This is a genomic window from Sphingobacterium sp. 40-24 (assembly GCF_001899705.1).
Taxonomy (GTDB): domain Bacteria; phylum Bacteroidota; class Bacteroidia; order Sphingobacteriales; family Sphingobacteriaceae; genus Sphingobacterium; species Sphingobacterium multivorum.
This window is the reverse complement of the sequence record NZ_MKWH01000066.1, coordinates 1-42,056: the sequence shown is the minus strand read 5'-3', so window position 1 is coordinate 42,056 and position 42,056 is coordinate 1. Positions and strand designations below refer to the sequence as shown.

Genomic DNA, 42,056 nt, shown 5'->3' with positions numbered 1-42,056 from the left:
AGTAGCAACCTTTCGGCTACTACTGCTTAAATTTAAGTATTTTTAATCACTGAAAATCTGTATCGTTTTTTCAGGACTAGTCATTTTTAAATCTTCGTTTCTGTCACCTACTGCTTCACATCCCGCAGGTTCTTGATGGAATTGATGTATATTTTGCCTTTTTCTTTTGAAATCAATTTTTCTTCTTTAAAATCAGAGAGCATACGGGAAACAGTTTCATTGGCTGTCCCTGCAATTGAAGCCAGACCATCCCGTGTCACGTCAATTGTACATGCATTGACCTCGTTTATATTGATTCCACTTTTTTCAGCAACACTGATCAACGCGTTTGCGACCCGCTTACGGACAGAATGATAGGCAAAGCCAAGCAATTGTTCTTCCTTTTCCCGTAAATCGACAGAAAGAAGCTTAATAAATTTACTGGCTATTGCAGGCTTTTTCCATAACAGCTCCAGAAAACTGTCTTTTGGTATCAAGACAATTTCACTTGGCTCAACTGCTTCGGCGTAGTCTTCATAATTATCATTCAACAAAATCGAGGCATAGCCAAAATAATTTCCTGAAATAAAAATACCCGTAGACAGCTCGCGTCCATCTTTATAAGACTTAAAACTGCGCACCTGTCCAGATTTCACAAAATAGACATATGTTGGCGAATCGTCTTTTTCATAAATAGACTGTTTTTTCTTCACGGTTTTCACGCGTGAATTAGCGAGAAGTTCATGTAGCAATAATACCTGCTCTTCAGCACTCAAACTCAAATCATCTTCCTGCGAAACATCTGCTGCCAGCTGCTCATGTCTTTTGAGGCGCACATCTATTGCATTCATCAATTCAACATCATCAAAAGGTTTGGTCAGATAATCATCTGCTCCCATCTCCATCGCTTTGCGCATATCTGCGCGTTCCGCTTTGGCGGTCAGAAAAATGAACGGAATTTTGGCTGTACTTTCAATTTTGCTTAACATAAATAAGACGCCATAACCATCTAATTCAGGCATCATGATATCACAGAGAATCAGATCAGGTATATGTCTTGTCGCCAGGTCGACTCCAACACGTCCATTTTCGGCAGTAATGACATCATACCTTCCTGTCAACTCCAATATTTCGGTAGTCCCCTCTCGGATATCAATATTATCTTCAATAATTAGAATTGTCTTTTTATTTCTCATCTGCAATTATTTATTCTGTCCTTTTTATGTTTTAGACCCTTTTATGCTTTGCCTCTATTTATCAACAACGCTCTCCTTGAAGCGCACGCGGAATGAAGTTCCTTTATGTACTTCCGATTCAAATTCCATCTGACCTTCCATCAATTCGATATACCGTTTTACGATATTCAGGCCTAATCCTGTACCAGGGATATTACCTGTATTATGTGCTCTAAAAAAAGGCTCAAACAAATGTACTTGATCTTCCTCGGGTATACCAATACCATTGTCTTTCACGGATATTAAGCAGCCTTCGTCGTCAATACAGGTTGTAAATTCGATCAATGTGTCTTCTCCGGAATATTTGATTGCATTGGAAATTAAGTTGACCAAAGCGTTTTTCAACAGATTTGGATCTAAGGTAAAATGTCCAATTTCTCCCGTATGTTGGTATACAATATGCTGATTTTTCTTACAGATCAATTGCATTTCTTCGGTAATCTCTTCCGCCAATTCGACCAGATTGATGTATTGCTTATTCATGACAACGATACCAGCTTCCAGTTTCTCTAAGGATAGGAAATCATTCAGAATGCTGGTCAGCAATTGAACTGCACCTTTGATTTTATTGGTATGTTTAATGATATTAGTTTTATCATCCGGTCGCTCGGCATACTTTTCAATCAGCGAAGCTGAAAGCTGGACGGAGCTTAGAGGCGTACGAAACTCATGCGAAGCCATAGACACAAAACGTGATTTTAGTTGGCTAAGCTCAATTTCTTTTTCCAAGGATTTAGAAACCTCTGCCTTCGCCTTTTCAAGTTCGGACACCAAGGAGATCAGATCGCGCGTACGTTCACTGACTTTATGCTCAAGTTCGGCAGCATGTTGCTTGAGCATATCCTCGGCAGCTTTCTCACGCGATAAATCGTGAATAAAGCCTGTAAAGATATTCTTATCTTTTAACCAAACCTCACTGACTGCTAAGCGAAATGGAAATGTTTCTCCATTTTTCTTTAAGCCCATCACTTCGCGGCCGATTCCGATAATCTTCTTGTGGCCTGTGGTTTGGTAATTATGTAGATAACCATCGTGATTGCCACGATCAGGTTCAGGCATTAACATGGATATATTGTGTCCGATTACCTCTTCAGCCTGATAACCGAACAATTCCAAGGCAGCAGGGTTAATGCTTTCCACATTCCCCCTGTTGTCTATGGTTATTATTCCATCAATAGCGTGGTCTATTATAGCAGCCAAAAGCCTTCCGCTCTCCATGATCCACTCCTATTATTTAACTAATTTTTTGTATTTAATACGATGTGGCGTTACATCACCCACGCGTTTTTTACGGTTTTCTTCATATTCAGTATAGTTACCTTCGAAGAAATAAACCTGTGAATCGCCCTCAAAAGCAAGGATATGGGTACAAATACGATCCAGGAACCATCTGTCATGGGAAATCACAACGGCACAACCGCCGAAGTTCTCCAAGCCTTCTTCCAGTGCCCGCAAGGTATTTACATCAATATCATTGGTCGGCTCATCGAGCAAGAGTACATTTGATCCCTCTTTAAGCGTGATAGCCAGGTGAACACGATTACGTTCTCCACCCGAAAGCACACCTACTTTCTTTTGTTGATCAGCACCGTTAAAATTAAATTTGGAAACATAAGCTCTTGAGTTCACCGAGCGGTTACCCAACATCATATTGTCGCTGCCACCCGTAATATTTTCCCAAACCGATTTTTCCGGATCGAGGTCGTGGTGCATTTGGTCCACATAGCCCAATTTCACTGTTTCCCCGACTTTGAAAGAACCTGTATCCGGCGTTTCCTGTCCTGTGATCAAGCGGAATAAAGTTGTTTTACCCGCACCATTTGGTCCAATGATCCCTACGATACCTGCCGGCGGCAACATGAAGCTTAAGTTCTCAAATAAAATACGATCGCCATAGGCTTTGGAGATATTCGTTGCCTCAATGACAGAGTTCCCCAGACGTGGCCCCGGCGGAATAAACAATTCCAATTTTTCTTCGCGTTCTTTCGTTTCCTCAGAAGCTAATTTTTCATAGTTATGCAAACGTGCTTTCGATTTAGCATGACGTGCTTTCGGTGCCATACGCACCCATTCCAGCTCACGCTCCAGGGTTTTTTGACGTTTGGTTTCCTGCTTTTCTTCCTGCGCGAGACGTTTTGCTTTTTGATCTAACCAAGAAGAATAATTTCCTTTCCAGGGAATACCTTCACCGCGATCCAATTCAAGAATCCATCCAGCAACATTATCCAAGAAATAACGGTCGTGGGTAACGGCGATGACAGTTCCTTTATATTGTTTTAAATGTTGTTCTAACCAATCGATCGACTCGGCATCCAAGTGGTTGGTCGGCTCATCTAAGAGCAATACGTCTGGTTCCTGCAATAATAAGCGACATAATGCTACACGTCTACGCTCACCACCTGACAAATTGACAATCTTCGCATCTGGTTCAGGGCAACGTAAAGCATCCATTGCTCTTTCTAATTTCGAATCGATTTCCCAAGCGTTAGTGGCATCAATGATATCCTGAAGTTCACCTTGTCTTGCCAACAATTTGTCCATCTCATCGGCATTTTCATAAACCTCAGGCAGGCCAAATTTTTCATTGATTTCTTCATATTCCTGTAAGATGGCTGTAATTTCGGCAACACCTTCCTGTACCACTTCAAGAACAGTCTTTTCAAGATCCAATTGAGGTTCTTGCGCTAAATAACCCACAGAATAACCAGGGGAGAACACCACCTCGCCTTGATATGACTTATCCAATCCAGCGATAATTTTTAATAGGGAAGATTTACCTGATCCATTCAAACCGATCACGCCGATCTTCGCACCATAGAAAAAAGATAAATAGATATTTTTTAAAACTTGTTTTTGAGGCGGATAGATCTTGTTGACACCCGCCATCGAAAAAATGATCTTCTCGTCTGACATAAAATTTAAAAAAATTCGAAAACTCTTGTTATATTAACATACAAATGTAATCTTTTATACTGACATTTTGGACGTATAACGGTCATGGCTTAATTGTTGATGACATTATTTAAAATAATTTTAAGGTTTGAAATGCAGAATTTACTACATTTATATATCCTTAATATAAAACAGAAAGGTATTCAATGGAAGCAAAATTTTCACCGCGCGTAAAGGATGTCATATCGTACAGTAGAGAGGAAGCTTTAAGATTGCGTCACGATTATATAGGAACAGAGCATTTATTGCTTGGATTGATTCGTGAAGGCGATGGAATGGCGATAAAGATCCTTAAAAACATAGGCATTGACACGGCAGCACTACGTCAATCTGTGGAGGACGCAGTGAAGGGGGCATCGGTTTCACGAGCACCTATTGGCAATATGCCATTAACAAAACAGGCTGAAAAAGTTTTGAAGATCACTTATTTGGAAGCTAAAATATTCAAATCGGATATCATCGGAACGGAGCATCTATTATTGGCTATCTTACGGGATGAAGATAATATTGCTTCTCAGATTTTACAACAATACAATGTGACTTACGACATCTTCAAATCTGAAGTTGAGCAAAATAGAACGACGATCAAGGACGAAGCTCCGGGCTCTCCTACCGGCGATGATGATTTTGCAGAGGATGATCAATATATCCAACCTAAAAAAGTTTCGGATATTAAATCCAAAACTCCAGTATTGGACAACTTTGGCCGTGATTTGACCAAAGCTGCCGAAGAGGGTAAATTGGATCCTATTGTAGGTCGCGAAAAAGAGATTGAGCGTGTGTCTCAAATTTTATCCCGACGCAAGAAGAACAATCCGTTGTTAATCGGTGAACCGGGAGTTGGTAAATCAGCTATTGCGGAGGGACTTGCGCTTCGCATTGTCCAACGCAAGGTATCGCGTGTACTCTTCAATAAGCGTGTAGTTACATTGGATCTAGCTTCATTGGTTGCCGGGACGAAATATCGCGGTCAATTTGAAGAACGTATGAAAGCGGTTATGAATGAACTGGAGAAATCACCGGATGTCATCTTATTTATCGATGAGATTCACACCATCGTTGGTGCAGGTGGCGCTTCAGGATCGTTAGATGCTTCCAATATGTTCAAACCAGCCTTGGCAAGAGGAGAAATCCAATGTATTGGTGCAACAACATTGGACGAATATCGTCAATACATTGAAAAAGATGGTGCTTTGGACCGTCGTTTCCAACGTGTAACGATTGAACCGGCTACACATGACGAAACAGTTGAAATATTGAATCGTATCAAAGAGAAATATGAGGATCACCACAACGTGACCTACACTCCAGAAGCGATTGAAGCCTGTGTGTCGTTAACAACACGTTACATTACAGACAGGTTCTTACCAGATAAGGCTATTGATGCTTTGGATGAGGCAGGCTCTCGCGTGCACTTAAACAATATTCATGTACCGCAGTCCATTATTGACATTGAGAATAAAATTGAAGAGGTCAAATTGGAAAAGAACAAAGTCGTTCGTAGTCAAAAATACGAAGAGGCTGCCAAATTGCGTGATACGGAGAAAAAATTGATCGAGGAGCTCGAGAAAGAAAAAATCGCTTGGGAAGAAGAGACGAAGTCTAAACGCTATACTGTTTCGGAAGAAAATGTTGCTGAAGTAGTAGCCATGATGACAGGTATTCCAGTACAACGTGTTAGTCAAACAGACAGTCAAAAACTGTTGAATATGGCTGAGTTGATGAAGGGAAGAATCATTGGTCAAGATGACGCTGTAGGTAAATTGGTGAAAGCTATACAACGTACCCGTGCGGGTTTGAAGGATCCTAAAAAGCCAATCGGTTCGTTTATCTTCTTAGGTCCTACTGGTGTCGGTAAAACAGAGTTGGCTAAGGAATTAGCGCGATTTATGTTTGATACAGAAGATGCGCTGATCCAAATAGACATGAGTGAGTACATGGAGAAATTCGCGGTATCTCGCCTTGTTGGAGCGCCTCCAGGATATGTCGGCTACGAAGAAGGTGGTCAATTGACTGAAAAAGTACGTCGTAAACCTTATGCGGTTGTCTTATTGGATGAGATTGAGAAAGCTCACCCAGATGTGTTTAACCTCATGCTACAGGTATTGGACGAGGGTCAACTGACAGATAGTTTAGGCCGTAAAGTGGATTTCAGAAATACCATAATCATTATGACTTCAAATATTGGTGCACGCCAATTGAAGGAATTTGGTCAGGGTGTTGGTTTCACCACTGCGGCAAAATCACAACAATCTGATGCGCATTCACGTGGAGTTATCGAAACCGCTTTGAAAAGAGCCTTTGCTCCAGAATTTTTGAACCGTATTGATGATGTGATTGTCTTCAATTCATTGACAAAAGAAAACATCTTCAAAATCATTGATATTGAGTTGAGGTCATTGTTCAAACGAATCGCCGATTTGGGTTATACGATCAATTTGACAGATGAGGCAAAAGATTTCATTGCAGACAAAGGTTATGACAGTAATTTTGGTGCACGTCCATTAAAACGAGCAATCCAGAAATATCTCGAAGATCCGATTGCAGAAGAAATCCTCAAAGGAAATGTGCAAACTGGTTCAGTTTTGACCGTGAGCATTAATCCGGAAACCAAAGATATTGAGGTTTCTAGCTCAGATTCGAAGTCTTCGAAAGACACCGCTGAGAAGTAAGCTTTAGCTGTATCAAAAATAATTTCAATAAAATGCACCTTTATGGTGCATTTTTTGTTGTAAAGAAAGTTGGCGTTAAACTTTCGCACTATTTTATCGTCCTATAATAAAATTGTCACAAATAACACGAACAATATGAAAAGACTTTTATTAGCAGCATTAATTGGAACCGCAGCCTTGGTTTCATTTTCTTCTTGTAAGAAAGAATACGTTACAAACTATTTACCGGGAGTAACTTTTAATACGAAGGTAGTCTCCTCTTCTTGGGGAGTTGACAAAACCGGATATTCTTTCTCAAATGAATTGGACTTTCCCGAATTAGATGCAAAATATTTCGACTACGGACACGTGGGAGTAGCTGTATCATTTGATAATGATCCAAATTATTTCATCAACATTCCTTCAGCTATCGGCCCTTATAATTATCGCGTGGAGTATAAAATTGGTAAAGTATATCTCTATGCTGATTATGTGGGTAGCGACAATAAACCAGTCCGTCCGGACAATATGTTAGTAAAAGTAACATTAACGGATGCTGATAACGGTGGAAACTAAATAAAAAAGGTCTTAGAGAATCTCTAAGACCTTTTTTTATTTAGTAGCTATCCTTTCAGTAATAACTCTGCATGTTCAAGTGCCGCGTCTGTTGGATTGGTACCACTGAGCATCTGAGCAATTTCCTTGACCCTCCCTTCTTGATCTAATCGAACAATGTTAGAGATTGTCCGATTGGCTTTATCTTCCTTATACACTTTATAATGTGCAGCACCTTTAGCTGCGATTTGGGGTAAATGGGAAATAGCAATGACCTGCATGTTCTCTGCAAGGCTTTCCATCACCTCCCCCACACGCAACGCTACCTCTCCAGAGATTCCGGTATCGATTTCATCAAAAATAATGGTCGGTAATGCAGAGGTTTTTGCAACCAGGGATTTAATGGCCAACATCACCCTGGAGAGCTCTCCGCCAGAGGCAACCCGATGAATGGATTGCAATGCCTGTCCTTTATTGGCCGAAAATAAAAACTGTATTGAATCTATTCCCGATTCCCGCATATCCCCTTCCTTCAATGGCTCGAGATTAATTTGCAACAATGCATTGGGCATCCCTACATTTGACAAAGTAGCCTGTACATCTTTTGCGATTAAATCCAAGACTTTCTTTCTGGCTGCTGAGAGTTCTTTTCCTTTATTTTGAGCAATAGCTAATTTAGCAACTACTTCTTTCTCCAGTCGCTCCAATTGCTCATCCGAGGAATTTATAGCAAACAGTTTGGATTCTAAATCATCGCGTAATTTGATCAGCTCCTCAACGGAGTCCACATGATGTTTTTTCTGTAAAGAATATAATAAACTCAAGCGTTCATTGATCTCCAACAAAGTACCTTCGTCGATTTGGGTATCCTCTTCAAGCGAACTCAGCTCTGCTGCGACGTCCTTCAGCTCAATCCATGTACTCTTTAATCGTGCAGCCAAATCTGCCGCCTCAGGCAGAAATGAAACAATACCTTCCACTTGGCTCATCGCCTCTTTTAAACGGCTTAAAACTGCCGTATCTTCATTTACCAATAGATGTGACGCACCAGTTAATGCACGCTTGATATCTTCTGCGTTTTCCAGCTGCCGCTGTTGTACTTCGAGTTGTCCCTGCTCATCTGCCACCAATCGGGCGGCATCAAGCTCATCAAATTGAAACTGAAAATAATCCTGCTCAATAGCGGCTTTCTTGACCATTTCCTTAAACTCTTCGAGTTCTTTTTTCGCCCTCTTGTAAGCGAAAAAGCTCGCTCGATAATTTTGCTTGAGGCCAAATGAACCTGCAACACTATCGACTACAAGGAACTGAAAATCTTCTGTATTAATCTGCAATGTTGCATGTTGCGAATGCACATCAATCAACTGCTCACCTAAAGCTTTGAGGATCGCCAGTGTGACCGGTGAATCATTAATAAATGCCCGAGATTTACCATCGGGCGAGATTTCTCTTCGAATAATGGTGTGGTCCGCGTAATCGAGATCATTTTCCTCAAAAAAAACAAGTAGCTGATAAGACCCAACTTTAAATTCCCCTTCTATCACACATTTCTTGGTTGGGTCGAAAAAATGCTTCCCTTCGGCCCTATTTCCTAAGATCAGCGATAATGCGCCCATGATAATAGATTTACCGGCACCGGTTTCGCCGGTAATCATATTTAAACCTTTATCAAATTGGATTTCCAATTCGTTGATGAGCGCATAATTTCTAATATGTAAGGTATCTAGCATATTCTTGCAGGTCTATTTTACAGTTTGGAGGAAAAACCGTCCTCAATCGGATCCTATATTTATGAACCTTTCTGTAGGTAATTTACCTAAAACTCAGGCAATTTCAATACGTTTTATTTTAAAAAAACATAAATTCTCTTTACTGACTTTCTCAATTTTGACATTTACAAGTACTAAATACTAAAAATAATATCAATTATCCAAACAAAAACCGGAAATTAAGCTATTATTCTTAGTAAACTGATTCTTTTTTTGACAAAAGAATGTTCTCATTCAGCACTATTGACATGAATAAATCCTATTTTTATGGCATGCAAGATTATAGTGCCACGCTCAAAAAATACATGCCCGAAGAAGCAGCTCCTATTATATCCAACTGGATTAATCATACCCGCTGTTTATTTAAGATCTCTCGTTCAAGGAGTACCAAGCTAGGAGATTACCGTGCGCCGTTTAGAGGAAGCCCGCACCGCATCTCAGTCAACCATGATTTAAATTCTTATTCCTTTTTGATTACGACGATCCATGAATTTGCGCATTTACAAACGTGGAATAAACATCAGCATCGTGTCAAACCACATGGTACAGAGTGGAAAAATAATTTCAAGGAACTGATGGAGCCCTTCCTTAAATTGAATATTTTTCCTACCGATATCAGCAGTGCTATTCATCGTTATATGGAAAATCCTGCGGCTTCGAGCTGCACGGACCTTCACCTGTTTCGAACCTTAAAATCATACGATACCGTCAAAACCAGTGCCCTTACGGTGGAATCCCTAGAGGATGGTCATTTCTTTAGGTTGCAAAATGGTCGCTCATTTCAACGTATTGAAAAAATAAGAAAACGCTATAAGTGCATGGAATTGAGTAGCAAACGCATGTACTTATTTAATCCAATAGCGGAGGTATTTCTGCTCGAACAATGATTTTTGATAAATACATTCATTATATTTTTATCTTTGCTAACTTAGGAAATAAATAAAGAGAGCTTTTATGTTACACTTACACTCGACTATAGCAATTGTATTATTGCTAGCCCTGGTGATATCGATCGTGATCACCCTATCAAACTATTTAGGCAACAAACCGTACAACCGTAAAATTGCTTTATTGGGTTTCATTGCATCGCATATTCAATTATTGGTGGGATTGATCTTATTCTTTTATTTAAAGTATCCATCGATGATCTCTGGCGCCGTAATGAAAGATCCGACATTACGTTTTAAAATCATCGAACACCCTTTAACCATGATCATTGCTATTGTATTGATTACAATTGGTTACTCTAAAGCTAAAAAGATTGAAAATGCAAAAAAAGCAAACCAAACGGTTGTTATTTTCTATATCATCGGTTTGATTTTGATTCTTTCACGTATTCCTTGGTCTACTTGGTCTCTTTTCGCGTAGTCTGCGATAATCATACAAAAGAAGGCCTCACGATCGTGAGGCCTTTTTTGTGCCTTATAGATCATGAAAGCATAACGGGACGGGATCGTCAACAATGAACTTGAGTTTAAAAAAAGGATTAAAATAAAAAAGCCCCAGTAAACTGGGGCTTTCAAATATCTTAGTTTACTTTTAATTAGTCACGGTTTTTTCCAAATCCCAAAATTCCGAAAACGGTTTTGAATGCGATAAGTGCACCTACGATCATAGCAATATTAGCTATTGCGGAAAACAAAAAAGTTTGTTGGCCCAATGCCGTACATACATCCGGTACAAAACGGATAAATGTACCTATTAAACCTAAAGCGATCGCTACTACCAATGTTTTGTAGTAATGAGTTTGGTTCGCATTATTATCAGTTGTCTTTGGACCTCTTGGTTGTACAGTTTCTGCCATTTCAATTTCGATTTTATTCGATACAAATGTACAAAATAATCTATGTTAGAAAAATAAAAATGAAAAAAGCGGAACCACTGTCATTTCATCCCCCAATACTGATAAATTAACCCCGTTTGACGCATTTAAAATATCTTTAAATGGCGCCGTATAGACGCTTGAAAAATCTACTCAGCGTCACCTTTACCTACAAAACTATCCAACTCTTTATTTACCTCATCCAGCAACTGTTGCTCTGTTGGTAAATAAAGCTCATATTGACTGGCGACAATCTGCTTTTGGTCTTCCGGAAGGGTAAATTTGACGACCGCATCGTTTTTACTGGCACAAAGTAAGATGCCAACTGTCGGATGCTCATGCGGAAGTTTTTCTATACGATCATAGTAATTGACATACATCTGCAATTGACCGATGTCCTGATGCGTTAATTTATGGGTTTTAATTTCAATGATCACAAAACTTTGCAGCAGACGGTTGTAAAAGACCAGGTCAACGAAAAACTCATCGCCCTCGATATGGATACGTTTTTGTCTAGCGACGAATGAGAAGCCATTTCCTAATTCGAGTAAGAACTCTTGAAGATGGGCAATAATGGCTCCCTCAAGATCTTTCTCATAGTAAGCGCTTTCGCGTTTCAAACCCAAAAATTCCAGTACCATTGGATCTTTGATAATCTCCTTCGCATCAGAAGGCATCTTTTCCTTTTTTGCTACAGCCAGTACACTTTCCTTATCGTTGCTAAGCAGCAGGCGTTCATATAGATTAGTATTAATCTGCCGCTCAAGCTGTCTGACTGTCCAATTATTCTTTATGGTTTCGGCAATATAAAACTCCCGCTGTTCCTCGCTATTAAGACTTAAAAGCAGCTTATACTGGCTCCAACTCAATTGCGTCCACAGTGTAGACACAATTGGAAATGTGCGATAAAATTGGCGGTACCAATTTAGCTGTCTATACGAAAAACCACTACCAAACTCAGGCTGTAATTCTGCTGAAAGATATTTTATGATGTATTTCCCATAATCCGCTCTATCCTTACCTTCCTGCTCCTGTTCAAAAATACGTTGGCCAATATGCCAGTACATCAATGTGCGCTGATGATCGACAGCACGAATCGCATTATCTTTGGACTGCGCAATAATTGCCTTTATATCGGATACTAAAGTTTGATCGGACAACATAATTGTTTATTTTATTGGTATTACTTCTGTAAGTGAGCAATACAAAGATAGCAAAAAAACAAACAATATACTAAATATTTTAGTAAATAAATTAAAAAATAATTTCCTTTAGCATGTCTGACTTTAAATGTATAATACCTCAATAACAACCATCCTATGGAAGGGCTAATCTATTGACTTAGATACTCCAATGCTTTTTCCATTACCTCATCCCTACCTTCGCGAATCCCCTTGATACTCGGTTTGACAATCTCATCAATTTTAATACCTACACGCTGGGTTTCACGTTGATCGGGATAATATATCCCCAGTCCGGAAAGCATTGTCCGCTGATTGCCCGGTAACTCTATGGAACTGACATTGCCATCAGCACCCGCTGTCGGTGATCCGAAAACCTTGACATTGGAAGCTGCCTGATAAGCCATCACATGATATTCCGCAGAACTCTGGGTATCTTCATTGACCAGAATAGCCACTTTCCCCTGATAGCAATCATTGGTATTCTCCCCAACTTGTAATGGGCTGCTCATTACAAAAGTGCCGGGATATTGAAGGCTCGTACTGCTAAAACGAACGAAATCAGTAGGCTTGGTCAACAACAAGGGTGTAAGCTTGAATACTAAAAAATCACCGGGATAATTGCGGTCATCAATCACAATACCTTTTACCTTGCTCCAGTTTGCCATATTTTCTGTGATCATCTTAGCACGCAGTAAACTGTGATTGATATACAAAATATTATTGTCCAGCATCTTAAAAGGCACGGTATCTCTTGAAGCAGGTTTAATTTGGCTAGAGGGTATCGCAGCAATATCTACTTTAATCGGCCGGCCATCACGCACTAACTCACAGGGCACAATCTCGCTATTGCTTGTCACAAGCTTTCGCGCCAGATCACGGTTGGCTACAGCTTCATTCGGTGTACTCATATAAGCCCAAAGCGAATCTCTGATTTCTTCAATCTTTTTATGTTCCTTACTGATGAGCACATCTCCTATGCTAAGTTTATCTCCGGATTTCTCACTATCAAAAACTTTAGTTACCACAGCTTTTCCTTCTATCATTCGGATCTCCACCGGCATACGGTACTTGCCATAATAATTTATCAGTCCTTTGGGCATGCTCCAGAGTCCGGTATGTGCATCTTTTACCTGGGATACCATCTTGAGAAGTGAAAGGCCATAAGAACGATCATCCCGACTCAGGATCATTTCGGGCACAGCGGTCTTTAAAACAGCATCCCATTTCGGATCCGTCAGATGTTTATAGGGGGAAAAATATTCGATCATATTCCAAAAGCGAAAGAGCGCCAATAAACGAAACCCCGCATCTGCAGAAAATACATTTTCATATTTTTTTTCATTCTTGAAAAGAACATTGCCAGCACCTCCAGCAAAACCAAAATAATGATGTTGATCAAAATTACTGTAGCGAATACGTCTTAATTTATTCTTGATATCATTGTTAAAAGAGAGACCATCAATCCAGCTATAATCTACTTCATGAACCACATTTTCAAGCTGTGGCTTGGCATAGTTGGCCGTGGCACCGAGACTGTCTAAGAGCATCGCATAATGAGCCTCAACAGATTTATTATCCTTTGCTCTAATAATAGCGTCAATGGACTTAAACAACTGCTGATCCCAATCATATTTTCCTTGCGCCACAGCGGGATGTCTATATTTCAGGAAACCCCATATTCTCCCTAAATCCACTAAGCGTTGATCAATCTCGGGCGTAGTATTAAAATCAGAAATCCCCGAACTTGCAGGTTCACTGATCCCTTTCGCAAATGGCACAAACATTCCTACTTCTTTGGTAATATCCTTACCATCTACAGTAATGAGCACATCATCAACCCACATCTTACCTTCCCCAGAAAGAAAAAATGCAATGGATATCCCTTCGGTCTGGTTTGGCACCAATTTAGTTTTCAGCTTAATATTTTCCCAGTTTTTTGTCCCATTCATTTGGCGGTTAGCCATATTGTCGAAAAAGACTTTGGGATCGATCCGTAGCATCATCGACGCATAAGACCCTGCGATGATATTCTCACGCTTGATCATCGCAGACACTTCAATGGAATCCCCCTTTAAATTTGATGGTAACCACATCATAATCCCTCCGAAAGCGCTGTTCTTCTTTATACTTTCAATCCGAAGTGCTCCTTTTGCACTATAATACGTATCGTGATCTATACCACTCTTAAAAGCCGTCGTATCCCCAACCTTGAACCAGGGATTTATAATCGGTTGATCAAATGAAAAGTTAAAATTTTGTTGACTAAACACAGGAGTAGCTACCGTTGTTAGAAAAACAACAAGGAAAATAAATAGGCGATTAGATTTCATAATTGAAAATTTTCATTAAATTAACCATTTAATGAATTATTAACAAAACATTTTTAACTTTCCACAACAATCTTTTTCTCGCTTTCCTCCGAGATTTTAAAATTTTAGGTTCGTTATAAAAAGCAGACAGAAAAGGAAATACACTACAATTTACTTTTATTCTATCATCAAGTTTGACTAAATTCACAAACAAGAAGAAAAGCAAATGAAAATAGTAGACAATTATTTATCTGGTTTAAAGAAAGCATACTATAGTAATGGTGGTGAAGAAACCTGGGATCATTTTGAACGGATTAAACATGGTGCAAGCAAAATAGATCTAGCGAAACTCCAGGAAGCATTTCCGGCAATCCCTCAGGGACTGGTAGATTTGCTCGAATATGTCGACGGGACTTATTGGCGGACCTGACAATAGACTAGCCCTTTAATGAAAATGAGTCGAATAGCTTAATTATAGAACCTGTTCATATAATCAATCCAGATCAAAAAATAGCAAGATAAAGCTGATTTGCAAAACCTATTGGATGGATGAAGATGTATAAAAAAACTCAATGACTGCCTTTACATTAAGATATCCCATCATATTGATCCACGGCACGGCTGCTGGGGATAACAGTTTATTTTGGGGCAGGATCCCCAAGACTTTCAAAAAAAACAATATCTCATTTTTTTATGGCAAGACCGATGGTTGGGGCAGCGTGGCTAACAATGCACAGATGCTGAAAAGAAATCTGTCAGATCTTGCAGAAAAAACAGGTGCCACTAAATTTAATCTCATCGCGCATTCTAAAGGAGGGATCGACGCCCGCTATTTTATTTCAACGCTAAAGGGACATCAAATGGTAGCCTCCTTAAGCACAATATCCACACCACACTTAGGAACACCAATAGCAGACTATCTAATGGAAAAACATCTATCCAGAGATTCTGTTACAAAAAAACTGATCCAACGTCTTTCTTTCTTATTTGGAGGGCAATCTCCCGCACCAATCGAACTAATTCGAGATCTCAGTGTAAAAGAAATGCGTGTTTTCAACCAGCTCAACCCCAATATGGACAATGTATTTTATCAGAGCTTTGCTTCGACAATGACTAAGCCACAAGATGATTTGTTCTATGCTTTGAGTTTTAAATACCTGAGGCGACTGGTAGGTGAAAATGATGGGATGGTCCCATTAGAAAGTGCAGTTTGGGGAGCAAACTTTAAACATATTCATGCTTCTCAGGGTATCTCACATGCTGGTATTACCGATGTCATCCGTAAAAATATTGGGGATGTGGATATACCGCAAATCTATTTAGACATTATTCGTGGATTAGGAGCTTTAGGATTATAACTATTAACAAATGTATACACTATACACGCTGATTTTTTTGATATGGTTTGGCATCCCAGGCCTATTCATCTATTTCACGTACTGGATCCTAAAAAAGTCTGGCCGTAAAAAGTTGGGAACTATCGTCTCGATTATTTTAATCTTGCCTTTTCTTATATTCACGCTATACTTGCTATTTGATGATCTATTATTCTCTAAATCTGATGCAAGAAAACTACTCAGCGAACACCATATCACGCTAAAAGATGATTTTAAAATTATTTCCAATCAAAGTGGCGGCTTAAGAGATTACACACATCAATTTGAACTATCTATCTCCGAAAAAGACAAACAATCTTTTATTGATCAACGAAGCTGGAGTGACAAAATGGATGAAAGAATAGAAGTTCATACCACTGCGGTAGACAGATATGAAGGTGACACACTACGCGCTAATTATCACGACAAAGATTCCTATATTTATTCCATGTACCGTCCGAATGGCAAAGGTATCGTTCCGACATTTATAACTATTCGCGTATCAAAGAGTAAAAACACATTGACATACGAAGAGATCTTAGACTAATTCAATAACTGGCTGGCAGCCGTTGACTGTCGAACAGCGGATCCTCTTTCCTTGCTATCTGCATCTACAGCACCATTCTCAGAATAGCCTTTTTTAGTCTTCTCCGCAATTAGTTTTTCAGCATCCTTTAGACGGGCTTCCTCAGAATCAAAGGTTTTACTTTGCCCAGCCGTTCCGTTTCGTCCGTAGTTGACATCAATTAATTCGCTTACTGTTTAAATATAATGAAAGTAGCGCAAAAAAACGTATATTGACATTAAATCACAGACAGATCATGCGTATATATTTCTTATTCAGTTTTTCACTGCTATTAGTTACATTAACTTCAGAAGCCAAAATTTCAACAGTGGAAGAGTATACCCGAATATGGTCCGATCCCCCTTCTGACAATATGAAAAAGTACATGATTAAAATGGCTATTTCAGAAGGCTTAGATAAAAAATCCATAAAAATAGAAACCGATAGCTGGGGAGAAGTTATTCTTTCAGATATGTGGAGAAATACCATTAAATTTAGACGAGGTAGCCTGGGTGAATATACAACCGTAAATAAGAGTGGTATTAAACTGACTATAAAAGAAGACTTTTCAGGAAATATTGTCGTAAAAGATGAGGATGGAGGTGAAACTACAGTCAGAAAAAACAGTAGTGGCGATTTCGATCTTCCTAATCTAGACAGAAGTCCGTCCACAGTTTTTAAAAATATACACGGCAATTTAGAAATACGTGATGAAAAAGGAAATGTAAAAACTGTATCAAAAAATATTTTTGGAGGTCTCGACATCCGAGATAATCAAGGCAATAGCTCAACGATATCTAAAGATATTTTCGGCAATATGGAGATTCGAGATAACAAAGGTAATTCAAGCCGGATAACAAAAGATATTCTTGATAATCTCACTATCGAAAATAGCAATGGTCAACGTACCACAGTGAGAACTGATATTCTAGGTGGTAAAACAATTGAAGATAACAGGGGAAATCGTGTTTCCGTTCGAAAAGATATATTTGGAAATTATGAAGCTAGCGACAACAATGGAAATAGTGCATCCATGAAAAAAGACATTTTTGGCAAAATAGTTATTGATGATCCAAAAGGTATTTTAAATGACGCAGTGAAATTGCAATTGATCCAAGAACTTTCAAAGAACTAATTTTTTTCGAAAATTTACCTATTTTACAAGTGAATAATCCAAAATTACGATGGATCAAATATTATCGATTTAATTATAAATGAACTAACAAAACATCCTGAAATATCATACCGCAGGTCAAACACAAATGAGCTAAATATGTTTTGCACTCCTACTCAGGATTTTGACAGCACCTTTTTTTGAGGAATGATGAAAGGCTCAAGAACGTATTTACAAAGGTTTCAACATTCGCATAGTTAAAGATTTTCAAAAGAAAATTAAAATCCCTAAAATTGCAGTCTCATTTCAAGGAAATCGGATTTGATGTATTGATGCTATCAATCCTCCAAATGATATTAGCGCTATGCAAATAGACCCTAAAAAGGGAAAACGCGAATTGAATAAAAATAAAACGATGAAAAAGATTATATTTTTTCTGTTACTGATACCTTTTTGGGCAGCTGCTCAAGAACAAAATATCCAAAACTTTATCGTAAAAGAAAACCTTTCCAAAAATGGAAAACTGGCTGTAGTTGCATTGGATTCATTGGGAAACACCAATGAGACCATTAATGGCAATTACCTATTTACCATCAATGGTTTCTCGCAACCACTACAATTTCATGAGGGTGTTGCTGTCCCTAATCAGAAAATTGAGTCATCAACCTTTGTTTTCTTTAGCCATAAGAATCAACAAACTTCCAAGGGACGTTTATTCTATATCTATAAGAGCGATAGCGGACTCTCTCCTTTTGCCATTAGCGGATTGATGTTTTTGATTATCCCGGCCATTGTGTTAGGAATAGCTTACATGTTTAAAAAAGTGATTATGACGGCCATCGCGCTGGCTATAGTTTTCTTTTTATTCAACCATTCCCAAGGTTTGGATTTGAGTAAAATTTTTGAATCAATATTTTCAAGTCTCAAAAATCTCATCGGTTAACAAAGCGGTTTGTCTGAATGTCCCATCAACTGGTGGGATCAACGTAAATCATAACGAAACAGTTAGACATTAGAACGGCATACCGATTCCAAAATTGTATTGAATAAAATTGTACCTGTCGGGCCTATGGGTTTCATAATATTGGGCCTTAAATTCTTTGGAATCAAAGAAATGCTTGATAACCCATTGATCAGCACCTGAGAATTGTGGATCTTTTAGTTTAAGCCCGGCATCTAAGCGAATGACAAAATAGTCCGAATCGAAACGAAGTCCGAAGCCGGTACCAATGGCGACCTGCCCAAGAAATTTATTGAATTTAAACTCCCCCCCCGGATTTAGTTCTTCATCCTTCTTCAGTCGCCAAACATTTCCCATATCCAAAAATGTTGCTCCATTCATCTTTGCGCCCAGGAAGTTATTGAGTAACCTGAATCGATATTCGGCATTTGCTTCCAGTTTAATCTCCCCCAGTTGATCCAAATTACGCAGGTTTAAACGCAAATCCTCACTAAGACTCTGCCGGTTATAGGCACCTGGCCCCAAGGTACGTGCCTGCCATGCGCGTATGCCATTCATCCCGCCGCTATAAAAGCTCTTTTCAAAAATCAACAGTTTAGAGTTATTACCATAAGGAATCGCTATCCCCGGATTAAAACGGAAGACAAACTGCCTATTTCCACCGAGATTTCGGTATAAACGATAATCGAATTCTGTCTTGGCGTATTGAAGAAAGGGCACACCGAATATTTTTTTCTCACCATCGGCATTCTTAGGCAATTTTGCCAAGGAGCTAATAAGATCCAATACGTTTCCACTCACGTCCAATGTTCCTCTGAAATATTGAAAGTCCTCCTTGCTATTCAATTTTTTACCATTCAGGATAAAGGTATATTGTGTCCCTAAACCAAAATACTGACGGTCGTTGCTACGTACATACAGCTGATAACCTTCCTGTACAAGCTTGTTCCGAAAATTGGAATCCAAGCGTCCATCCCGATACTCCAACACAATAGGCGTAAAACTATGGTACTTATTTTCTGTTTCATACCATGAGTAATTCAGCGACGTGATGAAATAGCGGTTTGAATAGGTTTTATCTTGATCGAACAACTGCAATGTCATCGAGTAGGTCGTTTTGGGCAAACCAAACTTTCCACCTGGATTAATATGAAAGGGAACCATCAGACGAGGAATAACCAAATTTACGCCCGCTTGAAAATCGTTATTGAATATTTTGCTGGAAAGCCCACCTGCGAGGCGCGGATCAAACAATACACCATAACGTAATTTCACTTCCAATTGCTCCGAACCACCAAAGATATTACGTTGAGAGAATGTATTTCCAATATTAAATCCGCTCATACCCGAACTAAAGGTATACTCGCCCTCTATCTGGTTTCCCATCCGCGGTCTTGGAACGAAATCATAGTGCACATCGAGTTTATTGGAATCTTTTTTGACAAACTGCATCTTGACAGAACGAAAACCATTCATCTCATACAATCGGTCATATGACTTATTTTCCTCCCGCAAGGAATAGTACTGACCTGAGCGTAGATACATATAGCGTTCCAAAGGTTTCCACCTGAAACTATTTGTTTCATCAACAAATAAAAGACGTTTTGCAGAATCTACTATACGACGAGGCTCCTTCTTCGACATTGTTCCATAATTCCTTATCGTCATATAAACACTATCTATTTGATACTTTTTATGTATCGTTGAGTCAGACGGATTTTCGACATTAATTTTCAAGTCGATCAAAGGTCCATCGATCGTTGAATCTACCCCAGCACGCATATATTGCCTTACATAATCGTAATACCCATTGTTACGCATCGAAATATAAAGTTTCTCCCGCTCATCGAGCAACTTTGCGGCATCGTACTGGGTATTGGATTTTACAGCAGTTTTGGGGAGTACCTCCCGTTCAAATATTGCCTTAATATCTTCATCCTCAAATTTTCGATCTATATTTCTAACTTGATATGGGACACCTTCATCCACTTTAAAATCGATATGCGCTCGCTTTTTGGAAACTGAAATTGTTGGTTCGACCTTAGCTTTAAAATAACCTTTTGAAAATAGAAAGCGTCGGATTTGATTGGCGGATAAATCGACCATTGCCGAATCCAACAAATGAGGTGGTTCGCCAACATTCCGAATTTTCTTGGTTTTATAACGCCCGTTTTTAGTATTGAACGTATTGTAAATAAATAGATTTACCCTTGAATTAGGTCTTATTTGATTGGAAATATACGTTTCGGATGATTCTTTCAATGCAGGGGTGACACCAGAAATCTGTACTTTTGTAACCAGAGCTTGGTCATCGTCAAGATATTTTGAAGAACGGCATGATGCAAAAAATAACACTAAAAGCGTTATACTTGCAAATCCGATAAAACGAGGATACTTAATCATCAATAAAAATGTTGTCAAAAGCGCAAATCAGTCTAATAACGTCTCTACAAAATAAAAAGTATAGAAAACAACACGGCCTGTTTATCGTTGAGGGTATAAAATCCGTGATGGAATTTATTTCATCAAGCTATGAGGTTGAGTCTATTTTCTACACGGGCGACGCAAACACAAAAGTGGGTAAAATCTCGCATAATATAAAATCCTATGAACTAACGGATACTGAATTCCAAAAGATTAGTACACTGAAATCGCCACAAGGTATCCTCGCTTTGGTCAAACTTCCTTTACAGCAGAAAATTGTACCAAGTAATTTAAAAAACAAGTTTAGCCTTGTACTCGATGATGTGCAGGATCCAGGCAATCTGGGTACAATTATCCGCACGGCGGAGTGGTTTGGAATCGAACATATTATCTGTTCCATTGGAACTGTAGACGCCTACAACCCTAAAGTAGTGCAAGCAACCATGGGCTCACTGGCTAGACTGCAAATCCACTATACTGATTTAACGGATTTTATTCCGGCTACTGGATTAAAAGTGTATGGCGCCCTACTTAATGGTCAATCCATTTATCAGACTGTGTGGGCTAATGAGGGGCTAATTGTTATGGGGAACGAGGGAAATGGCATCAGTGATGAAATAATAGCGTTGATCGATCAAGCTATCACTATTCCGCGCATAGGCCAAGCCGAATCACTCAACGTAGCCGTTGCAACGACCATCTTCTGCAGCGAAATAGTCCGGCAACAGTTGATCTAATAAGCTATATGATCTGAATTGCCGCTTATAACTTTTGATGTAGCCCGATCCTATTTCCTTCAGAATCTTCAATCTCCGCAACAGCAAATCCCAGATCGGCATGAAAAGTGGCGGGATATAGCTCTTTTCCACCCAAGCTCATGGCCCTTTCCAACGTAGTAGATATATTTTCTACATGTAAATAAAGGAGTACTCCCTCGCGTGTAGGTTTATAAATTTCGCCTTTCGCCAGGGCGCCAGTAATCCCAGATAAGGTTTCTTGAAATGGAAAGTAAGCCATGTGGTTATCGTCAAAATCTTCCTGTTCAAAGGTAAAATTGAATAACTGGCTATAAAACGCGATTGCGCGATTCAAATCCGATACCGGAATTTCAAAATAAACACCAGGATTTCTAAGTTTTTGCATGTTCTAAATAAAGGGTCTTCCCAAAAATAATCTTTTTTTAGGCACTAACGTCCTCGCCTTCGTATTTTCTATCTTATATAAAGAATTCTATTATTTTCCCACCAAAAGAAACCGCTTAATCGTTCCAAAAACTGTACATTTGCTCCATTCCCTAGAAGGATGGATAATCGCCACAATCCATTATTCTTTTTTGAATACTCACACACGATAAAAATAGCGCCATGCCAGCTGAACAGAAATCCATCTATACGCTTCAATTTATTTTACTTTGCTTAAGCTCACTCCTATTTTCTTCTAGCTTCAATATGATCATCCCCGAACTACCCAATTATCTGAGCAGTTTAGGCGGAGCAGAATACAAAGGGTTGATCATAGCGCTGTTTACATTGACTGCCGGAATTTCGCGGCCTTTTAGTGGTAAATTGACCGATCGCTGGGGACGTGTACCAGTCATGGCCATTGGATCCATTGTCTGTTTCATCTGTGGTTTTCTTTATCCCATTTTAACATCAGTCGCGGGCTTTCTATTCTTACGATTGATACATGGTTTTTCCACTGGTTTTAAACCTACCTCAACTTCTGCTTATGTCGCCGATCTGGTTCCACAAAAAAGATGGGGTGAGGCGCTTGGGATGCATGGATTGGCCTTTAGCGTCGGTACAGCTGTCGGCCCAGCAATTGGCAGCGCTATTTTCGAGGCCTTTGGTATCAATGTGATGTTTTATTGCTCTTCTTTCATGGCACTTCTCTCCATCCTTATCGTCATTAACATGAAGGAAACACTGGCGAAAAAAGAGAAATTCAATCTCTCCATGCTCAAAATAAACCGAAAAGATATCATTGAATGGCGTGCACTACCTGCGGGAATCGTCACGTTTTTATCTTACACCGCTTATGGAGTCATTTTAACCCTAATTCCCGACTGGAGTGAATACCTTGGACTCAAAAATAAAGGGCTATTTTTCCTAGCCTTCACCATTGCGTCAGTATTGATACGTTTTGTTTCCGGCAAAGTTTCGGACCGTTATGGAAGACCTAAGGTTATTGTTGTCGGAATAGTTATTATCGCGATTGCACTCGTTGCTATTGGCATTGGAAATAGTTTCATTGGCATGATGATCGGCGCAAGCATCTATGGTGTAGGCACGGGTATACTCTCCCCTGCTGTGAATGCCTGGACGATTGACCTTAGTTTACCCGAACATCGCGGCAAGGCGGTTGCAACCATGTATATCTCCCTTGAAGCCGGAATAGGACTTGGCGCACTGCTTGCTGGATTGTACTATAGTGATGTTATCCTACGAATTCCAGTCATTATGTATGCCAATGCAGTAGTTTTGCTACTTGCTCTGACCTATATGCTGAGCTGGCAGAAAAGACACAGGGCCGTAAAATAAAGAAATTCAAGCGTCAAAACGACCAGCAATCGATCGTTGCAAAGCCGAAATAAAAATAAGGGAACAGTCCCTTGTTTTAACTTCTATTTTTTACTTTTGATTGTATCATGGTTAGCAAATATTTAAAGCTTCAATATACTTTACTATCTCGGCATATTCGGGCGACAGGACTGCCTGTTTGGCTCGCCTTTTTCCTCGTGTTTGGATTATGCTATTTTGCTTATTATGCATTGCTTCAATATCCGCTTTTTGGTTGTTATGCACTGCTGCTTGGCAATTTTCAAATACTATTTCTGCTGACAGAAAAAAGCAGAAATGACTTTCTCAAAAATACATACAGTAAGCGAGATTTTCACAAGATCAGAATATTCGAGAATGGCTTATTAACGCTGCCGTCTTTCATCATTCTTTTCCTCCACAACCAATGGGGCTATGCAGTGTTATTAGCTATTTTGGCTATTATCTTTGCATTTTTGACATTTAAGGCTTTCGGAAAATCTATTCCGACACCTTTCGCAAAAAAACCTTTTGAATTTATCATCGGATTCCGACGGAGCTACCTGCTCTTGCTTGTATTGTATCTCTTGGCCGGAATCGGCTTTTATGTGGCCAATTCCAATCTTGTTTTATTTTGTGTGGTTTGCATTGCGCTCGCCTGTGTTTTCTATTATCAATTACCGGAACCTATTTTTTACCTTTGGAATAACCATTATACACCAACAGTCTTTCTGATGCGAAAGTTTAAAAGAGGAATTTTACAATGTCTACTCTTGGTACTGCCCCTTCTTTTTCTGTATGTTATAATCTTTCCATCGGATTTATTTAAAGTCTGTATTGTATTGGGCGGAATATTACTTTTGCTTCCTTTTGCAATCACCTTAAAATACGTCGCTTACCCACGGGAGATTAATTTCCCGGAAGGTTTTGCTTTGGCGCTTTGTTTTAGCTTTTACCCCTTGATCCTTGCGCTATTGCCCTTTTATTATATCAAAGCAATCAACAATCTAAAAAACCACTTATGATCGAGCTTACGAATATCAGCAAGTCCTTTGGACGGCATCAAGTGCTCCACGAGATTACTTACACTTTTGAAAGCGGAAAAGTATATGGTATCGTCGGTGAAAATGGCGCCGGAAAGACAACGCTGTTTCGATGTATTGCTGGACAGGAAACCGCCTCGGGAAGTATAAAATCTGATTTGGCGCCGCTCAAAAACAATTTAGGTTACCTGACCTCCGATCCGTATTTTCTTTCTAAGCTCACAGGGGAAGAGTATATTTATCTGCTGACAGATGCACGTGGTAAACAAATCAAGAATCTAAGTGAAAGAAATATTTTTGAGTTGCCCTTAAAAGAGTATGCGAGCGCCTATTCCACGGGAATGAAAAAAAAACTAGCCCTGACAGCTACTTTACTTCAGGACAATAATTACTATATCCTTGACGAACCTTTTAATGGCATTGATCTACAAAGCAGCATTATGCTTACGGAGATTATATTACGCTTAAAAGCAATGGGTAAAACGATCCTAATTTCGTCGCATATCTTTTCCACACTAAAAGATACCTGCGATGAAATCTTGGTACTCGAAAATGGCAGAATCAGTAAATCTGTTAACAAAGAACTGTTCGGAGACTTTGAGGAGGAAATGAAAGAAAAAATACTACAAAAAGATATCGACAAATTGTGGCTTTAGCATGCCTAACACTTGAGATAAACAATATGGAAAAACACTTACCTATACTGGAAACTGAACGTTTAATTATCCGTCCAATAGAGATGGATGATGCCGCTTATTTTTTCGCGATGGATTCACAGCCGGAGGTTCATACCTTTCTGAATAAGGAGCCTGTTCAATCCATTGAAGAAATGAAAAAAGCCATCGCGCATATTCAACAACAATATGAAAAATACGGTATAGGCCGTCTAGGGGTCGTTGAGAAATCAAGCAATCAATGGATAGGCTGGACGGGATTTAAATATATTGACGAATTGGAGAACGGACGTATCGGTTTTTTAGACCTTGGTTACCGTTTCAGAACGGAATCTTGGGGAAAAGGCTATGCGACAGAAGCTGCACAAGCCTGCATGCAATATTATAGAGAACAGCTGATCCATTTTGAAGTACATGCCATCACACATACGGGAAATCTGGGTTCAAGACATGTCTTGGAAAAAGTAGGATTTCAGGTGACTGAAGAATTTCATTTCGATCTATGGGATATTCCCTGTTATTGGTATGATTTGGCCACTGACAACGAAACAAGCTAATTATATTAGTTTTAAAAACTAATTTTTTTAACTTTTCATAGTTTCGCTGGGATAAAACAAAATGGTTTTGTATTTTTACACGTTCGAATAAAATACTATTTCGAACATTTCTGTATTGTACAATTTAATCTATTGCTGAGTAAATGAGTGACGAAACGAACTTCCCAACGGAAGATAATCAAGAAGAACTGGGATCAGGAAAAACAGAGAGCGGAAGTCAGACGATACCTTTATCAGGACTATACGAAAACTGGTTTTTGGACTATGCATCCTATGTTATCTTGGACAGAGCCGTACCACATATCAATGACGGTTTGAAACCCGTACAACGTCGTATCCTCCATTCCTTAAAGGAAATGGATGATGGAAGATATAATAAAGCTGCCAACGTCATTGGTAACACGATGAAATATCACCCACATGGTGATGCTTCTATCGGTGATGCCATGGTACAATTGGGACAAAAAGATCTCTTGATTGACTGTCAAGGTAACTGGGGTTTCCCAATTACGGGTGACTCTGCTGCTGCTCCACGGTACATCGAGGGAAGATTATCCAAATTTGCAAATGACGTTGTCTTCAATCCCGAAACGACTGAGTGGCAATTAAGTTACGATGGACGGAATCGCGAACCTGTCACCCTTCCTGTAAAATTCCCGTTATTATTGGCTCAAGGTGCCGAAGGGATTGCTGTTGGTTTAGCGACCAAGATTATGCCCCACAATTTCATTGAGCTAATTGACGGATCAATTCAGGTATTACACGGTGAACGTCCGAATATCTTCCCAGACTTCCCTACGGGTGGTATGGCCGACGTTTCAAATTATAATGAGGGGCAACGTGGTGGTAAAATCCGTGTACGTGCAAAAATTGAAGAACGCGACAAAAAGACGCTCGCAATTACAGAAATTCCATTTGGAACTACAACCGGCGGTCTGATTGAAAGCGTGGTTACCGCAAACGATAAGGGAAAAATTAAGATCAAAAAAATCGAGGACAATACAGCGGGAAATGTAGAGATCATTGTACATTTGGCTCCTGGAATTTCTCCCGATGTAACGATCGATGCATTATATGCCTTTACCGCCTGTGAAGTCTCTATCTCTCCTAACACCTGTGTTATCAAGGATGAGAAACCTCACTTTATGAGTGTCAACGACATTCTGACTGAAAACACAATAAACACCAAAAATTTATTGAAACGAGAATTGGAGATTCGTTTAAACGATCTTCAAGAAAAAATCTTCTTCAGTAGTTTATTAAAAATATTTATTCAAGAGGGGATGTACAAGCATCCGGATTATGAAAATGCAGGTGACTTTGAGGTTGTTGTGCAAGTTCTGAATCGCTTGTTTGAACCTTTCTTCGATCAATTTTACCGCGAGATACGTCCAGAAGATTACAAAAAATTGATCGATAAACCAATGAGTAGCATTACACGTTTCGACGTTAAAAAAGCGGACGAAATGATGAAAACACTCGAAAATGAGATCAAAGAAGTCAAGCGTCATCTACGTCAATTGACGGAATATGCCATTGCATGGTTTGAGAAATTGCGTGATAAATATAGTAAAGACCGCGAGCGTAAAACTGAACTGCGGGTATTCGACAAAGTAGAAGCGACCCAAGTTGCGCTAGCAAATACCAAACTATATGTCAATCGCGAAGAAGGATTTATTGGTTCGGGAATGAAGAAAGATGAGTTTGTATGCGACTGTTCGGATATCGACGATATTATTGTATTCCGCGAAGATGGCAAATATGTTGTCAGTAAAATTCAGGATAAAGTATTTGTTGGAAAAGGAATTATCCACGTTGCTGTTTTCAAAAAAGGTGATGAACGGACAATCTATAACGCCATCTATAAAGAAGGTGAAACTGGAACCAGTTTTATCAAACGTTTCTCGGTAGTAGGAGTTACGCGAGATAAGGAATATGATGTGTCCAAGGGATCCAAGGGCTCAAAAATCCTGTATTTCACAGCCAATCCCAATGGTGAAGCGGAAGTCGTTAATATACAGCTTAAACCGCACACAAAATTGCGTAAGTTGAATTTTGACATGGACTTTGCCGAGATTGCAATCAAGGGCCGTGCTTCACAAGGAAACATTGTATCAAAATATCCTGTCAAAAAAATCAGCTTTAAAAGCTCTGGTGTCTCCACACTTGCAGGACGAAAAATATGGTACGATACCATCATGAAACGTCTAAACGCTGATGAGCGAGGACAATACCTTGGCGAGTTTGACGGCGACGACAAGATATTAGTAGTCCTTTCGGATGGTAGCTACGAATTAGCAAACTTTGATCTAAGCAACCACTTCGACGAGAAAATGATCCGGATCGAAAAATATTATCCAGACCATATCTATACAGTTGTGCATAAGGACGGCAAGAGCGGAACGTACTTTGTCAAACGTTTTAAATTTGATGATCAGCCTATTGGAAAACGCATTTCCTTTATTAATGAAGATGCGGGGTCTAAGCTGATCCTGATGAGTAATGCGGCTGAACCGATGGTCAAATTGGAGATTTTAAAAGGCAAATCCCAAACCGAAGAAACGCTTGATCAGCCTTTGACTGAAATTATTGATGTAAAGGGAATAAAAGCGCAGGGAAACCGCCTATCTTTCCATACCGTAAAATCGGTTACACTATTGACAGCGGATGAAGATTTAAGTCAAAAAGGTAAAGAAAAGGCAGCCGAATCAAGTACTGATACCACAGAACCAACAGTTGATAGTACAACGACAGAAGTTGACAGTTCCGTGAAGGAAAAAGAGGTCGAGTCAACCGAAAAAAATGACGACATCAAATTGGAGATCACTAATCCAAATGACATCCAAATCGATGATAAAGGACAGATGGAAATGTTCTAACTCGTCTTCAATACACAAAAAAGGCTCGAATAAATATTCGAGCCTTTTTTGTGTGGGATACAACACTTTAAGTATTGCCCTTTAAGCTTTAAACTCTTTTAGGAATTTTTGAAGTTTTGGAGCAATGACTACTGAACAAAATGGATTTTCAGGATGATCATTAAAATAATTATGATGATAATCTTCTGCCAACCAAAATGTAGACGCAGGTTCTACCGCTGTGACAATAGGGTCCTCGTAAACATCCTCATTTTCCAATTCATCGATAAAATTCTGTGCTAAGATCTCTTGTTCTTCATTATGATAAAAAACAACTGATCGATACTGCGTACCCACATCGTTACCTTGACGGTTTAATGTCGTCGGGTTATGGGTCTTAAAGAAGATTTTCAAGAGATCTTCATAATTCACCAGCTCGTCGTCATATTCTAGCTCGACAACCTCAACATGATCAGTTGTACCCGTACAGACCTGCTCATAAGTCGGCTTATCTACATGTCCCCCCATATAACCAGGTAATACCGATGTTACCCCTTCAGTGTTTTGGAAAATAACTTCTGTACACCAAAAACATCCTCCTCCAAATGTTGCTTTCATACTTTTATAACCTTGCGTATTTTACTCTTACTTTTATAAACCTATAGCCGATGCATCAGCTGCGGCTATAAGTTTAGACAAATATAATGATTAATCGGCAATGATATACCTTGCTATCATCGCTCCTCGAACCCGTAAGCCCCTATTTTTACTATTTATAGTAGTGCTTTCCTTTAATCAATAAATCTTGTTGTTTACTGTCACAAACCGCATAGGAAAAACCTTGTTGTAGCGCATAGGCACCATATTCCCCTTTTTTATTAATTGCTAAGAATCCAACTTGGATTTCCTTTGCAATTGCAGGCTTCTTCTTAACGATACGCATAACAGCTTCCTTACAGGCATCTTCGGGAGAATAACCCTGACGCATCAATTCGACTACCAAAAAACTACCTACATTTCGGATAACTTCTTCACCAACTCCGGTCGAAGTAGCACCCCCAACTTCATTATCGACATAAAGTCCGGCTCCAATAATAGGGCTATCTCCTACCCGACCATGCATCTTGAAAGCCATACCACTCGTGGTGCAGGCTCCAGAAATATTTCCATTGGCATCCAACGCCAACATACCGATCGTATCGTGGTTGTATTGATTTCCCGGCAAACGTTCTGCGGCAAAAGATTGGTTTTCAATATTGGCTACAGGTTTGTATTTTTTCTCTTTCAACCATTCCTTCCAGGCCTTTTCACCTTCCGGGGTCAGTAGATTTTCTTCCTTAAAACCATTTTCTAACGCAAATTGCAATGCGCCTTCGCCTACTAGCATGACATGGGGTGTTTTTTCCATAACCAGCCGTGCTACAGATATTGGATGTCCAATTTTTTCCATTCCGGCAACAGCACCGCAGTTACCATCCGCATCCATGATACAAGCATCAAGTGTGACGTGACCGTCGCGATCGGGATAACCACCTTTACCCACTGTCATATTCTTGAGATCAGCCTCGGGTACACGCACACCTTGTTCTACCGCATCCAATGCCTTGCCTCCTTTGGACAATATTTCCCAAGCGGCTTTATTTGCTGCGATCCCAAAGTCCCAAGTTGAAATTACAATAGGGTATTTTTTAACACTGCCTTTTGCTGCAATCGTCAATCCTTTCGCATCAAATGCGGTTAATGTCCCCATTGTCGTCGCAGCAATCAAACCTTGCCGAATAAAATCACGTCTTGAACTCATTTCCTTATTACTATTTTATAAAACTATCGCTATTTATTAATCCGGCAAAAAACAATCATTAAAACTGCCTTCAGTCTACCGAATACAAGAAATTTTCATCATTGACTGTACAAGAGCATCACTTTCTTTTCTAGCATATTACACTATCTTGCATCAGATCTCCCCCAAACCTACTTCGTCAATATCCGCTGTAAAATGTTATGCTACATTTTTACAGCTTCGCCGTAAACGGAAGAAGAATGTTGCCGTCACAATCAATAAGCAATATTACAAAATGGTTTTAGCAAATAGATGATTTAATTAAAATTAAACCTAAACATTCGTTTTTTAGCAACATAACATCAAAATCACTTAAAAATCGACAATAAAAATTGACTTATATTATGAATTAATCCTATCTTTAGAAACAAACTAATTCGCATGAAAAACACTCTTAAATTCGCTATTTTAGCTTATGCAAGCCTTATAGGGGTTGAAAGCAGTCAGGCACAGCAGCTAGATTCCACGACTTATTTCACGATCAAAGAGTTGCAAGAAAACGTAAAACGTGAATTTGCTCCCGATAAAAGAACCAAGATCGTGGCCATCCAGAAAGCGGATATAGCACAGAACCAATATGTGCTCGAAACAACTGAAAAAGATGCTAAATTCGTTTTAGAGCAAAAGGCAAAAGATATATCAGCCAATATTCAAGTACAGCTCTTGCCCGATGCAAGTGTAGGCGAAAAAACGACTGGAGTAATCAGACTCTCCGTCGCAAATATGCGCACATTTCCAGATAATGCTGCCGAGCTGACTAGCCAGGTTTTATTAGGAACGCAAGTTGACCTTCTGCAAAAAAAGAGCGGTGACTACCGTGTCCGTACACCCGACGGCTATATCGCATGGGTTCCTAGTTCGTCTATTGAAGCCATGGACAAAACCATGCTGGCCAATTGGCGACAAGCGGAAAAAGTGATTTATACAGCTGAATTTGGAAAATCATATTCTGAACCCAATGAAAAAAGCCTGCGGGTATCTGATCTCGTTTATGGTGACATCCTTCAATTGAAAGGACAGAAAGGCAATTTTTATGAAATTGCCTATCCGGATGGACGTTTAGGTTATATTAAAAAATCAGAAAGTCTAACCTTAAAAAATTGGTTTGAAACACGCCAACCTACGGCGGAAAATATTATTGCCAGTGCAAAAACAATGTTGGGTCTACCCTATTTATGGGGTGGGACATCAGTAAAAGGCGTAGATTGCAGCGGTTTTACTAAAACAAGTTTCTTTATGAACGGCTTCGTAATTCCGCGAGATGCATCGCAACAAGTACTTGCAGGTGAAAAAATCGACATTTTAGATCAAGATGGGCATTTCGACCCTGAGAAAGCACTTAAAAATCTGAAACCGGCAGACTTATTATTCTTTGCGGCAGGCAAAAATAGCAATCCTAATGCCCGTGTAACACACGTTGCACTCTATATCGGCAATGGAACCTTTATTCATGCTGCAGGCTTGGTACGGATCAACAGCATGCTAAAGGATGCGGCAAACTATGATGATTTTCAAACCCGAACTGTGGTTGCTGCACGCCGTTACCTCGGAGTTCACGATAGCGCAATACAGAAAGTCGTTGAAAACAATTATTACAACAATAAATAAACATAGCGATGAGCAATCAATCTGAATGGATTAGTAAAGATTTTGGGGCCTTTAAATTAAGGTTTCGGCCTTACACGCTAACTTTGCGCCATGTCTTTACAGTAGCTTCCTTTAGCCGAAGCACAACACCGGTTGTATTGACCGAATTAGAGTATGATGGCGTTATCGGTTATGGCGAAGCGAGTATGCCACCCTATCTTGGCGAGTCACAAGATAGCGTGATTTCGTTTTTGAATCAAATTGATCTCACAGGTTTTAACTCACCTTTTCAAACCGAAGAGATTCTGCATTATATTGATCAGCTTGCTTCGAAAAACACGGCTGCAAAAGCGTCCATTGATATTGCCCTACATGATATCCTTGGTAAAATTATGAACCAGCCCTATTATAAGATCTGGGGGTTAAATCCTGACCTTATCCCACCGACGTCCTACACCATCGGAATCGATACAGAAGAAATGATCCGCCAAAAAGTTGCCGAGGCTGATCAGTTTAAAATTTTAAAGGTGAAGCTGGGGCTCGACACCGACAAAATGATTATTGATACCATCCGTCAGGTTACCGATCGACCATTATGCGCCGATGTGAACCAGGGTTGGAAAACACGTGAAGAAGCCTTGGAGATGGCGCATTGGCTTGCAGAAAGAAATGTTTCTTTCTTAGAACAGCCTATGCCTAAAGAGCAGATCGATGATAATGCTTGGTTGACAGAACATAGCCCAATTCCCACAATCGCCGACGAAGGATGCCAACGATTGGTCGATGTGCCGGGTTTAAAGGGGGTTTATTCGGGTATTAACATTAAACTGATGAAATGCACGGGCATGCGCGAAGCGAAGCGAATGGCAGAACTTGCTCGTTCTTTGGAAATGAAAGTCATGATCGGCTGTATGACAGAAACTTCTTGCGCTATCAGTGCAGCGGCACAACTTGCACCTTTAACAGATTGGGCAGATCTAGACGGTGCTTTATTAATTGCAAATGATATATACGACGGCATGACCGTGGTAAATGGCAATTGCCTTCTCCCCGACCGTCCGGGAATTGGAATTGTAAGAAAATAACCCTATATTCAGTGCAATGTTTTTTTCTTAAAGAAAAGATTGCACTGAATTGCTATCGCAAGTTTGACCAACACTCGACAGCACCAAAATATTAACAACTAAATTAATCAATTCACACTTTTATGAAACAACATGTGCTCACAACGTTGTGTCTCATAGCCTGTAGTTCGATGCAGTCTTTATATGCACAACAGATCCAAATTGCTGGTAAAATAACAGACAGCAACGGAAAACCAATTAGCGGAGTTACAATACAAGTAAAAGGCGCAAATCAGGGAACTTCAACCAACGAGAATGGCTCATTCACCTTAACTGCAAATGCTAATGCTACGCTAACGATTTCTGCTGTGGGATATAAACCACAAGAAATCCAAGTGAATGGCCGAAAAACGATCAGCATCTCCCTCTCTGGTAATGAACAAGCATTGGATGAAGTTATGGTCGTCGCTTATGGTACCGCTAAAAGAAGTACCTATACGGGTTCGGCGGCAACTGTAAAAGCCAAAGACATTGATAATGTTCCTGTCACTTCATTTGAAGGCGCTCTCAGCGGACGTGTTGCTGGACTTACTGTATCAACTCCCTCAGGCCAAGCTGGATCTACTCCAAGTATACGTATTCGGGGTATCGGTTCTATGAATGCCTCCAATGAACCATTATATGTCATCGACGGAGTTCCTGCAAACTCGGGTTCAGGCGGGCAGATGGGCGATTACATCTACACCTCCAATAATGTCATGGGCAATTTAAATCCCGATGATATCGAAACAATTACAGTACTGAAGGATGCTGCAGCATCATCTTTATATGGCTCTAGGGCAGCTAATGGTGTCATCCTAATTACGACAAAAAAAGGAAAAACAGGAAAGCCTACAGTAAATTTTAAGAGCTCACTTGGTTTTACGCCTACATGGGCAACAGACAATTACGAGACCGCGTCACCTCAAGATCAGGTCAATATGCTCTATCAGATCTTTTATGACTATCGCACCTCAAATGGAAAAACTGAAGCGGAGGCCAATACTTATGCTTTAACGCAGCTGAATAATAAATTCAATAAACACGGTTATCGTTTTGAAACCAATGGCACCGGACGATATGACAATGTGAGTATACTGGGCATGACTGACGGTATTGAAAACAGAGAGGGCAAATATTACGATTGGGATAAGGCATTGTTCCGTACCGGTATTTATCAAGACAATAATCTTTCACTTTCAGGAGGAACTGATGCCACAAAGTATTTTTCTTCTTTAGGTTATACAACAGATAAAAGCCGGATCCGAGTCAATGATTTCGAACGTATTTCAGGACGTTTGAATTTAACACAAAAAATAGTTGATAATCTCGAGTTTGGAACAAATATTAACATTGGCCACAACAAAAAAAAGGGATTTAATGACACTAGAAATACCGGATCAAATTATTTCCTTCAATCCCGAAATCTGTTATGGCCTCTATATTGGCCGACAAACTATAAAACTGGAGAGGATTGGACAGATCGTTACGGTAGCTATGCTTACAATGCGGACTATTATGACAAACAGTGGGACAACAGCTCCAAAACAAACAAATTAGGGGTTATCAGCAACTTAACCTGGAATATACTACCCAGTTTAACAGCCAAGACTGTATTCTCATATGATTACACAGACATGAAGGACTACCTATATTATAGCGCCAAGCATTTCAATGGCGTCAGTGATGGCGGGGTCGTTCACCAGTTTAACACCAATATGTTAAAACTGGTCAGCTCCAATACCGTCAATTACAACAAATCCTTCGACAAGCATAACCTGAATTTATTAGCTGGTTTTGAGGTTGAGAAGAATAAGACGGATTTCATGCGCACAACAGGAAGAGGCCTGGGATCTGCTGAGCTGCCTTATATTTCGTCTGCGGGTAAATTTGAGGCCAATGCATATAGTTGGGGTTATAATCTAATGTCATATCTCGGAAGAGCCGAATACAACTATGACAACACCTATTTCTTAGCAGCGTCTTACCGCCGTGATGGTTCGTCTAAATTGGGACCTAAAAACCGATGGGGAGACTTCTGGTCTGTATCAGGTGCATATAGCTTAAAAAATCTACCTGCTTTTAAAGAAAATGATGCGATCAATACCTTACGTCTTAAAGCCTCATACGGTATTAATGGTACATTGCCCAGTGATAATTTTGGATGGAGAAGGCTTGTATCTTTCAACAACTTTAACTACAAAGGCCAGCCTGGCGGAAATCTGGTATCAAATCCCGACCCGGACATCACCTGGGAAACGTCCTATACCACCAATGCGGGGCTGGAATTTGGCTTCCTAAAAAATAGGATTACGGGATCGGTAGAATATTTTAACAGAACATCCAAAAATCTGTTACAGGACGTCCCTACATCACAAACGACGGGATTTAGTACTGTATTAAGAAATGTAGGTCAGATCAACAACAAGGGATTAGAAATTGAATTGGCTGGCGATATCATTAAAAAAGAAGATTTCAGATGGAGTGCCAACGTAAACGCCGCATTTATCACCTCTAAAGTCCAAAAACTTAACGACAAACAAGATATCATCTGGTATGATCCTACAGGGTCAGTCGGAAATGACACAAAAGGGAGCGGGGACGCGAGGGCCCAATTTATCTATAGAGAAGGACAGTCCACACTAGCTTTTTATGGTTATGAATGGGCTGGTGTAGATCAAAAAAATGGAAAAAACGTTTATTATACTAACAATAACCAAACTGGTACTGATATTTTCGATTATAACGGACGCAATGCGACTTACGATTTCAATAAAGCGGACTATACAATCATTGGAAATGGTGTTCCAAAAGTCAGCGGTGGTTTAAATACAGATTTCGAATATAAAAATTTCAATTTGGGCTTCAATTTCATTTACAAAATTGGTGGAAAGCTCTACGACGGTGCATTCAAGGATGTTGCCGATGACGGTTATTATTGGGAAAGAATTCGCTCCGAGTATGCATTTGAGCACATGTGGACAGATAACAATACTGGAGGTACGCTACCAAAATTAGATGGCAATGACTTAACAGACCCTCAAAAATACAGCTCAAGACAATTGCATGATGCTTCCTTTCTAAGATTAAAGAACATCAACTTTGGTTATAGGCTACCTAAGAACTTCCTAAATAAAGTCGGATTCAGCAACGCGCGTGTCTACTTTAATGGCACGAATCTATTGACTGCATCTAAATATAAAATTGCGGATCCTGAAGTCGGTCAATATTCAACTCGCGGATGGGAAACACCAATTGGGAAAACCTACACATTTGGAATTGAACTAGGTTTTTAATGCTTAAATTTTATACAATGAAAATATTCAAAATATCCATTATAGCAGCTGCTCTATTGACGTCGTTCAGCAGCTGTAAAGATTTCCTGGATGTCGAACCTGGAAATTCAATTGACGCAAATACGGGATTCAATAGCGCAAGCGATGCCCGAAACAGAATCAATGGACTTAGCCGGCTTATCGCTTCGTCCAGCTATTACGGTCGAAATTTCGAACTCTATGGTGAAGTTAAAGGCGGCGATCTCACCGTCTATTCACAAGGAAGAGGTTTGGATCAATTGTATTCTTTCAATCAAGATGCCGAAACCAACAACTTCGGTGGCTTCTGGTCCCAAATCTATAATTGTATCGCACAGACAAATGATGTTTTGGAAAAAATAGACAAAGTTGATGCTGCTTCCAAAGCACAATATGCGAATGCACAAGGGCAATTATTGACGTTACGTGCATTGTTTTATTTTGACCTCGTCAGATTATATGGCAAATCGTATACACACGACAAAACTTCCAAAGGGGTGCCAATTGTGATCAGTTCCGCATTATACAGCAACAAACCTACCCGCGCCACTGTAGAAGAAGTCTATACACAAATCTTAAAAGACCTCAAGGCTGGCCAAGAGCTGCTAAGCGCAAATAAGAAGCCAGACAATGGTTATATCAACTATTATGCAAATTTGGCTATTCAAAGCCGTGTCTATCTGACTATGGCAGACTACGAAAATGCTTATCAGAAATCCAACGAGATCATTACCGACAATGTATACAAATTGTATGAAAATGAAAAGTGGGCAAGTTCATGGGCAAGTATGTATGGCAGTGAATCTATCTATGAACTCGGCATCAACGAAGGCGAGGCAGATCTTGGAACGGCTAGCTTAGGCTATTACCTCATGCGGAGAACGGGTGGTCAGGGCGGTATGTTTTACGCCAGTGATTATTATTTGAATCGATTAAAGGAAGATACCGGCGACGTCCGCTGGGCAATTTTAGGTCGTGATGAAAGCTCAGCTACCCGTATGGGAGCAGTATATAAAAACTTAGGCAGCGTCAACACCAACACATCGCTCCCTTTAAATTCATTGGGAGATAAAGGAAATACCAATAACACGGCAGTTAATATCAAGGTCGTTAGACTGTCGGAAATTTATCTTATTGCTGCCGAAGCTGCATTAAAAAAACCGACATCTGACCCTACAAAAGCTGCTGGATTCTTAAACGCTATCAGCAAACGTTCTCCAAATCGTGTGGCATTTACTGCTGGCTCCATTAGTGAAGATGCTATTCTAAAAGAAAAAAGCAAAGAATTGTTTGGAGAAGGACATCGTTATTGGGACATGATCCGTCTGAACAAAAAGATTACTTTCAACGACGATTTTCAGGGTTTAACAATCAAAACTCGGCCAAAAGAAATTGATCGTACGTTTGAAAAATATATATTACCGATTCCGCAATCTGAGATAAATGCCAACCCAATACTAAAAGATCAACAAAATTCGGGTTATTAATTTCAATAAACAAAAAAGGTCATTCTAGAATGACCTTTTTTGTTTATTGAAAAGCTAATAGACACAATTTTTATAATTCAGATCCTGACTAGCAACGGCAAGGTCGAGGACATAACCATTGATTATGGCGTACCTGATATCTTCGTCCGTACCAATAAAAAAATTTGCCATAGAACCGAGTTTTGGCAGTTTCTCAGACAAGAAATTTTCACTGGACACGATATTAATCGGAAAATGGTGCAATTTACCAGCAGTTTCGCAATCCTTAATATGAACCGTGGCTATTCCTTTACGCAATAGACCCTGAATAAGGTTGTGATCCAATTGGTTAATTAGAAGTGCATTATCATATTTCTTAGCGGGGATAAACTTAAGTCTCGAAACATCCAGATCTAGATATCCATAAAAATCCTGCAGATCGCCAATATCCTCGACTACCCCCACTACACAATAGTCAGATCCTATCGTCTTTTCATTTTGCCGAATGGCAATATCAACAACAATTTGGGCTCCATCCTGCTCAATGGTCAAATTTCTCAGTAACACATCATGGAGCTTTTCATCATTGAAGGGAATCGTATCGTAATCGGTAATCGAATACTGTTCAAACGATTGGTCAGCAATCTCCTCAAATGCTTTTAACAATGCGACGAAATTACATTTTCTGACCATCATTTTTTCGCTATCACCTACATAAGCTCCTGATTCAATTAAAACAGTACGAACTCCCCATTTTTGAAAGTTATCGCCAAAGCCACGTGGTGTATGTTCATCGTCATACTTTGCGACCGCATCGGGTACAACCTCTTGAAGGATCTTATTTATTCCCACAATTACACGCATAGCATCCGCCCGTGTTGCATTGATATTCCGCGCATAATCATAAGCTGGGGCCAACAAGGAAATTGCCACTGGCGTATTTGTCCCAGGAATATTGTAGTAATTGTTTTGGTTGTGCAGGTTAAAGGCAAAATCAGGTTTTAACAACATGGCTTGCTCCTTCAATAGGGCTCCCTCTACGGTTGCAGTAGCCCGAGCGTCCCTATTCATATCCACATCCATTGCTGTCCTACGTTGAAACCGTTCGGTACCATCTGGGTTTAGCATCGGAATAAAATATAGCGTCAATTTTGATGCTATCTCATTTCGGTATGCATCAAAACCATCATCTTTCCCGCCAAAGAAATTAAATAGATCAAATAATGCCATTGTCGCTGTAGGTTCATCACCATGCATTTGTGACCATAAAAGTATTTTAGTTGGCCCTTGACCATATTGTAACCGACAGATCGAACGGCCTTCGCTTGATTGACCAATTTCCGTTACAGCAAGGTGTCCAGCGCTCCTGATATTTTCCAATAACGGTAATATATCGCCATGTTTAAATCTTCTATGCATCAAAGCCCTTTCTTCATACAAAGAAAAGGCTTCGATTAAATCATTCTTTACTAATTTCATATTAATCTCTTAATGCAGGCTCCATTAAGGCAATTGTACCTTGAGAAGCATCCACACGAACTTTTGAACCCACGGGTAAGATAAACTGTTCGGCAATATGCCCAATGACTGCCCCTGTATAAGCCGGAATTTTCAAAGGTTTGATATAATCATTGAACAGTTGATCAAGTGTTACGGATCCATAGCCAGCAGATGGTTTGCAATTGGTGCACTTGCCAAAAATAAAGCCCTTAATTACGCCTAATATACCCGCATTTTTCAATTGACAGAACATCCGATCTACCCGTTCCATATCTTCGTCTACCTCTTCAATAAAAAGAATTTTATCTTTAAAGTCCGGTAGATAGGGCGAACCACATAATCCGGTCAATACGGTCATATTCCCACCCAGCAATATTCCTTCTGCTATGCCAGGATGAATTGTTGCTATTCGGTCTTTAGTCTGTACAATGGTATCGCCCTTCAACTTGGGGTTCTCAAAAATCGCTGGCTGATTGGCAACAAACTGGGCTTTGAAAGCCTCTGCAAGTTTTTTAGTCCACGTGCTGATACCAACTGCTCCGTGAAATGTAACTAGTCCTGTCTTTGCATACAAGGCCAAAATAAGCGCCGTTATATCTGAATAACCCAATAGAATTTTGGGGTTATCGGAAATCAGTTTATAATCTAGCCGATCCAAAAGGCGCGAAGTACCCGATCCGCCCCTGATACAGACAATCGCTTTGACAGTCTTATCTGCAAACATATCGTGTATGTCGGCAATACGCTCCTGATCGGTACCGGCCAAATTACCATAGCGGCTGCGGATATGTTTACCCTCTTTTACTTTAAAACCCTGTGTCTCGAATATTTCACGCGCAATGCTAATGGACTCTTCCTCATCCAATACACCTGCAGGTGTAATTAAACCTATGGTATCCCCCAATTTTAACCTCGTTGCAAGCAAAGCCGCTTGGCCGTACAATTCATTTTTGTCTCCGGTTGGCAATCCCATTCCCAGTACAGGAATAGACAACATGCTTAAAGCAACCGATTTTAGAAAGGCTCTTTTTTCCATTGTTAAATACTATCGGTTGAACAACAGACGTTCACCAGCACCTTTCTCAATAAGTTGCCCATTGGAGAAAGCAAGTTTACCTGATACGAAAGTATGTTCAATCGTTGAGCTAAATGTGTGTCCCTCAAATGGTGACCAGCCACATTTTGACAGGATATTTGCTTTCGAAACCGTATAAGGTTTATTCAGATCGACCAACACAAGATCGGCCCAATATCCCTCACGAATGTAACCTCTATCTTCGATTTGGAACAATGTAGCCGTATTGTGTGCAGATTTTTGCACCAATTGTTCCAGGGTCATTTTTCCCGCTTTGACCATATCCAACAAGGCTTGCAATGCATGCTGTACAAGAGGTCCTCCGCTTGGCGCTGAAGCATAGGGCTGCGATTTTTCCTCCATTGTATGCGGAGCATGATCTGTCGCTATCACATCGATATGCCCATCTAATAAAGCTTTTAGAATTTGGTCGCGATCATTGGCTGTTTTTACAGCTGGATTCCATTTGATAAAATTACCTTTTGAAGCATAATCCTGATCAGAAAACCAAAGGTGATGGATACAAGCTTCAGCCGTTATTTTTTTATCCTTTAATGGAATATCATGACTAAATAATGCAATTTCTTTGGCTGTTGATATATGAAGGATATGCAAGCGTGTATTATGCTTTTTTGCCAATTCGACAGCTTTCGACGAGGATAAATAGCAGGCTTCCTCAGAACGAATCAATGGATGCATCTCAATTTTCAATCCATCCTCACCATATTTTTCCTTAAATAGGGCCAGATTTGCCTTTATCGTCGCCTCGTCTTCACAATGCGTAGCCACCAAGGTCGGAGCATTCGCAAAGATCCCTTCCAACGCTTTTTCATTATCCACCAACATATTCCCTGTAGATGACCCCATAAAAACTTTGATACCACAGACATCTCTTGGATTAGTTTTAAGCACCTCCTCAAGATTATCATTAGCCGCCCCCATAAAGAATGAGTAATTGGCCAATGCATTTTTTGCTGCAATATCATATTTATCTTGAAGCAACTGCTGAGTCAACGTATTCGGGACAGTATTAGGCATTTCCATGAAGGAGGTTGTCCCACCAGCAACTGCGGCGCGGCTCTCATGCCATATATCCGCTTTATAAGTTAACCCGGGTTCTCTAAAATGAACCTGGTCATCGATAAGTCCCGGTAGCAAGTGTAGCCCCTCAGCATTTATCTCCTGATCAGCAGGATGATTAATTTCCTGAGCAATCATTTCGATTCGACCATTGCTGATATATACGTCAGCAACCTCAACTTTACCTTCATTGACTAGTTGTGCAGATTTTATAAGAATAGATGACATGTTGAAATTTTTACTTTGCTTTAGGTCAAAAGTAAAGATTTGTTGCGGTGATATCAAGTCATCTCGAGAAAGAGTTCCCTATAACGATGGCAATTCCTTCACTAAATCCGCTCCTTTCTCTTATGTTAAATTGGAAACATCTGCCCCAGATTTGTCCAGATTTGGCGCAAGGCGAATCGTATAGAATCTATACTGTGGAAAGTTTGACTAGTCCTGAAAAATCGATACAGGTTTTCAGTGATTAAAAATAAATAATTTAAACAGTAGTAGCCGATAGGTTGCTACTGTTTTTTGTTTT

The 42,056-nt window shown here is 39.8% G+C and carries 34 protein-coding genes; 19 read left to right on the top strand and 15 right to left on the bottom strand.

Annotation, left to right across the window (positions count from 1 at the left end; all coding sequences use genetic code 11):
• Positions 1–107 precede the first annotated feature (107 nt).
• From BGP15_RS25205 to ettA, 3 genes are read right to left on the bottom strand one after another with little or no spacing between them, the layout of a single operon-like run.
• Complete coding sequence (locus BGP15_RS25205) at positions 108–1,175, bottom strand: response regulator (protein ID WP_286752858.1); 1,068 nt, start codon at positions 1,173–1,175, stop codon at positions 108–110.
• A 54-nt stretch (positions 1,176–1,229) separates the two neighbouring features.
• Entirely contained in the window at positions 1,230–2,432 is a 1,203-nt protein-coding gene (locus BGP15_RS25200; protein ID WP_286771010.1) for a PAS domain-containing sensor histidine kinase, read from the bottom strand.
• A gap of 12 nt (positions 2,433–2,444) precedes the next feature.
• Positions 2,445–4,127 carry an energy-dependent translational throttle protein EttA gene (gene ettA, locus BGP15_RS25195; protein WP_046672222.1) on the bottom strand — a complete coding sequence of 561 codons (1,683 nt, stop codon included), beginning with the start codon at positions 4,125–4,127 and terminating at the stop codon, positions 2,445–2,447.
• A 185-nt stretch (positions 4,128–4,312) separates the two neighbouring features.
• On the opposite strand from ettA, the gene BGP15_RS25190 reads away from it, so the two are divergent.
• Together BGP15_RS25190 and BGP15_RS25185 are read left to right on the top strand one after the other, a co-directional pair.
• Positions 4,313–6,838, top strand: a complete 2,526-nt coding sequence (locus BGP15_RS25190; protein ID WP_286752861.1) for an ATP-dependent Clp protease ATP-binding subunit — start codon at positions 4,313–4,315, stop codon at positions 6,836–6,838.
• A gap of 135 nt (positions 6,839–6,973) precedes the next feature.
• Entirely contained in the window at positions 6,974–7,393 is a 420-nt protein-coding gene (locus tag BGP15_RS25185; RefSeq protein WP_046672220.1) for a hypothetical protein, read from the top strand.
• Between the two features lie 47 nt (positions 7,394–7,440).
• Here the strand turns inward: BGP15_RS25185 and recN are convergent, their stop codons facing one another.
• Positions 7,441–9,102 (bottom strand): DNA repair protein RecN, encoded by a 1,662-nt coding sequence (recN, locus tag BGP15_RS25180; protein ID WP_286771009.1) that lies wholly within the window; start codon positions 9,100–9,102, stop codon positions 7,441–7,443.
• 287 nt (positions 9,103–9,389) lie between these two features.
• Between recN and BGP15_RS25175 the strand changes: the two genes are divergently transcribed.
• Positions 9,390–10,028, top strand: a complete 639-nt coding sequence (locus BGP15_RS25175; RefSeq protein ID WP_286771008.1) for a SprT-like domain-containing protein — start codon at positions 9,390–9,392, stop codon at positions 10,026–10,028.
• A 67-nt stretch (positions 10,029–10,095) separates the two neighbouring features.
• Complete coding sequence (locus tag BGP15_RS25170; RefSeq protein ID WP_070567195.1) at positions 10,096–10,509, top strand: hypothetical protein; 414 nt, start codon at positions 10,096–10,098, stop codon at positions 10,507–10,509.
• Positions 10,510–10,684: 175 nt separating this feature from the next.
• Here BGP15_RS25170 and BGP15_RS25165 read toward each other — a convergent pair whose 3' ends face one another.
• The 3 genes from BGP15_RS25165 to BGP15_RS25155 all read right to left on the bottom strand — a co-directional run bounded on the left by BGP15_RS25165 (position 10,685) and on the right by BGP15_RS25155 (position 14,477).
• Positions 10,685–10,945 carry a hypothetical protein gene (locus tag BGP15_RS25165; RefSeq protein WP_070567197.1) on the bottom strand — a complete coding sequence of 87 codons (261 nt, stop codon included), beginning with the start codon at positions 10,943–10,945 and terminating at the stop codon, positions 10,685–10,687.
• Positions 10,946–11,112: 167 nt separating this feature from the next.
• Positions 11,113–12,126, bottom strand: coding sequence for a PDDEXK nuclease domain-containing protein (locus BGP15_RS25160; RefSeq protein ID WP_201639499.1), 1,014 nt, complete (start codon positions 12,124–12,126; stop codon positions 11,113–11,115).
• 170 nt (positions 12,127–12,296) lie between these two features.
• A complete protein-coding gene (locus tag BGP15_RS25155; protein WP_286727379.1) occupies positions 12,297–14,477 on the bottom strand; it encodes a S41 family peptidase in 2,181 nt (726 codons plus the stop codon).
• A 205-nt stretch (positions 14,478–14,682) separates the two neighbouring features.
• On the opposite strand from BGP15_RS25155, the gene BGP15_RS25150 reads away from it, so the two are divergent.
• The 3 genes from BGP15_RS25150 (at position 14,683) to BGP15_RS25140 (ending at position 16,379) form a co-directional block, all read left to right on the top strand.
• Positions 14,683–14,886, top strand: a complete 204-nt coding sequence (locus BGP15_RS25150) for a hypothetical protein (RefSeq protein WP_070567203.1) — start codon at positions 14,683–14,685, stop codon at positions 14,884–14,886.
• A 142-nt stretch (positions 14,887–15,028) separates the two neighbouring features.
• Entirely contained in the window at positions 15,029–15,814 is a 786-nt protein-coding gene (locus BGP15_RS25145) for an esterase/lipase family protein (RefSeq protein WP_201639501.1), read from the top strand.
• 10 nt (positions 15,815–15,824) lie between these two features.
• On the top strand, positions 15,825–16,379 hold the full coding sequence (locus tag BGP15_RS25140; RefSeq protein WP_286771007.1) for a hypothetical protein: 555 nt from the start codon (positions 15,825–15,827) through the stop codon (positions 16,377–16,379).
• Here BGP15_RS25140 and BGP15_RS27035 read toward each other — a convergent pair.
• The gene (locus tag BGP15_RS27035) at positions 16,376–16,579 is read right to left on the bottom strand and encodes a WGR domain-containing protein (RefSeq protein ID WP_083296024.1); all 204 of its coding nucleotides are present in this window, start codon (positions 16,577–16,579) and stop codon (positions 16,376–16,378) included. The two genes, BGP15_RS25140 and BGP15_RS27035, sit on opposite strands and share 4 nt — an antisense overlap.
• Positions 16,580–16,725: 146 nt before the next feature.
• Here BGP15_RS27035 and BGP15_RS25135 point away from each other — a divergent pair, with 146 nt between their 5' ends.
• Positions 16,726–17,532: a hypothetical protein gene (locus BGP15_RS25135; RefSeq protein ID WP_286771006.1), complete on the top strand. Its 807-nt coding sequence runs from the start codon at positions 16,726–16,728 to the stop codon at positions 17,530–17,532.
• A gap of 394 nt (positions 17,533–17,926) precedes the next feature.
• Positions 17,927–18,454: a hypothetical protein gene (locus tag BGP15_RS25130; RefSeq protein ID WP_070567618.1), complete on the top strand. Its 528-nt coding sequence runs from the start codon at positions 17,927–17,929 to the stop codon at positions 18,452–18,454.
• 69 nt (positions 18,455–18,523) lie between these two features.
• Here the strand turns inward: BGP15_RS25130 and tamL are convergent, their stop codons facing one another.
• Positions 18,524–20,875, bottom strand: coding sequence for a translocation and assembly module lipoprotein TamL (gene tamL / locus BGP15_RS25125; RefSeq protein WP_145327573.1), 2,352 nt, complete (start codon positions 20,873–20,875; stop codon positions 18,524–18,526).
• An 8-nt stretch (positions 20,876–20,883) separates the two neighbouring features.
• Between tamL and BGP15_RS25120 the strand changes: the two genes are divergently transcribed.
• On the top strand, positions 20,884–21,633 hold the full coding sequence (locus BGP15_RS25120; protein WP_070567214.1) for a TrmH family RNA methyltransferase: 750 nt from the start codon (positions 20,884–20,886) through the stop codon (positions 21,631–21,633).
• Positions 21,634–21,658: 25 nt separating this feature from the next.
• Here the strand turns inward: BGP15_RS25120 and BGP15_RS25115 are convergent, their stop codons facing one another.
• Positions 21,659–22,039 (bottom strand): VOC family protein, encoded by a 381-nt coding sequence (locus BGP15_RS25115; RefSeq protein ID WP_286771005.1) that lies wholly within the window; start codon positions 22,037–22,039, stop codon positions 21,659–21,661.
• Positions 22,040–22,260: 221 nt separating this feature from the next.
• On the opposite strand from BGP15_RS25115, the gene BGP15_RS25110 reads away from it, so the two are divergent.
• The 5 genes from BGP15_RS25110 (at position 22,261) to BGP15_RS25090 (ending at position 28,586) form a co-directional block, all read left to right on the top strand.
• The gene (locus BGP15_RS25110; protein ID WP_070567216.1) at positions 22,261–23,436 is read left to right on the top strand and encodes an MFS transporter; all 1,176 of its coding nucleotides are present in this window, start codon (positions 22,261–22,263) and stop codon (positions 23,434–23,436) included.
• A gap of 107 nt (positions 23,437–23,543) precedes the next feature.
• Positions 23,544–24,458 carry a hypothetical protein gene (locus tag BGP15_RS25105; protein ID WP_286771004.1) on the top strand — a complete coding sequence of 305 codons (915 nt, stop codon included), beginning with the start codon at positions 23,544–23,546 and terminating at the stop codon, positions 24,456–24,458.
• Entirely contained in the window at positions 24,455–25,132 is a 678-nt protein-coding gene (locus tag BGP15_RS25100) for an ABC transporter ATP-binding protein (protein WP_286771003.1), read from the top strand. Before BGP15_RS25105 ends, BGP15_RS25100 begins: the two co-directional genes overlap by 4 nt.
• A 26-nt stretch (positions 25,133–25,158) precedes the next feature.
• Positions 25,159–25,707 carry a GNAT family N-acetyltransferase gene (locus BGP15_RS25095; protein WP_201639506.1) on the top strand — a complete coding sequence of 183 codons (549 nt, stop codon included), beginning with the start codon at positions 25,159–25,161 and terminating at the stop codon, positions 25,705–25,707.
• A 143-nt stretch (positions 25,708–25,850) separates the two neighbouring features.
• Entirely contained in the window at positions 25,851–28,586 is a 2,736-nt protein-coding gene (locus BGP15_RS25090; protein ID WP_286771002.1) for a DNA gyrase/topoisomerase IV subunit A, read from the top strand.
• 81 nt (positions 28,587–28,667) lie between these two features.
• On the opposite strand, the gene msrA is transcribed toward BGP15_RS25090, so the two are convergent.
• Entirely contained in the window at positions 28,668–29,183 is a 516-nt protein-coding gene (msrA, locus tag BGP15_RS25085) for a peptide-methionine (S)-S-oxide reductase MsrA (protein ID WP_286709853.1), read from the bottom strand.
• Between the two features lie 151 nt (positions 29,184–29,334).
• Entirely contained in the window at positions 29,335–30,366 is a 1,032-nt protein-coding gene (locus BGP15_RS25080; protein WP_070567228.1) for a glycosylasparaginase, read from the bottom strand.
• A gap of 420 nt (positions 30,367–30,786) precedes the next feature.
• On the opposite strand from BGP15_RS25080, the gene BGP15_RS25075 reads away from it, so the two are divergent.
• From BGP15_RS25075 to BGP15_RS25060, 4 genes are all read left to right on the top strand, one after another.
• Positions 30,787–32,013: a C40 family peptidase gene (locus BGP15_RS25075; protein ID WP_286771001.1), complete on the top strand. Its 1,227-nt coding sequence runs from the start codon at positions 30,787–30,789 to the stop codon at positions 32,011–32,013.
• Between the two features lie 8 nt (positions 32,014–32,021).
• Positions 32,022–33,077: a dipeptide epimerase gene (locus BGP15_RS25070; RefSeq protein ID WP_083296002.1), complete on the top strand. Its 1,056-nt coding sequence runs from the start codon at positions 32,022–32,024 to the stop codon at positions 33,075–33,077.
• Positions 33,078–33,199: 122 nt separating this feature from the next.
• Positions 33,200–36,391, top strand: coding sequence for a SusC/RagA family TonB-linked outer membrane protein (locus tag BGP15_RS25065; RefSeq protein ID WP_286771000.1), 3,192 nt, complete (start codon positions 33,200–33,202; stop codon positions 36,389–36,391).
• 17 nt (positions 36,392–36,408) lie between these two features.
• A complete protein-coding gene (locus BGP15_RS25060) occupies positions 36,409–37,896 on the top strand; it encodes a RagB/SusD family nutrient uptake outer membrane protein (protein WP_286770999.1) in 1,488 nt (495 codons plus the stop codon).
• A gap of 54 nt (positions 37,897–37,950) precedes the next feature.
• On the opposite strand, the gene BGP15_RS25055 is transcribed toward BGP15_RS25060, so the two are convergent.
• The 3 genes from BGP15_RS25055 to BGP15_RS25045 are packed head-to-tail and all read right to left on the bottom strand — an operon-like array spanning position 37,951 to position 41,758.
• Positions 37,951–39,354 (bottom strand): M14 family zinc carboxypeptidase, encoded by a 1,404-nt coding sequence (locus BGP15_RS25055; RefSeq protein ID WP_286770998.1) that lies wholly within the window; start codon positions 39,352–39,354, stop codon positions 37,951–37,953.
• A 1-nt stretch (position 39,355) separates the two neighbouring features.
• A complete protein-coding gene (locus BGP15_RS25050) occupies positions 39,356–40,411 on the bottom strand; it encodes a S66 peptidase family protein (RefSeq protein WP_286770997.1) in 1,056 nt (351 codons plus the stop codon).
• A gap of 9 nt (positions 40,412–40,420) precedes the next feature.
• Positions 40,421–41,758, bottom strand: coding sequence for a dihydroorotase (locus tag BGP15_RS25045; protein ID WP_046672196.1), 1,338 nt, complete (start codon positions 41,756–41,758; stop codon positions 40,421–40,423).
• Positions 41,759–42,056 lie beyond the last annotated feature (298 nt).

Bases quoted from the DNA above. Each gene is read 5' to 3' on its own strand.
- BGP15_RS25065 (WP_286771000.1), top strand. From the start codon at position 33,200: ATGAAACAACATGTGCTCACAACGTTGTGTCTCATAGCCTGTAGTTCG.
- BGP15_RS25165 (WP_070567197.1), bottom strand. From the start codon at position 10,945: ATGGCAGAAACTGTACAACCAAGAGGTCCAAAGACAACTGATAATAAT.
- BGP15_RS25070 (WP_083296002.1), top strand. From the start codon at position 32,022: ATGAGCAATCAATCTGAATGGATTAGTAAAGATTTTGGGGCCTTTAAA.
- tamL (WP_145327573.1), bottom strand. From the start codon at position 20,875: ATGATTAAGTATCCTCGTTTTATCGGATTTGCAAGTATAACGCTTTTA.
- BGP15_RS25045 (WP_046672196.1), bottom strand. From the start codon at position 41,758: ATGTCATCTATTCTTATAAAATCTGCACAACTAGTCAATGAAGGTAAA.
- BGP15_RS25080 (WP_070567228.1), bottom strand. From the start codon at position 30,366: ATGAGTTCAAGACGTGATTTTATTCGGCAAGGTTTGATTGCTGCGACG.
- BGP15_RS25100 (WP_286771003.1), top strand. From the start codon at position 24,455: ATGATCGAGCTTACGAATATCAGCAAGTCCTTTGGACGGCATCAAGTG.
- BGP15_RS25145 (WP_201639501.1), top strand. From the start codon at position 15,029: ATGACTGCCTTTACATTAAGATATCCCATCATATTGATCCACGGCACG.
- ettA (WP_046672222.1), bottom strand. From the start codon at position 4,127: ATGTCAGACGAGAAGATCATTTTTTCGATGGCGGGTGTCAACAAGATC.
- BGP15_RS25160 (WP_201639499.1), bottom strand. From the start codon at position 12,126: ATGTTGTCCGATCAAACTTTAGTATCCGATATAAAGGCAATTATTGCG.
- BGP15_RS25130 (WP_070567618.1), top strand. From the start codon at position 17,927: ATGAAAAAGATTATATTTTTTCTGTTACTGATACCTTTTTGGGCAGCT.
- BGP15_RS25170 (WP_070567195.1), top strand. From the start codon at position 10,096: ATGTTACACTTACACTCGACTATAGCAATTGTATTATTGCTAGCCCTG.
- BGP15_RS25105 (WP_286771004.1), top strand. From the start codon at position 23,544: ATGGTTAGCAAATATTTAAAGCTTCAATATACTTTACTATCTCGGCAT.
- BGP15_RS25095 (WP_201639506.1), top strand. From the start codon at position 25,159: ATGGAAAAACACTTACCTATACTGGAAACTGAACGTTTAATTATCCGT.
- msrA (WP_286709853.1), bottom strand. From the start codon at position 29,183: ATGAAAGCAACATTTGGAGGAGGATGTTTTTGGTGTACAGAAGTTATT.
- BGP15_RS25055 (WP_286770998.1), bottom strand. From the start codon at position 39,354: ATGAAATTAGTAAAGAATGATTTAATCGAAGCCTTTTCTTTGTATGAA.
- BGP15_RS25060 (WP_286770999.1), top strand. From the start codon at position 36,409: ATGAAAATATTCAAAATATCCATTATAGCAGCTGCTCTATTGACGTCG.
- BGP15_RS25090 (WP_286771002.1), top strand. From the start codon at position 25,851: ATGAGTGACGAAACGAACTTCCCAACGGAAGATAATCAAGAAGAACTG.
- BGP15_RS25115 (WP_286771005.1), bottom strand. From the start codon at position 22,039: ATGCAAAAACTTAGAAATCCTGGTGTTTATTTTGAAATTCCGGTATCG.
- BGP15_RS25200 (WP_286771010.1), bottom strand. From the start codon at position 2,432: ATGGAGAGCGGAAGGCTTTTGGCTGCTATAATAGACCACGCTATTGAT.
- BGP15_RS25140 (WP_286771007.1), top strand. From the start codon at position 15,825: ATGTATACACTATACACGCTGATTTTTTTGATATGGTTTGGCATCCCA.
- BGP15_RS25185 (WP_046672220.1), top strand. From the start codon at position 6,974: ATGAAAAGACTTTTATTAGCAGCATTAATTGGAACCGCAGCCTTGGTT.
- recN (WP_286771009.1), bottom strand. From the start codon at position 9,102: ATGCTAGATACCTTACATATTAGAAATTATGCGCTCATCAACGAATTG.
- BGP15_RS25110 (WP_070567216.1), top strand. From the start codon at position 22,261: ATGCCAGCTGAACAGAAATCCATCTATACGCTTCAATTTATTTTACTT.
- BGP15_RS25120 (WP_070567214.1), top strand. From the start codon at position 20,884: ATGTTGTCAAAAGCGCAAATCAGTCTAATAACGTCTCTACAAAATAAA.
- BGP15_RS25050 (WP_286770997.1), bottom strand. From the start codon at position 40,411: ATGGAAAAAAGAGCCTTTCTAAAATCGGTTGCTTTAAGCATGTTGTCT.
- BGP15_RS25075 (WP_286771001.1), top strand. From the start codon at position 30,787: ATGAAAAACACTCTTAAATTCGCTATTTTAGCTTATGCAAGCCTTATA.
- BGP15_RS25205 (WP_286752858.1), bottom strand. From the start codon at position 1,175: ATGAGAAATAAAAAGACAATTCTAATTATTGAAGATAATATTGATATC.
- BGP15_RS25190 (WP_286752861.1), top strand. From the start codon at position 4,313: ATGGAAGCAAAATTTTCACCGCGCGTAAAGGATGTCATATCGTACAGT.
- BGP15_RS25150 (WP_070567203.1), top strand. From the start codon at position 14,683: ATGAAAATAGTAGACAATTATTTATCTGGTTTAAAGAAAGCATACTAT.
- BGP15_RS25175 (WP_286771008.1), top strand. From the start codon at position 9,390: ATGAATAAATCCTATTTTTATGGCATGCAAGATTATAGTGCCACGCTC.
- BGP15_RS25155 (WP_286727379.1), bottom strand. From the start codon at position 14,477: ATGAAATCTAATCGCCTATTTATTTTCCTTGTTGTTTTTCTAACAACG.